The organism is Ligilactobacillus ruminis DSM 20403 = NBRC 102161 (assembly GCF_900113455.1).
GTDB lineage: Bacteria > Bacillota > Bacilli > Lactobacillales > Lactobacillaceae > Ligilactobacillus > Ligilactobacillus ruminis.
Genome location: NZ_FOPI01000012.1, coordinates 1 through 57671 on the forward strand (window position 1 = coordinate 1; position 57671 = coordinate 57671).

The following is a 57671-nucleotide window of genomic DNA, read 5'->3' on the forward strand; positions in this document are numbered from 1 at the left end:
AGATAGTTCATGCCATACTCATTGACGAAAAGACTGTTTGGATTGTTCTGATAGCGTTCCTTAGCCATTCCCAGCATCTGATTCCAAACAAAACGGTCGTTGCCGAACATTTGCCATAACTGTTCCCGCTGGGATTGATTGGGGTACAATCGCAACTTAATCCCCTTAATGACTTTGCTCACTCCAGGTTCACCTCTTTTCGACGCTGGTCATCAATGTACTTGGCAACAGCCTGTTCATTGACTGTGCCGATGCTTTCAACATAGTAACTCGGTGACCACAAATGACGATCCTGCTTCTTCCGGTGACTGGTTTGTAATTCCGGACATTTCCTGAACAATTGCCACGCTGAAATTTCCTTCAGCCAGCGCATAATATTCGTTCCCGACAATTCAGGCGGTGCGCTCACCAATAAGTGAATGTGGTCATCTTTTCCAATCTCCATGTGAGCAATCGTAAAGCCGTATTTTGAAGCAATTTCATATAAGGTTCGCTTCAAGAATGTTTCGACGTGTCCTTTCAGCACTTTATTGCGATACTTAATTCCTCAGATGAGATGATAATTAAGATTGTAAACCGATGTGCTACCATACGTAAGTCTGTTTATATCTTTTATATCAATTATTATAACACATATGTTCGTATTCGTGTGTCATAAGGACAAAAAAACAGGCAATTCATCACGTCCTTAAAAGAACGTGTTTCCTTGCACACTTTCAAAAATGAAAAAAACCGGATCAGATTTGCGATTGATTGCAAATCATCCGGTTTTTCAATTTGAGGAGGATTTTTTAACAGCCTCTTTTTTAATTTTCTTCCACTAATTCCAATTCATTTTTATCAGGATCAAGCACGATTGCTCGATAGCGTCCGTCTTTTGTCTTTTCCAAATGCTGAGAGCACTCGTATCCGTCATTTTCGATTGCACGTGCCAATGATTCGATCATCTCAGGTCCGCCGACAGAAATTGCGAACCTGGCACATCTTCGCGGACCAGGCTCTGCATTTTTCAAAAGTTCGAGGCGAACATCGTCCGAAAACTTCAGCAAGCATGACTGTTTGTCAGTGCTTATCCAATCTTCTTTTGCTCTGAAATACTTTTGGTAAAACATTTCCGATCTTTGAACGTCCTGCACGAAAAGACTTACGTATTCAATTCTCATTTTGATCACCCACCCTCATTTTACAGCAACTGCCCTTCTTTTTCTAAAACCACGTTCTGAATGTTTCACGTGAAACATTAATTGTCATTGAAACACGTTGTTTCTCGTTTTATAATCTTGCTATAAATCATATTTTACGGAGTTTTTCACCATGTTAAAGAATAAAACACAGCTCAAATTCGTTCGCAAAAGTTTCTTTGCAATTCTCTACGGACTCATGTCGGCCATCGGCATCAACGTTTTCCTGTCACACGCTCATTCCTATTCGATCGGCGTTCCCGGAATCGCGCAGCTTCTTCAGGCGATTTTTACAAATTTCGGCATCAGCGTCAGCATCAGTTTCCTGATGATCATCATGAACATCCCGCTGTTCCTGTTTGCCTTGAAATCATTCGGCTTTAACTACATCGTTTTTTCGCTCATGGCTGTTGCCTCAAACATTTTCTTTCTGAAGATTATTCCGCAGGTTACCGTCGTCACCAACGATTTGACAAACACGCTTGTCGGTGCCGCAATCATCGGTGCCGGCATCGGCTTTTGTTTCAACAACGGTTTTTCGACCGGCGGAACGGACGTCATCGTCACCTACTTCCAAAACAAGTATAAAATGAAAATCGGATTTATCAACAACTTGCTGAACGGCGTCATTCTGATCTTGACCGCCATCTTCTTCAATCTCGGGCGAAGCGTCTACAGTCTGCTCGGGATGCTCGTCACCAGCTGGATGATGGACTTCACTTTCAAAAAGCAAAAAGATACGAGCATCATGATCTTTACCAAGGCTTCAGACAAAGTCGCAGATGCCCTGCGCTATTTCGTTCATGGCGCAACCCTTTTGAACGGTACCGGCATTTACACCGGCGAACGGACCGACATCATCATCATCGTTGCTCAGCAAGACCAGATTCCCTACTTGCGTCAAACGATCAAAAAAGCAGATCCGAACGCATTCATCAGCATCCAGGATGCAAATGCCGAATTGGGCAATTATACGCAGGTCTTTGATGACTGATTTTGTCCGCAATTTTCTTTGTCTTGATGACTTTTGGTCAAATGCAGCGTCCGCTAAATCATCGCACCAAGAATTTGCCGACGGTCTCTTTTGAGTTATTTCCATCATGGAAGGCGTCATGCATACGAAAAAAACCGGATCAGATTTGCAATTAATTGCAAATCTAATCCGGTTTTTCAATTTGAGCCAGAGTTTTTTCCCAGCCTCTTTTTTATTTCAAAAAACATCTTCTTTGCATGCTAATCGTTTTCGTTAAGCCACTTGCACAAAAGCTCAACGTATTTTTCGTTTTCTTGCACGAACGACATGTGGCGACAGCCTGCAAAAAGCTCCCAGCGCGCATTTTCGATGCGATCGTACATCGTTTTGGCGACCAACGGCGTGCAAAGGTCGTCAGTCCCGCTCGTAATCAGAGTCGGAACGGAAATCTCGTTCAAACGATCAGTGACCTCATACGAATGAAGGTTTCCCTGCGGATTATACTCATTTGGCCCCCAGGCTTCAAGATACGCGCGCTTGCCGCCGATTTTCTTGCGGCGAAGCGGTTCCGGAGCATCGCTGGTGATTTTCGCACAGCTGTGAAGCTCCATGAAGCGCTCATTTGCAGCCAAATATTCAGGACTTGTGAAATCGCCCGTCGATTCTGCTTGCTTGATTGCTTCCTGATCTCTTTCATCCATGAACCTTATCATTCGGTGAAGTTCTTTTGCCCACAGTGAAGCCGAAGACAGCGTGCTTGAAAGAATCAGGCTCTTGGCGCCCCTTGCATCACCGTCAAGCATGTAGAGCAATGCCAGCATTCCGCCCCATGACTGACCCAAAACGTGAAATTCTGAAACGTGCAGCTGCTCGCGCAAATTTTGCAGCTCCTTCATCCAAATCGAAGCGTTGTAAACCTCAGGAGTATCGTCCGGAAGACTGGATCTTCCGCAGCCAAGCTGATCATACATGATGACCTGGCGGTTCGTTTTGTCTGCAACGCAGTCAAGCACCTCGAAATAATTGTGCGTCGATCCCGGACCTCCGTGCAGCAAAATCAGCGGCGGCTTTTGATCAAAATTTTTGCCTGCGATTCGATAATACGTCCGGTATTGTCCGAACGGCAGATACCCTTCCTTGATTTCAGTCATTTAAATTCCCCCTATTTATGGTACGGACTGCCAGAATTAATCATGAAAGCCCGATAAATCTGTTCCGTCAAAACGAGGCGCATCAGCTGATGCGGCATCGTGAACCGACCAAAGGAAATTTGCGAATCCGCACGTTTCAGGACGTCTTCAGACAATCCGAGCGAGCCACCGATGACAAATGCCAGATCGCTTCTGCCATACGTCGTCAAATTTTCGATTTCTGAAGCAAATTCTTCAGATGTACGCTCTTTGCCAAGAATTGCTAAAGCATAAACGTAATCACGATCTTTGATCTTGCCCAGGATTCTTTCTCCTTCGGTTTTCTTGACGTTTTCCATCTGCGCTTCGCTTAACTTTTCAGGGGCCTTCTCATCCGGAACCTCGACAATTTCAAACTTGCAAAACTTGCCAAGACGTTTTGAATATTCCGCAATTCCCTGTTTCCAGTACTTTTCTTTTAATTTTCCCACGCAGATTATTTTGATATTCATTTAAATCCTCCTTGAACATGTGGATAATCCACAGCTTTCCCACAAACTTATCCACATGTTGATAAGCAAAAACACAACATATGGCTGATTTCAACCTTTTTGATACTATATTTATGTTGGAAACGTTCGACTTATCCACTTTGCATAAAACCATGCGAACGCACTTTCCATATTGCCAAAATCATTGTAAAATCAACGTTTCTCAGTGTTCCACAAATTGCATATCGCAAACTTATCCACAGCTTTCACTCGCAATTGTGGATAAGTTTTTTCGTGAACATTCGCTTTTTCCTGTGCATAACAATTATAGCAAATTTTTACGTGCCTTTCTTGTGAAATGCAGAGCCGGATATCCGCAATCAAACAGCCGAGACTTGCTGCCAAGCCTCGGCTGTTTGCGGTTAGATCTGTTTTCGCTTTAATTGCCCGAATTGGATGCCGTCGACGTATTCTTGTCGTTAGACTCAAGCGTCAGTTTGACGTTTGCCTTTTTGAGCTCACCTTTGTGGTAGTACTGTATTTCAACAGTGTCACCGACCTTGTGACCGTAAAGCGCCGTCCTCAATGACGACAGGCCGGAAACTTTCTTGCCGCCAAGCGAAACGATGACGTCATATTTTGAAATATCAGTCTTCTTGAGCGGTGATGACGAGTTGACCTTAATCACGACGACGCCGCTCGTTACCTTGCTTGGAAGGTTGAGCGTCTGAGAACGATCAGCTTCGGAAACGTAATCAAGGTCAACCAAAGAAATTCCGAGTGCCGGCCGAACCACCTTGCCGTTTTGGACAAGCTGGTTGATGATGCTGACGACTTCATTGCTTGGAATGGCAAATCCCATGCCTTCAACGGACGTTGACGAAGACGACGTGCTCGATCCCGTGCTGGAAAGCTTCATGGAGTTGATGCCGATAACCTGACCGGCAAGGTTGATCAAAGGACCGCCTGAGTTGCCCGGGTTGATGGCCGCATCCGTTTGAATAACCGTAGCCTGACCGGTCGACGTGCCGTTTGAGTCCGTAACGTCAATCGTGCGCTTCTTGGCGGAAATAATTCCCTGAGTCAAGGAAGTTGCGTATTCAGAACCAAGCGGAGATCCGATGGCAAGCGCCGTTTCGCCGACGCTGATGTTGTCAGAGTTGCCAAACGTTGCAACCTGATTGACGTTTGAAGCGTCAATCTTCAAAACTGCCAAGTCTGAGACGGAGTCATGTCCGACGACTGAAGCCTTGACCTTCTTGCCGCTACTCAAAAGAACCTCGACTTTATTTGCACCTGAAATGACATGATTGTTCGTCACGATAAATGCAGTGTTCCCATCCTTCTTGTAGATGACGCCAGAGCCTTCGCTGGTCGAAGTTTCAGACGAGCTGCTGTCGCCAAACAGGTCTTCAAGCGTATCGTAATCGGAAGACGAATTTGAATATGCTTCAACTGAAACAACGGCTCCCTTGATTTTCTTGAATGCTTTTGAAGCTTGTGTTCCGACGTTGACTTTGACGTTGCTTGTCTGCGTCGTTCCTTTGGAATTTTCAATCTTGTCTTGTGCCTGCGAATTATGATTTTGATAATAGACATATCCACCGACCGAAATTCCGCCGCCTAAAAGCCCTGCAACGAGCGCTGTGACGAACACCTTGCCCAAGCCGTTTCCTTTTTTTGGATCTCGTGATTCAGGCGAGTTGTTTTCTGGCTCAACTTCATTGAATTCGCCGTCGAATTGATTGTTGTGATTGTCATCGAACATAATGATGGACCCCTTTCGTTTTTATCTCTTAGCTTTAATATAGCCGTTTTCTCATAAAAAATCCTGTATTTTTCAAAAGCTTTACCTTAATTCAAGCAATTTTAAAAATTTTTTTACAATGCTATCAGCGGCGTAGCCTTCTCAGGGTCGGTATCATGGAGATAAAAATCATGATCGACGGCAAAATCATGGTCACGCATCATATGATCGACCGTCAGATGTGCCAGCTCTTTGACGTTGTTCTCACGGCTGAGGTGACCAAGATAAATCTGTTTGGTCTTGTTTCCGATGACGCTCATCAAAGCATTGGCTCCGTCTTCGTTCGACAGGTGTCCGGTATCGCCTAAAATTCTTTGCTTCAACGGCCACGGGTATGCCCCCATCCGAAGCATCTCCGTATCGTGATTGCATTCGAACAGATACGCCTCTGCATCTTGAATGATTCCGGCAACCATCGGTGAAACGTAGCCCGTATCGGTTACAATCGCAAACGAACTGTCATGATGGTGCAGCTCGTAAAATTGCGGCTCGCTCGCATCATGCGAAACGCCGAAACTCTCGATGTCAAGATCGTCCAAGCTGAGCACGCTTCCGCATTTGAAGACGTATTTTTGATCCAGCGGGATTTTGCCGACCTTTTTGCTCATCGCAGCCCATGTGCCCTCATTTGCGTACACGTTCATCCCGTAACGCCTGGCCAAGACACCGACTCCTTGACAGTGATCGGAGTGCTCGTGCGTGACGAACAGGCTGTCGACGTCTTTTAACGTCCGTCCGATCGAGTTCATCAACGTTTCGATTTTTTTACCGGAAAGGCCGGCATCGATCAAAACCTTGTGCTTTTCTGTTTCGACGTAAGTCACATTCCCGCTGCTTCCGCTTGCCAAGACGCTGATTTTCATTTGATCTTTTTGCTGTGTCATTTTAATCTTCCCTACTTAACACTGATTGTTTCATCCATGACTGCACCGGTAAACGCATTGATCCGCCGGTATTGAACCGTCCCTGAAGATTTGGAGCTGATGCAAAAATTCCACGTCGGAATGTAAACTACGCTGTTGTTGACGTCAAGCAGCCTGGTATAACCCAATTTGCACCACTCGACGGTCGAATTTTGCGACAGCTTGTTGTATTGATAAAGCCACATCAAGGCACGTTTTTGACTGATTGTATCTTTCTTTTCGCGCAAAATATCGGCCGCATGGATATACGTTTGCGTATAGCCCGTAACATAGCCATCTTTGACCGTAAACCTGATTTGTCCTTCGCTTGAATAGACGGGTTTGCCGTAAAGTTCCTGCGTATAGACGATCGTATTTTTGGTCGAAAGATTGCCGTTAAAAGAATAATGCTTGCCCATCGGTATTTCAGCCGAATCCTTGACGACAGAATCAAGCGAATTTTGCGGATTCGTCAGATTGAGCTTGATGCCCGTGATAAACGAAGCGGTCAGTTTATGATTTGAATAAGACCAAGTCACATAGTGCAACTGAGTCGCCTTTTCACGCAGAAAACCGTCCTTTGGCGCTGCCAGATAGTATCCGCTTTGACTCTTGTCAGACAATTTTCCGTGACTGATCTGATCGTTTTTCAAACTCTTCATCAAAGATGCTGTCGAGTCCTGAGTACTGGTATTCGTTGTCGACTCAACGATTGAATCTTGATGAAAGTAAGTCGTCAGCAAGAAAAAGTCAAGCACGATAAATGCCACCAGGAAGATCCATTCAATTCGTTTAAAATTCATCGTGAACCCTCCTCATTGTGAACCAGATCCCTGTAATCGATCCAAACGTTGTTGTATTTGACAAAATAAGTCGGTGTCAAATCAATGACGAGCGCGCTTGATTCATTCTTGGATTCGCGGTATCCGATCTGAACGTTATTGATTTTTTGCATGTCGATTCCGCTTTGCTTCAAGCTCTCCATGACGTCATCCGTATTCGGCAGCTGAACTGCGTTTGAATCGGCCGGAACCGGCACTTGCAAGGTATAAAGCGAGAAAACCAGATGTTGATTTCCGCTGTCCGTGATCTGAACCTGATAAGAGCCATACTCATCTGCTGAAATAATCGGAAAACCGTTGATATAGCTGCGATATGTGGCATTTTTGCTTTGAAAGTCAAATTCCGAGTAGCGCACGTCATCAAGCGCAACGTCCAAAAGTTTCAGCCGGTCAAACGACAAGGTCAGACTGTCATAAAGGCTGCGATGTCTTGCTTCGGCAATTTCTTTTGCATAGTTCGTGTAAGAAACGTAGCCGTTATGATTTTTGATGACCATTCGCTGCCCGGCATCATCAGTGTAGATTGTTTGTTTTTTCTGCTCCCGAGTCGTTACGGCCGAATTTTCGTTTGATCCGATCAATCTGGTGACGAACAGCCCTGTATTTTCACGATTGATCAAATAGCTGCTCTTCGGAACTTCGATCGGTTGTAAGAAATACTTCGTGATATGCCCGTTGAACAACCGATATTCGACACGAACCATCTTGATGTCGCGCCGCGTTATCAGCGACGACATTTTTCCGATTGCCTGAACGTGGGCAGTATAGACGTTCAGACTGTGGTCGTCCATGAAATAAATGACGCCGTGGCGATTCAAAGGCACCAAAATTCTTGAAAATGCATAATTCGCATCTGATTTCGTCATCGACTTCATATGGTTCTTGAACAAGCCGAGCGTCACGGGTGCCGAGTAGTTCAGCGAATACGAATCGTTCATGTTCAGAAATTTGAGGTACTCTTCTTGACTCCTGAACGTTTTTTTGGTAATTTTTTTGATTCTGACGTTTTTGCCCCGGCGTCTTGCAAGGTCGATCACATCGATTTTCGTACTCGACAGCTGATATCTCGTATCATTTTCGTAGTAAGTCAGACTCACGGGCAGATAAACGTCGGCGATGCTTTGTTTTCCAGCCACGTTTTTATCGACGCTGCCCGCTGCCGGAACACTTTTTGCTCCAAAGACCTGGAAGTTCGAAGGAGTCACCCAAATCAGCACAGTGAAAATGATGCTGATCAAAACCGCAATAATCAGCGCAACCGGAAGGAGCCATGACCAGTTTCTTTTCTTATTCTTCATCCCACAAGTCATCTCCTTCGTATTCTTCATATGGCAAGGAAATATAAAATGTCGATCCCTTGCCTTCGATACTGTCGACCCAGATCTTGCCATGATGCATCTCGATTACTTCCTTAGAGATTGCAAGTCCAAGTCCAGTTCCGCCCTGAGCTCTTGAACGCGCCTTGTCAACGCGGAAGAAACGGTCAAAAATATGTCCAAGGTCTTTTCGCGGAATTCCCAAGCCCTGGTCCGTAATGCTCAAAATCACGTGATTGTGCGTTTCCAACAGACGACACGTGATTACGCCGCCATCAGGGGAATATTTGATCGCATTGTTCATAATGTTGTCGACCACCTGAATGAACTTGTCGGTGTCGATTTCAACCCACAGATCGCGTTTCGTGAAATCACGCTTGATCGTGTAATTCTTGCTCTTGGTTTCACGAGTGTCGTTGTTGTCTTTTTTAAGCATCATGTCAAATCGATTCAAAATATAGTTGAACAGCTCGTTCAGATTGACCAGCTCAAAATCAAGCTTGACGGTTCCTGAGTCCATGCGCGACAAACTCAACAAATCATTGATCATGCGAATCATGCGATCGGTCTCGTCCTGCGTAACCTTGAGAAATGCAGGGGCGACTTCCGGATCCTTCCAAGCACCGTCATTGAGAGCTTCGATGTAGCTTCTCATGCTCGTGAGCGGCGTGCGCAATTCATGCGAAACGTTTGAAACGAACTGACGCCTTTCACGATCGATTTTCTGCTGTTCGGTCACGTCATGAAGCACGCAGACCAATCCCGAAATAAAGCCCGTTTCGCGTTGAATCGTTGAAAAGTAGGCATTTAAAATCTGATCATGTCCTGCATCAGACATGTCGACGATGATTCCGTCCTGATTTTCGATCAATTCTCGCATCGTTTGCATCTCACGAATTTTGAGAACGTCCAAAATCGAGGTTCCGATTACGTCTTTTGACTCAACGTCCAGATATTCGCAGGCCATATCATTGATAATGCTGATGTTTCCGCGCCGATCCGTTGCAATGACCCCGTCCGACATGTGCGACAAGACCGAATCAAGTCTGCGCCTTTCTGAATCAGAAGACTCTTGTGCTTCTTCAACTCTGACAGACAGATTGTTGACCGCCTGTGCCAATTGTCCCAACTCGTCAGTCCCGTAAACATGAACCTTGCCTGAGTAATCGCCGTCGGCAATCTGCATCGTCTGCTTTTTCATTTCATCGATCGGACGCGTAATCGCGCTTGAGACGGTAATCGCAAGCGCCATCCCGATTGCCGTTGCAATCAAGGAAGCCGTCGCAAAAATCAGCGTGACGCTGTTGACCGAATCATAGACGCTTTCGAGATTTGCTCTGAGATACACTGCCCCGACGACCGTATTGGTATTTCCGCTTGCGCTAAACAAGGGCGTAATCGACACGTATGAACGCCGATTGCTGCTTTTGTCATACGTCATCGTCGTAAACGTTCTTCCTGAATAAAGAACGCGCTTGATGTTTGTGTTAGTTGTTTTCTGTCCGACGACCGAGCGTCCGTTAACGTCGTTTTCGCCGCGAATCGTTCCTTTGGAATCAATCACTTGAATCGTCGAAATATTTTCGTTGTTGATGTCTTCCAAAATCGTATTGATGCTCTTGTTGGCTTTTGTCGTATTCGTCGACGTCAGCTGCTTGATCAGCGAATTATCGACATAAGTGGATAATTCCACTCGTTGTTTGAATGATTTGATATTTTCACTTTTCAATCTCTGTACAAAAACAGCCCCGACGATTTGAAATGTTATCAATAGCAACAATGCAAACACGAGGGCTATCTTGAAGTGAATGGATTGGAAAAAGTGAAGCTTTTTATTCGTTTGTTTTTCCATCTTTTTCCTTTGTTATCGTCATGCCGATTTCAAGCTCGAATTTACTCACCGAATTCGGTTTCGGCAGTGCATTTTTCAAAAATAAATCATTCGGCTTCCGGACTGCGCAGATAATAACCGACTCCGCGGCGCGTCACCAACAATGTCGGGCGACTCGGGTTGTCCTCGATCTTTTCGCGCAAACGTCTGACGGTCACGTCAACCGTGCGCACGTCGCCGAAATAATCATATCCCCAAACAGTCTGAAGCAAGTGCTCACGCGTCATGACCTGGCCGATATGCTTGGCCAGATAGTACAAAAGCTCGAACTCGCGGTGCGTCAGCTCGATTTTTTCGCCGTTCTTTGAAGCGACATAGGCTTCCGGATGAATCGTCAAACTGCCGATTTCGATGTCAGACGACTTCTCTTCTTCCGGCGTTGCGTTTGCAACCGCTGCCTGACGTCTCAGATTGGCCTTGACGCGCGCAACCAGCTCACGGTTCGAAAACGGCTTCGTCACGTAATCGTCGGCACCCATTTCAAGGCCTAAAACCTTGTCGATTTCGGCATCTTTGGCCGTGACCATGATAATCGGCATGTCATGCGTCTTGCGCACCTCGCGTGCCACTTCCAAACCGTCAATTTTCGGCAGCATCAGATCCAAAATAATCAGATCGGGAGAAACCTCTTCAACTTGTTTCAGCGCTTCTTCACCGTCATAAGCCGTATGCACGTCATAGCCTTCCTTGGTCAGGTTGAACTTGATGATGTCTGAAATCGGCTTTTCATCATCTACTACTAAAATTTTCTTCATGTTGATTCCTCTTTAAAATTCAGTATTTCCAATCAAAAGACGTTCTGATGACAAATTTCCGTCTCTTATCGTTAATAATCCATACAACACCATTATAACATTTAAATTCAGCTGTTGTGAACTGAGCAAAAGTGCTCTGTTTTTTGACGCGAGGACGAACGAAATTCGAAACGTCATCTTTATTTTTCCGTTAAATCAAGGCATTTGATGCAATGAGGCGGGAAAACGACGCTTTTTGAAATCTGCCCGTATTTTTGCACCGGTTTTCATTTGCGGCTCTGCATTTTTCAGTGAGTACAAAAAAAAGACATCGGAACTTCCGATGTCTTTCCCAAATCTCTGATGGGTGGTCAGGGGATCGAACCCTGGACCCACGGATTAAGAGTCCGTTGCTCTGCCAGCTGAGCTAACCACCCATATTGCGTTGACTTACAATCAACATAAGATATGATACCAGTTATCTGGATAAGATGCAAGCCCTTTTTCGACTTCCATCGAATGCCGGTTTCAAAACACCGACAATGGGTGGTCAGGGGATCGAACCCTGGACCCACGGATTAAGAGTCCGTTGCTCTGCCAGCTGAGCTAACCACCCATATGTTACCTAAGCAACGAATATTATTATATCGAATAATCCTGTTCGTTGCAAGTCTTTTTTAAAAAAATATTGCGATTCACACACACGAAACCGCAATATCTTCAAATAATTTAGTTGTTTTTATCTGCCTTGCTTCTGAACCGAAGCAAAAATCGTTTTTACGAAGAAATACAGAATGGGGGTACAGATTGCGGTGGAACATGAATTGATCACCGTTGCGGGCAAACTGAAGAAGGATGCAACCAGCGCTGTCTTTATTGCAGTTCCTGCCATCAGCGCCTCAACGATCGAAGTTCCGTAAGACGTGAAGATCTTGGTCACGCCCGCCGCAATTGCAAGAATTATGATATTCTTTTTACTGTCATTATATTTGAAAGCCCTGAAAAGTCCGGAAATTATCAAGGCGACAACTACGACTTCAAGCATCGTCAGCCAACTGGTGGATGCATATCCGTTCAAGATATCAAATCCGCCAAGACCGATTATCCCGGCAAGCATCCCGTTTCGAAATCCCAAAAAAAGGATTGCGACCGCAGTCAACGTATTGCCGAAATGGATAAACGGCTTACCGACCATCGCAGGGACCGGTATGCGCAAAACCCAAATGCCAATATAGATGATTGCGGCAAACAGACCTGTCAGAATGATTGCTCGCAAAGAATTTTTCTGTTCTCTCATTTCTATTTCCCCCTCAAACGATCTCCAATTTTTTCAATAATTGCGGAATCGCGGCACCATAATCAGCACCAAACCGAGGGTCGTGGGGTTTTTGGGTCTTTACGATTGCTTCAGACACGAAGTCCATCGCAATCGTCCCAGCAGACCTCAAATCTTTTTCGTACAAGAGACTTGAAAAAAGGACCGATGCAAAGAGATCGCCAGTTCCGAAATAGTTCCCAGGCTGTTTCGAACGACTGACCATCCAGGTTCCGCCGTCTTGTTCGCAGCCGACGATTGAAATCAGGCCATTGCCTGAATCAATCCCCGTCAAAACGATGTTTCTCAGATTGAATCTTCTTTGCACCTTTTCAGCCGTTTCAAAAGCATCATCTGTTGCAACTGGAGAAGTAGTCAAAGGCTCGCCCAACAAGAGTTTTGCCTCAGTATAATTAGGTGTCGCAATATCAGCCTTTGAAATCAAGCATCTCATCTTCTCAACATATTCTTGATCGAACCCACGATAAAGCTTTCCATGATCCCCCATCACGGGATCGATTAAAAGCATCGTTTCAGTCGTGCTTACATCCGCCAAATTTTCCTGCAGAACGTCCAAAGGTTTCTCTCCCAAATATCCCAGATAGATTGCAGAAAACTTCAAACTCAATGTTTTCCAATGCTGGAGAATGCTGACCATTTCTTTTGACAAATCCAGATACGTGTTCTCCCCGAAACCGCCCGTATGTGTTGACAACAAAGCGGTGGGCAAAACGGTCGGAGCCAAGTTCAGCGCGCCAAGCAAGGGTAAAGCACAGCCAAGCGAGACTTGACCTGCACAAGACAAGTCCTGACTGATCAAAACATTGGATTGCATTGCCTACGTTCCTTTCTGACTTTTGCAGCCGCATTTCACAAAAATTAAAAGGCTCAGGAGTTAAGAGCTTGTCAATATTATAACATGATAACCGATTATTTTTTAGTCGTGATTTGCTTTTTTTGGCAATAAGATGCTTGTAAACGCTGTATTTGCCAAAGAACCGTCCAGTGCCACAAAATGTTTGCTTCATGCCTTTGAAGCGGTATTTGTCATGCGGAAAAATCCAGGGCGGAAAGCAGCGAGCGGTTCCTGATTCGTCGAAAACGGGGCGTGCGGCTCCGAAAGTAGACAAAAAACGGGGGAAATGCCTCATTTTTGTCTACCGGACTCTCCAAATTCGGGGCGTGCGGCTTCGAAAGTAGACAAAAAACGGGATAAATGCCTCATTTTTGTCTACCGGACTCTCCAAATTCGGGGCATGCGGCTCCGAAAGTAGACAAAAAACGGGAGAAACGCCTCATTTTTGTCTACCGGACTCTCCAAATTCGGGGCGTGCGGCTTCGAAAGTAGACAAAAAACGGGATAAATGCCTCATTTTTGTCTACCGGACTCTCCAAATTCGGGGCATGTGGCTCCGAAAGTAGACAAAAAACGGGGTGAATGCCTCATTTTTGTCTACCACCGACTCCAAATTCGTCCCGCGCGGCCTCGAAAGTAGAACAAAATCTCCATCCGTAAAATTTGAGTGAAATCTCGGTGCACCGCCCAGAATAATAAGAAATACCCCACAATCATTAGACTACTTTGTCTAACAATTATAGGGCACTTCAATCACGGCACGAATTTTAATCATTATTCAGTTGCGTACGGGGTCATGACTGCGCTTGCGCTGATCACTCGCGTCCCTCCTTATCTACCGCCTTGTTGAGCGGCTGGTCTTCACACCTTGTTCCTACCAAGCAAACAGTCCCACCGTTGCTGCCGAAAGCAACGAAACCAAAATGCCTGACAACAGCAAATAAGGAACGTTTTTGGAAACCAAGTCGTTTTTCTCACGATCAACAATGCTCTTGAAGCAGCCAATGATCATGCCGACAGTTGAGAAGTTGGCAAACGACGTCACGAAGACCGTAAGCACGGCGCGGTAGTGTTCGGAAAAGGCTGTCGTTGCGATCTTGCCGGTAACTTTGCCCATAACGACGAATTCGTTCGTCACGAGCTTTTCACCCATGTATTGGGCAAATTGGAACGCATCCGAAGGGTTGAGACCCATAAGCCAAGCAAACGGGAACATGATGATCCCGAGCAGATGTTCCAGGGAAACCCATGGATGAATCAGGCCCAAAAGCTTGTCGACAAGCGCAGCCAAGGCAACGAACGCAATAACGTTGGCAGCGATGATCAAAACGAGACGGCCGGCAGACAGAATCGAGTCGCCAAGAAACGAGAAGAAAGGTTCCTTCTTGCCGTCGGCTTCAACCGTCCCTTCAGCAACGGAGGCCAATCCGCCGATTTTGGCAATAAAGTCTTCTTCTTGCGAAACCTGCACTGGATTTAACATTGAAGTTACGACCAATGCGTTGATCACGTTGACAGGGATTGCCGTTAAAATATATTGTCCGGGCATCATTTGCGTATAAGCACCGATAATGGAGGCCGTTACGCAGCTCATGGACATCATGGCAAGCGTCAAATCGCGTTTTGCGCTCATCTGCTTAAGCTGCAGCGATGAGACGGCCAACGCCTCCGTATTGCCGAGAAACATCATTTCAACTGCGAAAAACGATTCAAATTTAGGTTGACGCGTAATAAATGAAAGACCGCGTCCGATCCACTTGATAATCCACGGGAGAACACCAATATAAGTCAAAATGTCAAACAGCGGCACGATCATTAAAATCGGCAGCAGCACGCTGACGAAAAAGTCCATCGACTTCACGTTGACCATGCTCGGAATTGCAAACGCGATTCCCTGATACGAAACTTGAACAAGTGCATCAAAGCCTGCCGCGGCTCCTTTGACGATTGTGAGACCGATCGGAAAACTGGTCAAAAACCATGCCATGACAAGGTTTAAAGCCGTCATTGTCAAAATTGCGCGCCAGTTGATGGCTTTGCGATCTTTTGAAAACAACCATCCGATTGCGAGAAATACGATTAATCCGATGATGTTGATTGCTAAATACAAAATTTTTTCTCCTCTCTGGACTGTAAAACTTTCGATATTATATCGGAACGCGTCCCTTTTTGTAAAATGCAGAGCGTTGATAAACGTGCGTTTCTTGCCTATATTTAGAATAATTTAGTTTGTGATCGAATGCTAAACATCACGAATAACGAAAATTATTGATAAAACAGAATTTATCCTTAGTCAATCTGCGAACAATAAGGAAAAGTTAAAAAGTTTTCAATTCTAATGGTAAGCGCTTGCATTTTGATCAAAAAGTGCTATAATCAGAATTGTAGAAAGGGTTTAGAGATTCTGCAGCGCGACTGAACGAAACAGCGCTTGCAGCGAGCTTGAAACGATAAAAGCATCGTTGCCCAATAGTGAAATGACCGTATCCGATACAGCAAGGATGGATATGGCTTGAAGGTTAATTAAGCAGGATCAAAACGCCTTTCAATTATACCTTAATCGAACGAGACAGGTTGGCGGATTACCGATAATGTAAAAGAACGTCGTGAAAGAACTTATGCGGTAATGAAAGGCTGACTGAGGGCTCGTCGTAAGGAGCCGGAACTTGATTCCGGCTCCTTTTTTTGTGCTACAATGACATTACGCAGGAAAAGAGGGATATGAATGGCAAAATGCAAAGAAACGCTGGCAATTACGAACCATCGCGTCATTTCCGAAGACATCAACGAGCACGAAACCGTGTATGGTGGACGAATTTTGGAAATTTTGGACGGAACGGCATCAACTTCGGCAGCCAGACTGGCGCGAACGCAGACCGTCACCGCTGCAATCGACGACGTGAATTTTATTGCACCTTTCACCTTGCATGATTCCTTTTGCGTCGAAAGCTACGTAACGGGCGTTGGCACGCATTCGATCGAGGTCTTCGCAAAAGTCGTCGGCGAGCATCTTTTAACGGGCGAAAGATTTTTGGGAATGACGGCTTTTTTCACTTTCGTCATCCTGGACAAAAGTGTCGAACCAGAACCGATCATCCCTGAAAGCAACGAGGAAAAAATGCTTTGCAAAGGATATGAGCAGCGCAGAAAACGCAAAAAGGCCGCTTTAAATGATCGTTTAAGCTTCAATCAGCAATTGTCGATTGATCTTCCATACTAAAGAAAAAGCAGCTCTGAGGCGCCTTAAATACGTCTCAAAGCTGCTTTTTATCGAGAGTCAGTCATTATCTCGATTCTGGGCCACCTTCATCAACAAGCGGATAGCTTCTTCGTAACTGCAAGTATGTTCTTCCATAACTTGTTTAATCAATTCTTCAGTCGATGTCTTTGCTGAAATCGTCATAAAATATACCCCCTGATATCAATGAATGTGTCCATTTCCTCATGGCGAACTTATGTTTCTCTTTTTATATCACTTTTACATTTTAGCGCGGTTCTCTCAAAAAGAAAAGGCAAAATTTCAAATGATTTTTTTGCATATTTGACATAATCTTTACCCCATGCGCCTTTGACCTTCCTCAAAAAAATTTTTCACTGCAAAATATGCAAAAAACAAAACCACACCGAAACTTTTCGGTGTGGCAGATCATCAATCAGTCTTCATCCCTGGTTTCCAAGTAAGATAGCCTTCGTAATCCTTAGTATGGAGAAGCCTCTCTGCATTTTCAACACGATCCTGAGTCGGCGGCTCGACTCCTTCCAAACGATAAGGAATACCCATTTCGTGGTATTTGTGCACGCCCATCGTATGGTAAGGAAGAACCTCGACCTTCATGACGTTTCTCAAATGCGTTTTGATATAATCTCCGAGCTTTTCAAGATCTTCGTCAAAATCGGTCTGTGTAGGAATCAAAACGTGTCTGATCCAGACCGGCTTGCCGATTTCAGACAAATACTCGCAAAGATCGAGAATATTTTCGTTTGGAAAACCGGTCAGCAGCTTGTGCTTATCTGAATCGATATGCTTGATGTCGACGAGCAAAATATCAGTCACGTCCAACAGCTTGTTGAACGTATCAAACCAAGGCTTTCGTCTGGTGAACGGCTGCCCGCACGTGTCAAGACAGGTGCTGATACCAAGTTCCTTGCATTTCGTAAACAGGTCAAGAGCAAATTCGGGCTGCAGCAAAATCTCGCCCCCAGAAAGCGTGATTCCTCCTTGCTCTCCCCAAAATTCCCGATAAGGAAGCGCCTTTTTCAAGACCTCATCAGCAGTCATTGTCGTCCCGACGTTCTTTTTCCAAGTATCAGGGTTGTGACAGAACTTGCACCGCATATTGCAGCCTTGCATAAAGACTACGAAGCGGATTCCGGGCCCATCAACGGCACCGAACGTTTCAATCGAATGAACGTACCCTAATATTTCACCCTTTTCATTGGTCGGTACCGGTTTTAAATACGGATTTGTCGTCATAGTCTCATGCCACCTTCAATTATAAAATACAGTGTTACATATGATCGTGGAACGTTCTGGAAATTACGTCATCCTGCTGTTCTTTGGTCAAGTCGGCAAAGTATACGCAGTATCCGGAAACACGAATCGTCAGAGTCGGATACTTTTCAGGATGCTTTTGCGCATCAAGCAGCGTATCACGGTTAAAGACGTTGATGTTCAGATGATGACCATTATTCTTCATATATCCGTTGATCATGTTTACTAAAGTCTTATCGCATGTTTCTTCATCATGGCCCAATGTTGACGGCGTAACGGCAAACGTATTCGAGATGCCATCCGTTGCATACTTGTAAGGAATCTTGGCTACCGAAAGAAGCGATGCCAATGCGCCGTTTTGTTCTGCACCGTATGCCGGGTTGGCACCTGGTGAGAACGGCTTTCCCTTTTGACGGCCGTTTGGCGTTGTCCCTGTATTCTTGCCATAAACGACGTTTGAAGTAATCGTCAAAACGGATGTTGAAAGCTTTGCTCCGCGATAGAGATGATGCTTGTTCATCTTCGTATAGAGCTGTTTTACGAGCCATACGGCAATTTCATCGGCACGATCATCATTGTTGCCGTAGCGAGGGAAGTCGTTGTCTGCTTTGAAGTCGATTGCAACGCCGTCTTCGTCACGAATTGCTTTGACGTGACCATACTTGATTGCGGAAATGGAGTCAGCGGCAACCGACAGGCCTGAAATACCGGTTGCAAACGTCCGGTTCAGCACTGTATTTTTCAATGCCAGCTGAGCAGATTCGTAGTAGTACTTGTCGTGCATATAATGGATGGCATTCAGCGCATTGACATAGATGTCTGCAACCCATTCAAGCATATCGTCGAATTTCTTCATGAATTCATCATAGTCAATATACTCGGAAGTAATCGGAGCATATGCAGGTCCGCACTGGAGTTTCGTCAATTCGTCGACGCCGCCGTTGATCGCATAAAGCACTGTCTTGGCAAGGTTTGCGCGAGCACCAAAGAACTGTACGCCATCGGCAATCGGCTGAGCGGAAACGCAGCAGGCAATGCCGTAGTAGTCCGTTCCCCACGTCTTCATCATCAAATCGTCGTTTTCGTATTGAATCGTCGAACTCTTTGAAGATACGCTCGCAGCATATTCCTTGAACGACTCAGGAAGGTTTGCCGACCACAAAACCGTGATGTTCGGTTCAGGCGCAGCACCCATGTTGTGCAAGGTATTCAAGAAACGATACGACGTCTTCGTTACATGATGACGTCCGTCCATGCCCATGCCGGCCAACGAAAGCGTTGCCCAGATAGGGTTGCCAGAGAACAGAGAATTGTACTCAGGCGTACGGATAAACGAAACCATACGCAGTTTCATCGTAAATTGATCAATCAATTCCTGAGCTTCTTTTTCTGTCAAAATGCCACGTTCAAGGTCACGTTCAACGTAAATGTCAATGAACGAGTCAATGCGTCCGATTGACATGGCAGCCCCGTTTTGCTGCTTGATGGCTGCCAAGTATCCGAAGTAAAGCCATTGGATGGCTTCCTTGGCCGTCGTTGCCGGATATGAAATGTCATAGCCGTATTCTGCGGCCATCGTCTTCATGTCTTTCAAGGCACGAATCTGATCGGAAATTTCTTCACGTACGCGGATAACTTCGTCAGTCATTTCGCCGTCGCCGTAATTTTTGAAATCTTCCTTCTTTGCGGCAATCAAACGATTGATTCCGTAAAGCGCAATGCGCGGAAAATCAGCAACGATGCGTCCGCGTCCGTATGCATCCGGAAGTCCCGTAATAATCTTGTTGTGGCGCGCGCTCTTGATTTCGTCCGTATAAACGTCGAACACACCTTGATTGTGCGTCTTATGAAGATCAGTGAAGATTCTTTCCGTTTCAGGATCGATTTCAAAACCATAAGCTTCCAAAGCTTCCTTAGCCATGCGAATCCCGCCATATGGCATCAATGCTTTCTTGAGCGGCTTGTCAGTCTGAAGACCGACAATTTTCTCAAGATCCTTGTCAAGGTAGCCCGGTCCGTGCGACGTGATTGTCGAAACAACTTTCGTGTCAGCATCCAAAACGCCGCCAGCAGCACGTTCCTTGAGTTTCAGATCAACGAGCTTATCGTTGAGTTTCGTCGTTGCTTCGGTAGGTCCTTCCAAGAATGAAGAATCACCGTCATAAGGAGTGAAGTTTTGTTGAATAAAATCGCGCACATCGATTTCGTCTTGCCATTCTCCGCCTTTGAAGCCATCCCAGGCTGTTGTCACAGCTTCTTTAACATTATCCATCTGAAGCATCTTAATTCCTCCCTAGATTGTTAAATCATTTGACTATATTAAAACAACGTTATAACGTTCCAGCGCTCACAACCGCTATATCAAAGCGTTGTTATCGCTTTCACAGTATATGATATAAAAATTATCCGATAAATACAAGTACTTTGTCTTAAATTTCACAAAGTTTCAACAATATTTAATTATTGTCACATTTTAGTTTTATGGGAAAGAATTTGTGAGAATATATTACTATATTCGAATATAATAAGCTAGCATCTATAATTAATATAATAAAAAATTTAAAAACTGTTTGCATCCGCTTTTTTTCTCTGCATTTTATAAAATACAGAAGCCTGTGGCTGCTGTCAAGGATGCGCGTCACGTTGGGCTTACGGTAAAAATGCATTTTTTAATTTGACCGTAAGAGCCAGTCCTCGATTACGGAAAAAATGCCAGTTTTTAAGATTTGCCCGTAAACGACAATCCCTCGACTCCTTTTGGTTGCCGTATACAAAAAGCCCGGATGAGATCCGCAGCTAATTGCAAATCATTCAAGCTTGTAGTTTGATGAATATTTTTTTCCTGATAATTTTTATTAATCAGTATCGTCTAAAGCCAAAGTCATCTTTTGTCGAAACGAATCCTTTAAGAAATTTCCGAACGCGATGTATGAATCAGACGTATTTTTCAGTCATACCTCAAGGTTCGTCACAAAAAAAACGTGCCTAAATTTGTGCCCAAACGTTTTCCAAGACGTTTGTCTGGTCGCGGTCAGGTCCGACTGAGAACGTTGAAACTTTGACGCCGACAAGATCTTGGATCCGATGGATATAATTGCGGGCATTTTCAGGAAGATCTTCCAAAGTCTTGCACTTAGTGATATCTTCCTTCCACCCTGGCATCGTTTCATAAATCGGCTTGCAAGCTTCAAGTTCTTTCAAACTTGCAGGATAATGATAAATCTTTTCACCATTCAATTCATATGCGGTACAAATCTTGATTTCATCAAGCCCCGTCAAAACGTCAACGCAGTTCAAACAAAGGTTGGTCAAACCTGAAACACGCTTTGAATGACGCATAACGACCGAATCAAACCATCCGATTCTCCGTGGACGCTTCGTGACCGTGCCGTATTCATGACCGGCTTCACGAATGAAGTCGCCCGTTTCATTCTTAAGTTCCGTTGGGAAGGGACCATCACCGACACGGGAGGTATAAGCCTTGCATGCACCGACAACTTTATTGATCTTGGCAGGACCAACGCCTGATCCGATCGTAACGCCGCCTGCAACAGGATTGGAAGAAGTAACGAACGGATATGTTCCTTGATCGATATCAAGCATGTTGCCTTGAGCACCTTCAAACAAGACTCTTTTTCCTTCATCAAGCGCATCGTTCAAAACAACCGACGTGTCCGTAACGTACTTCTTGATTTCCTGACCGTATTCAAAATATTCTTCAAAGATGTCTTCAAACTTCAACGGTTCCCCATCATAATCATACATCTTTTCAAACAAACGATTCTTTTCTTCAACGTTGCGTTTCAATTTTTCAGAAAACGTTTCCTTATCCAAAAGATCAGCAACGCGAATTCCGACACGTCCCGCCTTATCCATGTAGCAAGGTCCGATGCCCTTGTTCGTCGTTCCGATTTTGTTGTCTTTCTTCGACTTTTCCTGCAATCCGTCAAGAATAATGTGGTATGGCAAGATAACATGAGCGCGGTCTGAAACGCGCAAGTTGTCAGTAGTTACGCCGTTTTCATGCAAATAGCGCAATTCTTCAACCAATGATTTAGGATTCAAAACGACCCCGTTGCCGATAACGCAAATTTTTTCAGAATAGAAAATGCCTGATGGGATCAAACGCAGCTTATATGTTTTGCCATTGAACGCAATTGTGTGACCAGCGTTGTCTCCACCTTGATAACGTGCAATAACTTCAGCATTCCGGCTCAAGAAATCAGTAATCTTACCTTTGCCTTCATCGCCCCATTGGCTACCTACAACTACAACTGATGACATATATATATCCACCTCATGTTTCCTTAGCTCTGTGTTTGCTGCAACACAAACGACACGTAATTCTGCCGTTTGTCAACCTTGATAATTGTAACAAGTAAAAAGCTATTTTTCAAGCAAAGTGCGAAGATTATAAAACAAATTAATGGCAATATCTTTCTATACCGAACATTAACAGAAACTTCCGGTCTCTGACGGCAGCATTTTTTGATTTGTACGGTTTTTCAATTCCATGGATCATAGCGACGAAACGGCAAAATCGATCTTTCGCGCGACAATTTTTCCATTTTCTTTAAAATGCACGATGCCTCATCGCCCACGGTGATTTTTTGCTTCAAAACGACTTCGTAAATTGCCCGCACACATTTGTCCATAATGGTTTGCGGCGCAATCTGTCTTTCTTCCAAACTCTTCTTTCCGTAAGCAATGATTCGTTCAATCCGTTCATTTTTCGGTACATATGCCACATCAAATTCATCGATATATTCATTGGCTAATTCAGCTATTTCCTTGCGTGATTTCATTGACATGCCTTCTTTCTGAAATCTTTTTACAACTTGAGTATACTCTTTCGGTTCGATAATTAAAAATATTTCCCGGGAAATAATCTTCCCGAATGATTACTTGCGCTTCCAAAAGTGTAACCACAATTTTTTGTGATCAAAACCAGCTGCATTAAAAAAACTCTGCCTTACAAAAGCAGGCAGAGAGACGAATCATTTTTTGATTACTTGGACGGCAAAACGTTCAACACGTAAAGCATGACGACGAAAACAAAGAACAGAGCAATCACGACTGGATTAAGCTCCTTCTTGCGGCCGGCAGCAATCATCGTAATCGGATAGATTAAGAATGCAAAAGCAAAGCCATATGAAATGTTATATGTCAAAGGCATTGCAATAACCGTCAAAAATGCCGGCAAGGCAATTTCAAACTTGTCCCATTCGATTTCCTTAAGCGACTGCGCCATCAAAGCACCGACGATAATCAATGCCGGTGCAGTGACTTGCGTCGTTACGACTGACAAAAGCGGTGAGAAGAACATGCCAAAGCCAAACAAAACAGCAACAACCAATGCAGTAAAGCCCGTACGTCCTCCAACGGCAATTCCGGCTGAGGATTCAACATAAGCGGCCGTTGGCGTCGTTCCCATGACTGAACCGGCAAGCATTGAGACGGAATCTGCCATCAAAGCCTGACCGATTCGTGGCATTTTGTCGTTTTTCATTAATCCCGCCTGTTGGGCAAGTCCGATCAGCGTTCCGGCCGTATCGAAGAATGCCACCAACAGAAAAACCAAAACGACCGCCCACATCTGCGGAGTATTGACGTCGCCCAAATATTTGATACCGACCGCAAACGTCGGTTTCATGCTCGGAATGGACGATACGATTCGAGACGGTGCACTGATCAATCCCGTCACGAGTCCCAAAATCGCAGTTGCAACGATGCCGATAAAAATTGATCCCGGAACTTTTCTTGACATCAGCAATGCTGTCACGAACAATCCAAAAATCGTCAGCCAAGTCGTTGGAACGGTCAATGAGCCAAGCTGAACAAGCGAAGATTTGCTTGCGACAACGAGACCACCGCCTTGCAGGCCAATGAAAGCAATGAACATCCCGATGCCCGCAGCCATTGCCAGTTTGAGATTATGCGGAATCGCATTGATTACAATCTCACGAATTTTAAAAAATGTCAGAATCGTAAAAATAATCGAAGCCACGACAACGCCTGCAAGCGCAGTCTGCCACTTGATTCCCATCGCCAAAACGACTGAATAGGTAAAGAATGCATTATCACCAAGTCCAGGAGCGATTGCAATCGGGTAATTGGCCAAAAATGCCATCAACAGACACCCGAGAATCGCAGACAAGGCCGTTGCCGTGAAAACGGCTCCCTTGTCCATTCCTGATTCACCCAAGACGCTGGGATTGACAAATAAAATATATGCCATGGAAACAAATGTCGTAATTCCTGCCAAAGTTTCCTTCTTGACGTTTGTCCCTAATTCTTTCATGTGAAACTGCTTTTCAACCCAATTGAGTTTCTCAGAAGAAGAATTTTCACTGCTCAATAGTAACACCTCTATTTTAATAATTACTAATCAAGTATATCCTAACATTTACAAATTGCAACCATTAAATGTTCGTGTTTTGCAGCAAGGAAATTTTTAAGCCCTTCCATCCTTAATATGTCAACGTTTTATATTTATAAAATTTTATTATTTTTCATTTAATTTTGGGCGGAATGCCAGTGATTTTAACCACTGGATGGATAGCACTCGCCTATTTAAACAGGTGGCCCGCTTTTCCCTTCTCATTCATCAAATTCCATTTCCGCAATCGACAATTCGAGCTCTTCAATCACGCGGTTGTCATCAAAAAAACGAATCCAATCCTCAGGGCGATCGTATTCATCAGGAATTGTTCTCTTCAACTGTGACTCAAGATTTTCAATAAATTCTTTGAGATGCTTTTCTGTTTTCCGCCTGAGCTGTGCTTCGTTGTACCGCTTGGCCGGCTGTCTCTGCTCATTTATCTGCTGAAGATGCGCCAATATTTTTTTACCGAACAAATCCAGTACGTTTGAGTTGTCTGAAAGATATTCGGTGAGTTCGTTCGTGTTGATAATAATCCCTTCTTTTTACTATTGATATTAACAATTATACAAACTTACATTCGTCTTGTCCATAATCAAACGAACATATTTTCCTTTTTGTGCCAATGATTCTGCAATCAAATCGATTCCAAGCAGAATGACGTCAAAAGTTTCCGAAGTTTTTTGAACTCTGCATTTTATAAAAAAACAACCGAAACCGGTAAGAATCGGCTTCGATTGTTTTTTAAACTCAATAGTTGAACAATTCCGTTGAAAGATAGCGATCGCCGCCATCAGGCGAAACAGTAACGACTTTCTTGCCCTTGCCAAGCTTTTTGGCAATTTCGATTGCACCGTAAATATTGGCTCCAGCGGAAATTCCCGGAAGGAATCCTTCCTTGTGTGCAACTTCGCGTGCCGTTTTGACGGCTTCATCGCTTGGAACCTCGATGATTCCGTCATAAATCTGCCTGTCCAAAACTTCCGGAACAAAGCCGGCGCTGATGCCTTGAATCTTGTGCTTTCCGGCAACTCCGTTCTTTAACACCGGTGATTCTGACGGTTCAAGCGCATAAACCTTAATCTCTTGGTCAAGCTCCTTCAAAGCATGTCCGATGCCGGTCAAAGTACCACCGGTTCCGACACCGGCAACGAATGCGTCAGGAAGGTCATCCTTGCCGAACGCTCCGATGATTTCCTGGCCTGTTTCTTGCTCATGAACGTCGGGATTGGCCGGATTTTCAAACTGCATCGGCATGAAATAGCCGTTATCTTCAGCCAGTTGCGTTGCTTTGGCGATAGAACCCTTCATTCCTTCAGCTCCTGGCGTCAAAATCAATTCCGCACCGTATCCTTGCATGAGCTTGCGACGCTCAATGCTCATCGTTTCGGGCATCACGATAATCAGATGATATCCTTTGGCAGCCGCAACCATCGCCAGCCCGATACCGGTGTTACCCGAAGTCGGTTCAATGATCGTACCGCCGTCTTTAAGCTTGCCTGATTTTTTGGCAGCCTCAACCATTGAAAGAGCAATGCGGTCTTTGATTGAACCTGCCGGGTTGAAAAATTCAAGCTTGACGTAAACGTCTGCCGCATCTTCCGGAACAACGTGGTTAAGCTTGACAATCGGCGTATTTCCAATGAGTTGATCAACTGAATCATAAATTTTTGTCATATTTTTTATCCCCTTTACTGAGTACAAACTTTTTTAAAACGGTTTTCTTCGGCTTGTTTCAGCCAATTTTCAAAAAAGTGACGTTGGGCTTTTCCCCAACCGAAACGCATCCCTGTCATTTTGGCGGGATCATCATAATAATTGGCTGCTTTTGCCAATACGGGCGCATCTTCAGGATGAGCCTGCAGTTCGCGATAATATTCTTTATCAAGTGCATCTCGACCATATTCAAGATGCGAAAACAAGAACGTCTGTCGTTCTTTTCTTGCCTCAGCCAAGAAAAGATGATTGGTCTCGGACACCGAAACAACGGAAAGTTCCGGAACTTCTCTGACCTGACTGCATGAAAGTTCCGCATAACGCGCATGAGGCGCTAAAAAGCCGTCGGAAAGGCCCTCAAGCAAAGGAGACTTTTCTAAAATCACCTGAGGATAGACTCCGAAAAGCTTTTGATTCAACAAATACTTATCGACGCCGTAAAAATAATTAGCGGCAACCATTGCGCCCCAACAGACGTAAAGCTGCTCGATTCCTTCAGTGCTCAAACAGTCAAACAGCTCCTGCAGTTCGCTGATATATGTGACATCATCGAAGTCCAGCTTTTCAAGCGGCGCACCCGTTACGATAAAGGCATCAAGCTCTTTGACCTTGTTAAGGTCGAGCGGCTGCGACATTTGGCGAACGTTTTCCGGAACTTCTCTGTTCTGATAATGCATTACGGGATAGAACCAAGTGATGTTCACCCGACAGTCCTCCCTTGTCAGAACGCGTTCGAAACGTCGCTTCGTATCTTCTTTATCGTGCATCAGATTAAGCACGCCGATTTCTAAAACGTCGTCTTTTTTACGCATGGCTTCCATCCTCTCTTCGAAATTAGCAGACAGTTTGCTTACTTTTTGTCTGTTAACGGAAGTATACACGATTGTCGCTCAAAAAGCCAACAAAAACTACTTTAAAATATCAAAAAAATTGACTGATCTTTTTGATGAGGGGGGCACTGCATTTTTGGGGAGGCATGAATAATTTGTTTTTGACGAAGTTCCTTATCAGCATGAAAAATACAGGGCAAAGGCAGCAATCGATGTCTTGATCTGGTTGAATTCCTGTGTTGCATCTAAAGTTTACAGGCAAAATTTAAAAAGCGGGGATTTTCCCGTAACCAATGTCAGGTTCAGTGATTGATCAGATGATGCGCAGCACTGCATTTGGCAAAATCACTGCCGTTTACGGACACATCGCTGAAAATGGACGCTTTGTCCGTAAATGGACTGTCCCAAAAATGGCAATTACGGACAAAATGCTGGAAAATGACGGTTTGCCCGTAAAATTTGAATGAGATCTTGGCGTGCCGCCCGAAATAAGAAAAAATACGCGCCATCATGGCACGTATTTTAATCAATATTCAGTTGTACGGGGTCATAAGTGCTCGCTTCCACACCTTGTCCTAATCATGTTCCAGCTCGCATTCCCCCTATCGCAATCAAGGCCTCCCTAGACGAGACAAGCTCGCCTTCGGTCGTCCAATGCTTGCGTACGGGCTCATAAGCGCTCGCTTCCACACCTTGTCAAAAATTCAACTTCGTTTCCCTCGGTTTCGTCTCAGCCAAAATCTTGCCGTGACGGATGTTATAAAGAACCTCAGAGTGATCCATCAAAACGTGATAGAAGTCGCTTTCGTTCAGCAAAATGCAATCAGCCGGCTTGCCGACCTCTATTCCGTATTCATCAGAAATATGGAGCGTCTTGGCCGCATTATCCGTCACGAATTTGTACGAATCCTGAATTTGGCCGTATCCCATCAGGTGCGAAGCATAAACGCCCATGTTGACCGAGTCGAGCATATTGCCGCTTCCAAGCGGATTCCACGGATCCTGAATATCGTCTTCGCCAAACGAGACGTTGATGCCGGCTTCAGACAGCTCTTTGATTCGAGTCAAGCCGCGTCGCTTGGGATAGGTATCGAAACGGCCGCCAAGGTGCATATTGACGAGCGGGTTGGAGACAAAATTGATCTGAGACATCTTCAACAGCCTGAACAGCTTATACGTATAGGCATCGTTATAAGAGCCCATCGCAGTCGTGTGACTTGCGGTAACGCGATTGCCAAGCCCCGTTTCATAAGCAAGAGTGGCCAAAACTTCCAGATTTCTTGACGCCGGATCATCGATTTCGTCACAATGGACGTCAACCAAACGCTCATATTTTTCAGCCAAACCGATCAAAAATTTGAGTGAATCGCGACCATAGTATTGGTTGAATTCAAAATGAGGGATGCCACCGATGACGTCAGCTCCTTCTTTAACGGCCTGTTCCATCAATTCTTTGCCGTTAGGAAACGACAGAATGCCTTCTTTCGGAAATGCAACGAGCTGCAAATCGACGACGTCTTTCATTTCGCTCTTTAGTTCAAGCAATGCCTGGAGCGCGATCAAATGCGGATCAGTCACGTCAACGTGGCTCCTGACGTGCTGAATGCCAAGCGCAATCTGCTTGCGAAGCGTTTTTCTTGCGCGCTCCTTGACGTCTTTGATCGAAAGCGACTTTTTTCTTTCAGACCAGATCCTGATTCCGTCAAACAAGGTTCCGGTTTCGTTGAATTCCGGCTGCCCTGCCGTCAGCGTCGCATCCAAGTGCACGTGGGAATCGATAAAAGGAGCAAGAAGCAGTTTTTCCTTGCCGTCGATTACCTCTTCGTCTCCGCGAACCTCGATGCCGGCTGAGATTTTACTGAATTTGCCATCAGTAATCTGAACGTCCTTAAGTTCTTTGTCATTATTTACGTGAACATTTTTGATAAGCATAATCAACACTTGCCTTTCTTATCTTTGAAAACCATCAATCCGTAATAAAGCATCCCGCTCAAAATCATCGTCAAAAACGTCGCTCCAATCGTCTCCATTAAAAAATCAACCTGACGCAAGGCAAAAAAGAGCGCTACGCCGACGCTCCATGAAATAAACGCTGCATAATTTACGCCGTTTCGGTACCAATATTTTCCGTTCGTTTCAGACAATGCGGAAACATCGTATCTGCGATGTCTTCTGAAATAAAAATCAATGATAATCACGCTGATGATCGGCCCTAAAACCATACCGACGTAGTCTAAAAATGCAGTGAAGGCATCCAAAAAGCTGCCGATGACCATCGGAATGAACGTGACGAACGTTGCAAAAATCGCAGCAATCCAAAGCGAGTGCTTGAGCTTTAATCCGGAAAAAATGTTTGAAATTGCGGAACCGGCTGCCATCAGGTTCACTGCATTTGCCGTCATGCTCGTAATAATGATGACCAGCAGCGCAACGACGCCAAGCCCCAACCGACTTGCAATCGTGCTCGGGTCCGAGTTGTTGGCATCATAAACGCCTGACGTGATCGCAATGCTGATTGTTGAAACAAGACCGATGAACGCAAACCAAACGACGCCAAACAACGCGCCGGCGAACGGAATCAACGTTGCAGCACGCTTTTTTGACGTAAAGCGCGTAAAATCGGCCCCCGCGGTCACCCAAGCGAGGTTGAACGCTGCGACCGCATCAACCGCGGCACCCGTTGCAAGCAAATCCTTGTGCGGAACTTGCCACGAAACGATGTGAGAAAACGGAACCGTTTTGAAAACGACGACCGATTCCCAGATCATGAAAACAAAGACCAAAACGATGCCGATCCGTTCAATCAGCTGAACCGAGCGCTGTCCGCTTGCAATACTGATGATGTGCAGAATGCTCATCACCAAAATTCCGCAAACGAGACCCTTGGCACCGCCCGGCTTGCCGTAAACAGGCCACGACAGCAGATCATGCAGCAGATAGCTGACCGAAGTTGCCGCAATAAACGTATTGACCGCCGTCCAGCCGATAAATTGCGTCACGTTGACGATTGAAGGCAAAAAACTGCCACGAATGCCAAACGATGCCCGACTCAATTCCATCGTCGAAACGCCCGTCTTGTAACCAATGTAGCCGATCAGACTCAAAAACAGATAAGACACGGCAGACGACAATACCAAAACTTTCATTGCGACCGCAAACCCGCAGGCCGCAATGACTCCGCCGATAAACCACGTTCCGTTGTTGGCATTTGCTCCCACCCAGGTTGCAAACATATCCCAATCGGAAGTTCTTCGCGCCTCTTTTGGCACGCTCATTATTTGATGTTTTCCCATTAATAATGCATTCCTTTAACTTATCATTTTAAGTAACAATATCATTATTTTACGACAAAAACAACCGACAAGATTCGTCTCTGATGACATGTTCATGTAACTATCGAGTCTCGGTGCGTGAGCATTTTCATAGACTTTAGAAACTTTGTTTGCTATGATTTTCTTGTTATTTTTGACAAATACATAATATGGGGGTTTTATCATGGGTTTACCTGACAGAAAAGACGTTCCGGTACAGCAAACTTGGGACGTCGGTATTCTTTACGAAAATGACGATGCCTGGAAAAAAGACATCGAAGCAGAAAAAAAGGCGCTCGCGGACTTTTCCAAGTACGATCAAAAGCTGAACGATCCTGAAACGATTATTGCAGCATTGGAAGATCTGGGCAAGATGGAAGTTCGCATGGATCTGCTTGGTCATTACGGCTTTTTGCAACAGTCGACCGATATGACGGATCCGCACTACAACCAGCTTTTAAGAATTCTTGACCAGCTTGACGCCGACTGCAATGCCGAGCTTGCAAAATACAGAGCTCAGATCATGGACAACGATAACGAAACGCTTGATGCCGTTTCAGACAAGCGTCCTGATCTTGGTGCCGCCATCAGAGAATTCAAGCGCATCAAAAAGCACCGCTTGAGCGGCGAAGTCGAAAGCGCGCTAAGTTCGATCGAACCGACTCTTTCTTCGTTTGAAGGAATCTATACGACATGCCGGGCAGCCGACATGTCGTTCCCGGATTTTGAAGTCGACGGCAAAACATACCCTCTGTCATTCGTGCTTTATGAAAACAGCTATCAGTACAACCCGGATCACAAGCTGCGTCATGCGGCATTCAAAGCATTCTCAAAAGTTTTGAATCAATACAAAAATACCGTGGCTGCCAACTACTACGCACAGGTTTCCAAGGAAAAAAACATGGCAACCCTGCGCGGATACGACTCGGTCTTCGATTACTTGTTGGACGATCAGGAAGTTCCGCGCGAATTTTTCGATCGTCAAATCGATGTCATCATCGAAAAACTTGGCCCCGTCATGCAAAAATACGTCAAATTAATCCAAAGGGAACGCGGCTTGGACAAGCTGACGTTCTCAGATCTTCAGATCGATCTCGACCCTGAATTTGCACCGAAAGTCCCATTGGACAAAGCACCGGAATATATCTCCGATGCGATAAAAGTCATGGGGCCAGAATACCATGACATGATCATGAAATGTTTTGACGAACGCTGGGTCGACTTCCCTGCCAATAAAGGCAAGGAAACCGGCGGCTTTGAAACAACGCCATATGGCAAGCATGCATATATTCTGATGTCATGGACTGATGAAATGGCCGACGTTTACACGCTCGTTCACGAACTCGGACATGCCGGACAGGAAATGCTGACGAACAAAACAAACCATCCGCTGGGCTGCAAAGTTTCAACCTACATCATTGAAGCACCATCGACCTTCAACGAACTCCTATTGACTCATGCGCTTGAAGAAAAGAGTTCAGACAAGCGGATGCAGCGTTTCGCCCTGACAAAGATGCTGACGAACACCTACTATCACAACTTCGTCACGCACCTTTTGGAAGCAGCCTTCCAACGCGAAGTCTATAAGCTGATCGATAACGGCGAAGGCTTTGACGGAGATCGACTTTGCGAAATCAAAAAAGCCGTCCTGAAGAAATTCTGGGGCGATGCGGTTGAAATTGACGATGACGCAGCCTTGACGTGGATGCGCCAGTCTCATTATTATATGGGACTTTATCCATACACCTATTCGGCAAGTCTGACGATTTCGACTCAGGCTTATCTGAAAATCAAAGAACAAGGTCAGCCCGCAATCGATGCATGGCTCAAATTCCTGAAATTTGACAATTGCCCGGCACCAATTGAAGCGGCCAAAATTGCCGGCGTTGACATCACGACAGACGAACCGTTGAAAAATACGATCAAATTCCTGGACAAAACTGTCGACAAGATTGCCGAATTGACCAAAGAACTTTAATCTGCTCAAAAGTCTGAAAAAACCGGACGAAATTTGCAATTGATTTGCGAATCTCATCTGGTTTTTTTGCGTATGCGAAAACCAAATTCTGCTATTGCACAAATAAGCAAGGTTTCCATGCATTAAAACTGGCAAGATAATTCGTAAGCAGCACTGATTCGTTCAATCTTTCATTTAATCCAAGCTGAAAACGGATTTTTTCCCGCCCTCAATATGTTACAATGTTTTTGTAAACTGATATTGTCAAAATGGTTAACCAAAGGAGTTTATCATGGAATTTGATGCCACTGAAATCGCCAATCTGATCAAAACAAAACAGCTGTCACCAAAAGAAGCCGTCATGAATGCTTTTTCCGAGATCAAAACAAAAAACGGCCAACTGAACGCGGTCGTCAGCCTGCGCGAAGAAAAAGCCCTGGAAGAAGCCAAACGCTGCGTCGATCTTGCCAGACCTTTTGCGGGAGTGCCAATTTTGATTAAAAGTCTCGGTCAATATCTTGAAGGAGAACCGGCAACAGACGGCTCGAAACTCTTCAAAGATGCCAAGGCAACTCAAACCGATAATTTCGTCAAGGCACTGCAGCAAGCCGGGTTCATCATCATCGGACAGTCAAATGCGCCGGAATTCGGGTTTACCAACGTCACAGATTCAAAATTGTACGGTCCGGCACGCAATCCTTGGAACCCTGAATTTTACTCGGGCGGGTCTTCAGGCGGGGCCGCTTCAGCAGTGGCTTCAAAAATGGTTCCGCTTGCTGCAGCAAGCGACGGCGGCGGCTCAATCAGAATTCCGGCATCGTTTACCGGCTTGATCGGACTGAAACCAACGCGCGGCAGAACTCCGGTCGGTCCTTCTTCATGGCGCGGATGGCAAGGAGCATCCGTCTCGTTTGCCATAACGCGTTCGATTAGAGACACCGCCAGCCTGCTTGCCGCCGTTCAAACGGTTCAACCACCGGCTCCGTTTCAGACCCCGCTGCTTTCTTTCAATCTTGAAGATCCGTTGCCAAAAAACCGCAAAGTTGCCTTTTCATTGAATTCGCCCGTTCAGACGAAGGTTTCAGAAGCCGCAAAGCAGGCAGTTCTTTCAGCCGTGAATTTTCTGGAAGAGCAAGGTTTTGAAATTGAAGAAACCGAACCGAAACTGGACGGAACTCAGCTGATCAAGGACTATTATCTCGTCAATGACGTCGAATCAGCCGTAATGTTTTCAAACATTGAAAACGCGCTTGAACGCAAGCTTAAAATTGATGACATGGAGCTCATCAGCTGGTGCATCTGTCAAGCCGGCATGGACGTCAAGGCGACGGATTACAGCCGCATGCTCGCAAATTGGGACCAGGCTGCGTTTGTCATGGACTCTTTTCTTGAAAAATACAGTTTCTTCCTGACCCCGACAACGGCTCAGACGGCACCTGAAGTTTCCCATCAGTTCATCAATGAATCAATGCTGGCAAAAATGCGCCGCATCTCTGAACTTTCTTCAAGAGAGCGGACCGACTTGGTTTATGAATTCTTCATGCCTAGTCTTGCAGCAACCCCGTTTACTCAGCAGGCAAATCTCATGGGCAACCCGGCCATCAGCCTGCCGGTTCATGTTGCTTCAAACGGGCTGCCGCTTGGTGTCCAATTCGTTGCTAAAAAGGGCAGAGAAGACCTGTTGTTGAAAATGGGCAAGCTGTTTGAGCAAAACGGCAAATTCAGAATAATCTGAAAAAAGGATGTTTCACGTGAAACATCCTTTTTTATCTCAACGCGATCAAAGCTCCGAGCGTAACCAACAGCCCAAAAAATGAACAAAGACTACTTTTTTAAGCAAAAGTACTGCTCAACCGATTCAGCTAAGATCTCATTCAAATTTACGAACACATTTTCATCGATGTGTCCGTAAACGGCAGAGCTTTTGCCAAATGCAGCGCCTGATAAAGCAGCGCGCCAAGTTATTTTGCTTATTTTCATCACGGAAGTCGATTGGCATGAATACTAAAAAAACGGATCAGATTTGCAATTGATCGATCCGGTTTTTCAATTTGAGGCAGAGTTTTCTCCCAGCCTCTTCACAATTATTTATGCGCGCTTCTTTTTGACTTCTCCCAGTCCGAAGAACGAAAGCAAAACTGTCAAGAATCCCAATTCTGCAACGGGCACGTTTTCTTCAGAGCCTAAGGCAGGATACGCTTTTTTATTGTCGCTTTGCAAAATTTGCTGCTGTGCTGAAACCAGTTCTTCAAGCTGCTTCGTGCTCAGCTTGCGATTGGCTTGTGCTGCTGTTTACTTTGCTTCTTTGTCCTTTGAATCTGCCTGCCCTTTTTCGGAAACAAGCGTTTTATACTCCGAAAGCGTTTCCTCATAAGCTTTTTGTGCACTTTCAAGCTCGGCTTTTGCTGAAGAAATCTGGTTCGCTGATGCTTCGTTTCGTTTTTGATGATTATACTTTTCCTGAGCATCTTTTACATCCGTAGCCGCTTGGTTCTTTTCTGATTCGGCTTTATTCAAATCAGCTTTATCGGCATCATTTTTAGCCTGCGTCTCATTAAAATCATGCTGTGCAGAGTTCAATGCTGCATTTGCTTTTTGGGTTTCTGATGCAGCTTGTTTTGACGGTCGTTTCGTTCTTTGCGGTCGTTTCGATCGTGTCAGCATTTGCAATCGAATTGACTGTTCCCGTTCCGATAACTGCCGCTGCCAGCGCTGCAACGAATGCAATTGTTTTTTCATGGCTAATCACCTCTTTTATCGAGTCGTCTATTTTTGACAGCGCTAGACAAGCTAAAAAATATCTTCTTGAAAAATTCAATCCAAATGCATATTCAAAAGATATTTTGCGCTAAAAAAGGGTGTTTTTCCTCATCACCGTAAAACACCCTTCTGAAAAATACAATTTCCGCAGTCATTGCTGAAAACAAGTCAGCATTCTGGACTGCGCTCATTATCTCCTTACCAGTAAAAATTTCAATTCATCTGCTTCTAAGACGGCTTTTTTTCAGCTTTTTTGCATTTTATGTTCAGATAAAACGCAAGAACCAACAGCATCAAAGCAACCATCATAATAATCTGAATCCCCGAATGCATGATTGCGCGCATCTGCGGCAGCAATTCCTGCGGCAAGTTTTTGGACGATTTCGCATCGCTCAATTTGTTCATCATCTCCAGCGTGATTTTTCCGCCGGATCGTTCGACTCCACGATTCAAGGCAACGTTCATCAGCACGCCGTAAATCGATGCCATCAGTGTTTGACCCAAAATTCTGATCAAAAAGCTGAATGACGTGGCAACCGCCATATCCTGCTTGGATGAGTCGTACTGAACCTTGATCTGCAAAACGTTGAAGATCAGACCGACCGAAAACCCGCCAAAAGCCGCAACGATGCACAGAAACACAAACGAAGCACTGGATTTTGCAACAAGCAGGCCGAATTCCGCAACGGCCAAGGATAAAATTCCGAGATTGACCGCACCTGCAAAAGACCACCGCTCGCGAATCGAAGCCGAAAGCTGGGAACCGGCAAAATCAAAGACCGAGGCCGGAATCTGCGTCAGCCCGCCCATCAAAGCACTCATTCCAAGCAGTCCCTGTGCCCACAGCGGAATGTACGTGTTGAACGCAATCGAAGCCCCCCAGATGACCGCAAACAACGCAAAATCCAAAACCAAAAGTCGATCTTTGAAAATATGCAGCGGCATAACGGGATCGCTTGCTTTCTTTTCTGCTTGCACCAAACAAAAGCACAGAATGATTCCTGAAACAATCAGTCCGATGACAAGCGTTTCCGATTCGTTTCCGATAACCTGAATGCCCATCAAAATGCAGGTCAGACCGCTGACCAACAGAAAAGACCCCAGCCAGTCGACTTTCTTGTCGACAGATTCAATCTTTTCCTTATACGAAAAATGAATAATCACGATAATCAGCAGCCCGATTGGAACGTTGATATAAAATATCCAGTGCCAGCTGAACGAATCGACGATCAATCCGCCGACAAGCGGGCCCGTAATCGAAGCCGCACCGTAGACTGCCGAAACGAACCCGAGGATAATCGAGCGCGTATGCAGATTTTCATAAACGTTCCCGAAAATAATGTACGGAATCGCCCCGAGACCGCCAGCACCAATTCCCATGAGCATCCGAGCACAGACAAAAAACAAAATATCAGGCGAAAGTCCCTCGAGTGCTGAACCAGCTATAAACAAAACCACCGCCAGTTCAAAAGCCTTTTTGTTGCCCATGCGCTCGCCGAATTTGCTCCAAAGCAGCGTAAACACGGACATGCCGAGCAAGAAAACGGAAACGATCAGACCCATGCAGGAAATCCCGTGCAAATCGGCGATAATGGCCGGCAGTGCCGTATTTATAATCGTCGCATCAAGTCCTGACATCACATTGGCCAAAAGAAGGCCAATCGTCATTACGTGAATCTGTTTGCGCGTCAATCAAACTGCCTCCCTTTGGTTAACGCCGATGATTTGCGCGCCAGATTATCCAAAGTTTGAATAAGACGACGCAAACGACATAATAAAGCACTCCGAGCAAAAGCAGCGTAATTGAAAAGCCCTTTCCCGATGCGACCGACATGATTGCAAGCGTAATCAAAAGCGCAACCAGCGCAACAACATGAACGATAATCTCAAATTTGGTAAACTTCATTTATGAATAGTCCTTTCGAAAAAAATCAAACAAGAAATATTATAAACTATTTTTGTTATAATTGAAGAAAGATATCAAAAAAGGGGGAAATCCTGTGAAAAATATTTTGATAACCGGTTTTGAGCCGTTCGGAGGCGAAAAAATCAACCCTTCGTATGAAGCTTTAAAACTTTTGCCTGAAACAATCTCCACTGCCAAGATAAATATTCTCTGCCTGCCTGTCGTTTTTGGAAAAAACGGTGTGCTGCTTGAACAAAGCATCGATGAACTTGATCCGGACATCATCATCTGCGTCGGTCAGGCCGGCGGAAGAAGCGGCCTGACGTTTGAAAAAATTGCCATCAACTGCCAAAATGCTTCCGTCCCTGACAATGACGGAAATCAGCCGCATGACGAACCCGTCATCGAACAAGGACCAGCTGCCTATTTTGCGACGCTTCCGCTTTCTCAAATGATTGCCGCTTGTAAAAAAGCCGGCTTCAAAGCCGAATTTTCATACCATGCCGGAACCTACGTCTGCAACGATACGATGTACCGACTGCTCCATCTTTTAGCCTCCGGTGCTTCAAAAGCGCGTGGTGGTTTTATTCATGTTCCTTTCGTGCCGGAACAGGTTCATGACAAAAAAACAAGTTCGCAGTCGCTTGAAGAAACGGCCAAGTGCCTGGAATGCGCAATCAAAGCAGCAATTGACGCAACGAATTAAACTTGAACTTTCAGATTGGGACTCTTTCTTATGATTGCTTTTTTGTCAAATGCAGTGCTGCGCAGCACCGGCTCAATCATCAATTCCAGTCCTCGGTTACGGGCAAGCATCCGACTGTCCGTTTTGATACCTGGAAAGGAAACCGACTCCTTTTGATTATTCCTGCATACGAAAAAGCCCGGATGATTCGCAAACGAATTTCGAATCATCCGGGCTTTTAGTTTGAAGCATATTTTTCAAGCCTTTTTTGCAATCAAATCGGACCGGGATTTTCTCTGGTCTCGATTGACGTAAATTTATTGAACGCCTTGAGAAAAACCAAATGAACCGTTCCGCGCGCACCGGCACGGTTTTTTTCGATGATGAGCTCAACTTCGCCGGCGTCGTTTTCATTTTGTTGACCTGATTTTACATCACCTGAGTCTTCTTCGCCTTCTTCGCGCTCATAGTAATCATCACGATAAAGAAACGCCACGATGTCGGCATCCTGTTCGATTGACCCGGATTCACGAATATCGGACAGAACAGGACGCTTGTCCTGACGCTGTTCAACGCCACGAGAAAGCTGCGACAATGCAATGACCGGAACGGAAAGCTCTTTTGAAAGTTTCTTGAGCTGTCTGGAAATTTCTGAAACTTCCTGTTGGCGACTTTCTTTATTGGAGCCTTCAATCAACTGAAGATAATCGATGACGATCAGGCCAAGCCCACCGGTTTCCTTATCAAGTCGACGACATTTGGCACGAATTTCAGCCATTTTGATTCCCGGCGTGTCATCGATATAAAGCTTTGTTCTGGCCAGCGCATCAGTTGCAGCGTAAAGTTTATGCCAGTCGTCATCATTAAGATTTCCATCGCGGAGATTATCCGCCTTAATGGGTCCTCTTGCGCAAAGCATACGATTGACAAGAGATTCTGCGCTCATTTCAAGCGAGAAGATTGCAACCGGCACGTCCGAGTCGATAGCAACGTTTTCGGCAACGTTCAAAACAAATGCCGTTTTTCCGACGGCAGGACGCGCTGCCAAAATAATCAAGTTGTCAGGCTGAAGCCCCGAAATCATTTTATCGAGTTTGTCGTAACCAGTTGAAAGCCCGGTAATATCGCTTTTATTATTCGATAAATCATACAAATGATTGTAAACTTCGTCGACGACTTCTCGAATCGGCTTGAAGCCTGCTTTATTGCGTCTCTCAGAAACGTCCATAATCTGACGTTCCGCTTCATCAAGGATATTTTCAACGTCGTCATCCTGTTTTTGTGCCAGGGCAATGATGTCCGTCGAGGTTCTGATCAGCTGCCTCAAGCGCGATTTTGCAGACACGATTTTGGCATAATAAGCCGCATTTCTGGCAGAAGGAACCGAGTTGGCCAATTCCGCCAAGTAAGCAACGCCGCCGGCATCATCCAACTGATTTTTAGTCTCCAGAGAAGATTTCATAGTCAAGACATCAATCGGCTGATCGGCATCGTTCAGTTCAATCATCGACTGAAACAAAATCTGATGCTGACGACTGTAAAAATCGTCAGGCTCAACTTGTTCCATGACATCGGCCAAGGCTTCAGGATTCAGGAAAATCGCACCCAGAATCGCTTTTTCGGCACTAATATCCTGGGGCGGCATGTTGCCGGCTAAAAGATCGTTATCCAAACTGTTCATCCTTTCCGAAAACTTGAATCGCGGCTATTTTTCCGAAATATGAACGCGAATTTTAGCCGTTACGTCATTGTGAAGCTTAACCGGAACGTTGACATACCCCATTGAGCGAATCGGAGCGGCAAGTTCCATCTTGCGCTTGTCGATTTTCAAACCGAATTGCTGTTGAATCGCTTGCGAAATTTGTTTTGACGTGATTGATCCGAACAAACGGCCGTCGCTTCCGGCTTTGGCTTTCAGCTCAACGACATAATCGCCCGATTCGAGTTTTTCTTTTAATTCTTTTGCTTCCGCCAAAAGTTCGGCTTCCTTCTTTGCCTCAGCACGTTTTTGACCTTTGAGTTCGCTCATCGCCTGAGCATTGGCACGCTTGGCCTTGCCTTCCTTGATCAGGAAATTGGCATACCCATCGGCCATTTCCTTAACTTCACCACGTTTTCCCTTTCCTCTGACATCTTGTGTAAAAATAACTTTCATTCCAGTTCCTCCGTTCTATTCTTGATTTTCACGCGCGTTTTTAATAATCGTCAGCAGTTCTTCGTGAACGTCCGCAATCGTTTTACCGCTGATCTGAGTTGCGGCATTTGACAAATGTCCGCCGCCGCCCATCTGTTCCATGACGACCTGGACGTTGAATTCGCCGTTGCTTCGTGCCGAAATACCGATTAGATTCTCTTTTCTGAACGTGATCACGTATGAAGCTTCGACCCCTGAAACGCCAAGCAAAGAATCCGCAACCTGAGCCGCAATGACCGGATCGTATATTCTGCCGTCTTCACCGCAGCAAATCGCATTGCCTTGTTCGTCAAATTCAGTGCGTTCAATCAAATGACTTCGCTGCATATAGCTTGCAACGCTTTCTTTCATAAAGTGACGCGCCATCCCGAGGTCAGCTCCGACCGAGCGCAGATAGCTTGCGGCATCAAACGTTCTCGTGCCGGTTCGAATCGAAAACGACTTGGTATCAATGATGATGCCGGTCAGCATGGCAGTAGCTTCGATCTTGTTGATTGGCTCGCTGTCTCGTCCTTGATATTCAAACATTTCCGTAATAAGTTCGCAGGTCGAACTTGCATATGGTTCGATATAAACCAAAATCGGATTATCGGGAAATTCCTCTCCGCGACGGTGGTGATCCATCACCATGACACGATTTTGCATCTTCTCATATAATTCGGGCGAAATCGAAATCGATGGTTTTGAATGGTCGCACATGATGAGCAAGCTGTTCTTTTGAACTTTTTCCAACGCATCTTTCGGTGAAATGATCGAACCCTTGATTGCAGGATACTGGTCCAGAGCTTTAAGCAGCCGCAGCACGTCGGAATGCAGATTGTCCTTGTCCAAGACGATCCAGCATTTTTTGCCGTTCATGGTCGCAATCCGTCTCAACCCAAGACAAGCACCCATGGCGTCCATATCAGGGTAAGCATGGCCCATCACAAAAATATCATCAGACTGCATCATCAGTTCGTTTAGCGCCTGGGAAATCATCCGTGCACGGACACGCGTCCGCTTTTCCATCGGATTGGTCTTGCCGCCGTAAAAACGTGCCTGACCGGCAATTTCTCTGACAACCGCCTGATCTCCGCCGCGTCCCAAAGCCAAATCGAGATTGTTTTGCGAAAGTCGCGAAAGTTCCGCTAAATCATCTCCGCCGTAAGCAATTCCGACGCTAAGCGTCAGCGGTGAGTTTCGCTTCGACGTGCGTTCGCGAATCACGTCCAAAATCTTGAACTTTTCTTCTTCAAGCTTCTTGAGCGCTCCGGTATAGGCCAAAATAAAGAAATGATCGTCATCGACTCGTTTCAAAAAGATTTCGAATTCTCGTGCCCAATCGGACAAAGTATTCGTAATGAAGTTGTCAAGATTTGACAAATCCTTGTCATTCATGACTTTGGTCACTTCGTCATAGTTGTCCAAGAACAGCTGTCCCAAAACGATTCGCGAATTTTCATACTGTTCTTTGATGGCCGCATAGTATGAAACGTCCATCAAAAAAACGGCATTGATGTCTTTTTGAACAATGAACGAATACGACTTTCCGTGAAGCTTGACCTCTGTTGCCTTCTTTTCGTCGCGATGGTTTTTGAGCTGATCTGCCAGCTCCTCATCAACTTCGCTCAGACTCTTTCCCAAAATGTCTTTGCGCGAAAAATACCGCTGCATATAAGGATTGTACCATTCGATGCGTTCATGATCATCATAAAACAAAATCCCGATCGGCATTTTGATCAACGCCTCCTGCTCACCGCGCTTGATGCGATAAGACAGATCAGAGATATATTCGGACGTATCGGAAGCAATCTGTTTCAAGCCGTCATAAGCAACAACAAGAGTTATGATGCTTAAAACAAGAATAATCAATCCGAGCACTGCATTTAGCATGAAGGAAAATGCAATGCACAAAACAACAGCCCCAAAAAGAATCAGGGTCAGCTTTCTCAACCGCCCATTCTTCAAGAACTCAGGAATCTGATTAGATTTGTTTTCAGGTTCTTTTTGCATAAAATCAGCCCCAAAATTTTCTCTCTTACAATTAACTGCTCTACCGTACAATTTTACCACATGCGGTTATCATTAAGCACAAAAAAAGGAGAGGCTTTGAAAAAACGATGCCTCAAATTAAAAAACCGGATGATTTGCCATCAATTGCAAATCTGATCCGGTTTTTTCGTATGCATGACAATCGCCGTCCAGCCAAGTCCTGATTTGTGCGTAAAATATTTTTTCCCAGTCTCAGACTCTCAAAACAATTATTCGTTCGTACTTTTAAACCAGCCGTGCTTGCTGAAGAATGCATACATATCGTTTAAGAAGAAGATGGAATAACTGAAAATCAAAGCAAAATTTCCGTCGCCTTGAAGCATCGTCTGAGTCCAAAGAGCAATCGTAAAAACGGATGAAATCGTCCAAACGTAATACTGCTCACGCTTGCGATTGAGTTCAAGCAAAGAACCCGTAATCGCCATTGCCAGATTCAAACTGTCCAAAAAAACGCGCGGATCGCTTGTCATGCTGAAAATAAAGTAGATTACGGCCCATGCAGCCCCAAAGAAAATCAAGTATTTGAGCCATTCGACCCAGCTTTCAAACTTTTCTGCCTGGATGTCGTTGTTCCATTTAGGATCAAGGATGCAAAACAGATCAAGAAACAACAGGTAGCCGATTTGTTCCCAAGCAGTTGCGAAATTTCCGGCCATGAATCCGGTGGTTGCGATGCAGATCGCAGAAATTGCGCCTGCCCAGCCCTGAATCCCCGAACGGTTGGAAATCCCGATGACGCAGGCAACGGACAGATTGCCGCCAATGAATGCGATAATTGACTGCAGCGGTGCTTGAGAAATCGACTGAACGAGCGAAATCACCTGCAAAACGAAGTTGAACGTCAATAAAGCGTAACTAAACGTCCCCCATCCTTTGCACTGATTAAGCAGCCATGAAAAATAACCTTTGCGAAAAACATTATGCGAATACTCCGACAAATGCATCAAAACGTCTTTGTAGCGATCAAACATCTCTAAATTCCTCCCTGTATAAAACATAATTTATTATAGGGCCTTCACAACCTTATTTCAAGGAAAAATTCAAGATGAGGTATCAACAATAATTTGTACCTACTATATATTGTGTTTATATATCAATCAGACATTTGTTCCTCCGTTTTCGACAACACTGAAAATTCGCACAATTTTACTTTTTCTTGAAATATTACAAATACGTTACATGTTATAATTTACTTGGTTGTGGAATTGAAAAATTTCAGAAAAGAGGATAAAAAATGAAATTTAACTTCAAGAAAGCCGCTGCCCTTTTTTTGGCAGCTTTGACTTTGAGCGGAGTTTCAGCAGGCGCAAGCACTGTATTTGCTGACGGAACAGATGATTCCTCAAGCTCCGGCTCAACGCATACCCTGAACTCGTCCTACGTCGTTTACGGTGCTGGTACAAGCTCAGAAGTTCGTTCCAGACTCGATGACGTTTTCCAGTCTGATTCTTCATTCAAGAAGCTGACCGCCACGGCAGCCGATTATTCCAAATACATCAGTCAGCAGGACAGCACGACGGATGCCGCAATGATCAGTTCGGTCGCAATCGCTCCCGGCGATCCCGGTTCAGGCGTCAAGGTCAACATCAAAAACTATGACGGTGAAAACAATATCACCAAGGTCACTTCACAACAATACGCAATGGTCGCACAAATGGCCGGCGTCACGGACGTCAGCATCGTTGTCACCGCAAACCGCCCCGTTTCAGGCGAATCGGCCTTGACGGGCGTTTACAAAGCCCTCGCAACCGACGGCGTTTCACTCAATACGAAAAACACTTCCACGGCCAACCAAATGCTTGAAGCAACGCAACCAGCAATTGACGCCAACAAAGACGATAAAACCTACCCGGGCAAACTAATGGCGGCAATCGGCGACGTTTCAAAGCAGTTGGCGGAAATGAAACAAGACAACAAAAATCTTGCAACCAAGCAAGATATTCAGGATATGCTGAACAAAGCGCTTGAAAAGCGCGGCATCGAAGACAAGACTTCTTCAACCAACGTTACGCAGATTACGAATGCTTTGTTCAACTTCCAAAATTCGCCGATTTCTTCCAGCAAAAACTACGTCAAAAACGTTGACAACACAATCAACAACGTTAAGAACTCGGCCGGAAACCTGATGAACAAAGCAAAGAATTGGGCAAACAGCCAGTCAGGAAAAAAGACGATTTCAGAAGCCAAGAGTCTTTGGCAAAAATTCGTCGACTGGATCAAAGGTCTGTTCAGCTGATCGGTTTCCGATTAAATAATTACGTTAGGATTTGTAAAATCTTGAATTAAATGAATGCCGGACAAGTCGGTCGAATTGCGACTGATTTTGTCCGGCATTTTTCTTATGAGTGACTTTTTTGACAAATGCAGCGCTGTCTCAATCTGTGCTCCATTCTCTGATTACGGGCAAAACCGCGATTTTTGAGATTTGCCCAGAAAAAGCCGGTCCTCGATTACGAGCAAAATGCGCTTTTTTGAGATTTACCTGTAAATTCCAGTCCTCAACAACAAAAAACCCGCAGAGACAAACGCCTGCTACGGGAAAAAGGTCATGTTATTGGGGAAATTACCGCCTTGGAGGTGGCGGTTATTACTTACATAAAAAGGGGGAGAAGGTTGATATCTCATCAGCCTATGTCTGTATGATACATCTGATAATTTAAGGAATGTTAGTGATTTTTTTTAGTTTTTATTAAGATGAACATTATTGGTACAATTAATTTTTTCTTTAGAAAATTCTTGAAAGAAGCCGACAAAAACATCAAAGTATCATGCAGATTGAAAAATCAGCGAGAGTTTTTCAGTTCAAAAAAAGTTCAGCCAAACTTTTGACGTCGAAATCTTTAAGCACACAGCTGTGGATTGTTTTTAAAAAGAGTTTATCCACAAAGTTATCCACAGCCTTGTTGATAACTTTCCTTTTTCTTTTTCCACATGTTCATGCTTTCTGCCACAAATAAAAACTCCGTGGTTGGGGCGCCACGGAGAAAAAAGGTATGTTATAGGGAGTATATATATTCACCATTGGGGGATGGTGATATGCTTTCTGCTTATAAGGGGGAGTTGATTGATTGATTTTCATCACTCAATCTATATTTCATATAGTACCAATAACTTGTAAAAAATTCATGTACTTTCAGTAAGTATTTTTTTACGTTTTCTTTCAGCTTTTCTAAAAGCATGTCACTTTTTAGAATAATACATGAATTAAAAACGGCCGAAACAAATAATAGTTTCGGTCGCTTTTATATTATTTTATTTAAACGCTCAAATAAAGATTAGTCTTCAGCTACGAATGGAAGCAAGCCCATGATACGGGCACGCTTGATCGCAACTGTAAGCTTGCGTTGGTTCTTAGCGCTTGTCCCCGTTACACGACGTGGCAAAATCTTGCCTCGTTCTGAGATGAAACGCTTGAGCAAGTCTGTATCCTTGTAATCGATGTATTCGATATGGTTGGCTGCGATGAAGTCGACCTTGCGACGACGACGTCCGCCTCTGCGTTGTTGTGGCATGTGATTTCCCTCCTCTTCAATTAGAATGGCAAGTCGTCTTCTGAAATATCCGTCTTGGAGCCGTTGCCGGCAAACGGATCCTGCATGGCATCGTTATTCCCGTTGCCATAGGCGTTATCTTGCTGATAACTGCCCTGATTGTTGGCAGGAGCTCCGTAAGGATTTCCGCCGAACGAAGACTGACTCTGTTGACGAGGAGCAGATGATGCCGAACCACCGTGCTGTGCGCGGTAACGATCAGATTCTGCCTTGGATTCGAGCAACGAGAAGTTTTCCGTAACGACTTCAGTCACATACACGCGATTCCCTTGCTGATTTTCGTAAGAACGCGTTTGGATGCGCCCTTCAATTCCGACAAGCGAACCCTTATGCGTGAAGTTGGCAAAATTCTCTGCGGATTTGCCCCATACTACACAATTGATAAAATCTGCTTCACGATTACCCTGTTGGTTAGTGAAGTTTCGATCGACGGCAACAGTGAAACTGGCCACTGAAGTACCTGAATTCGTGTAGCGCAAATCAGGGTCTCTGGTCAAACGACCAACCAAAACAACTCTATTGATCATTTCTGCTCCTCCTTTATTTCAATATTTAATCTCTATATTAGTCTTCTTTGCGTTTAACGATCATATGACGCAAGATACCGTCGTTGATCTTTGCAAGACGGTCAAATTCGTTGATAGCGTCCGCATTTTCAGCTTTGATGTTTACGATATGGTAGACACCTTCTGTGAAACCACCGATTTCGTAAGCAAAACGACGCTTAGACCAGTCTTTTGAATCTACGACTTCTGCACCATCATTCTTCAAAATGTTGTCGAAACGTTCTACCAAGTCGTTCTTGGCTGCTTCGTCCAACGCTGGGCTGATGATGTAGGTAATTTCGTAATTTGTCATGACTGTTTGCACCTCCTTATGGACTTTTGGTTCTTATTTTAGAACAAGGAGAATCTTAAGCATTTTTGAGCTTAGATACTCACGAATTAAAATTATAACATTAATTTATTAATTTTGCAACTTGTTTTCTGATTTGTGCTACTACTGATAATATACGCGATTTCTCGCTGTTTTTTTCTTTTTTACGACTTAAACTTCATCTTCAATTCAAGCCCGCTTCGTGTCCTGTTCATTCATCATTCCTGATTGCTTGAAGAATCTTGCGAGTCTTTCTGATCATTTGATGATTCAGTCTGCTCCGTTGAATTTTCGTCATTTGACAAATTTTCTTCATCATCTGCTTCCGGCTGTTCAGGCTCAACTTTTGCAATCGTCGACACCTTTGCGTCATCATCAAGATTGATCAAATGGACGCCCATCGTTGAACGACCCGTTGTTGAAACGCTCTTGACATTGAAACGAATCATCACGCCCTTATCAGTAATGACCATGATGTCTTCCGTTCCGTCAACGATTGTCAATCCGGCCAAAGAACCGTTCTTTTCCGTAATGTTTGAGGTCTTGATGCCTTTTCCGCCGCGCCCTTTGATTGGATAATCAGAAGCAGGCGTCTGCTTGCCGTAGCCTTTTTCGGAAATCACGAAGACGTTGCTGTCAGGCTTCAAAACGTCTGAACCAATGGCATAGTCGTCATCGCGAAGTCTGATTCCGCGAACCCCTGAAGCTGCGCGGCCCATCTGACGCACTGCATTTTCTGAAAAGCTTACCGCATATCCGCCGTGAGTCCCGATAATGATGTTTTGATTGCCGTCAGTAATCGAAACGTTCAGCAATTCATCGCCCTCACGCAACGTGATGGCTTTCAGGCCGTTCTTTCGAATGTTTCCGAATTCTGTCACGGAAGTACGCTTGACTACACCTTGAACAGTTGTAAAGAACAGGAAGTGCGAATCGTTGCGTTTTTCAGGATCAACGTTGATGACCGTCTGAATCTTTTCTCCTTCCGACAGATCCAATAGGTTGATGACCGGAATTCCCTTGGCAGCCCGCCCGTACTCCGGAACTTCATATCCCTTCATGCGATAGACTTTGCCGATATTCGTAAAGAACAGAACATCATCGTGCGTCGAAGTCGTAATCAGATGTTCGATGAAATCGTCATCGTGAACGCCCATCCCCTGAACGCCGCGACCACCGCGACGCTGAGCTTTGAAATCGCTTGTCGGCAACCGTTTGATGTAGCCATTGTGCGTCAATGCAATCACGACGTTTTCTTCTTCGATCAGGTCTTCGTCTTCAATGCTCAAAACTTCGCCGACCATCAGCTCGGTTCTGCGATCATCACCAAATTTTTCTTGAATTTCAAGCAATTCTTGATAAATAATGCTGTGGACGCGCTCTTCATGCGCCAAAATATCTTTAAAATCAGCAATTGCTTCCAAGGTTTTCTTGTATTCGGCATCGACTTTTTCACGTTCCAATCCTGTCAGGCGAACAAGTCTCATGTCCAAAATGGCTTGAGCCTGCTTGTCAGAGAGTTCATACTCGTTCATCAAGCGATCCTTGGCTACTTCGCCGCTTTGAGAATTTCTGATGATGCTGATGATCGCATCGATATGGTCAAGCGCAATTTTCAAGCCTTCCAGAATATGTGCTCTTGCTTGCGCTTTTTTCAGGTCAAATGCAGTTCTGCGACGAATGACGTTCTCTTGATGCTTCAAGTAATATTGCAAAATCTGCTTTAATCCGAGCACTCGCGGAGTTCCGTCGACGATTGCCAGCATATTGAACGTGAACGACGATTGCATCAAAGTCAATTTGTACAAGTTGTTCAAAACGACTGAAGGACTGACGTCTCTTCTGATGTCGATCGTGATGCGCATCCCTTCGCGATCTGATTCATCGTTGATATCAGTGATTCCGTCAATTTTCTTTTCGCGAGCCAAATCGGCAATGCGCGTTATCAGGTTGGCCTTGTTGACCATGTACGGAATCTCATGAACGATGATTCTTGACTTTCCGTTTGACTGCTCTTCGATATCAACCTTGGCACGCAGCGTCACTGTTCCGTGACCCGTTTCATAGGCTTTTCTGATCCCGGATTTTCCCATCACGATTGCTCCTGTCGGGAAGTCCGGTCCAGGGATTGCTTCCATCAGCTCAGCTGTCGTCGCATCTGGATTTTCCATTAAAAGATGCAGTCCGGAAATAACTTCGCGCAAATTATGCGGCGGGATATTGGTCGTCATTCCGACTGCAATCCCCGTTGCGCCGTTGACAAGCAAATTAGGGAAACGAGACGGCAAAACAACGGGTTCGCGTTCCGTTTCATCATAGTTCGGCTGAAAATCAACAGTATCTTTGTTGATGTCACGCAACATTTCCAAGGCTATTTTTGACATTCTGGCTTCGGTATAACGCATTGCGGCTGCCCCGTCGCCATCGACCGAGCCGAAATTTCCGTGACCATCAACCAACAAGTAGCGATAGCTGAAATCCTGCGCCATGCGAACCATTGATTCATAAATTGCAGAATCGCCGTGCGGGTGATATTTACCCATAACATCGCCGACGATACGAGCCGATTTCTTATAAGGCTTGTCAGGCGTGACGCCAAGTTCGTTCATTCCGTACAAAATTCGGCGATGAACGGGCTTTAAGCCGTCACGAACGTCAGGCAAGGCACGAGCGACGATAACGCTCATCGCATAATCCAAAAATGACGTTCGCATGACTTTTGACAAGTCGACATTGCTGATACGATCAGGTAATTCTACCAAGTTCTTTTCACTCCACTTCTAAATTTTTACATTGCGTTTTGCAAATTAAACATCCAAATTATTGACAAACGTGGCATTGTCTTCAATGAACTGACGTCTTGGTCCGACCTGATCTCCCATCAGCATTTCAAAGACGCTGTTTGCTTCTTCCGCATCAGACAGATTGACGCGCAGCAAACGACGTTTTTCAGGATCCATCGTCGTTTCCCAAAGCTGTTCGGCATCCATTTCGCCAAGACCTTTGTAGCGCTGAACGACCGGTTTCGGACTCGGCTGCAGGCTTCCGAGAACCTCTTTTAATTCTTCGTCCGAATCAATATAGCGAATCATCTTGCCTTGACGCACTTGATAAAGCGGCGGCTGAGCGATGTAGACGTAGCCCTTTTCGATCATCGGTTTCATGAAACGATAGAACAAGGTCAAAAGCAGCGTTCTGATGTGAGCGCCATCGACATCGGCATCGGTCATGATGATCAATTTGTGGTAATTGGCTTTTTCAACATCAAAGTCTTGGCCAAATCCAGTGCCGAGAGCAGTAAACAGCGACCGAATTTCTTCGTTGGCCAAAATTCGATCCAAGCTGGCCTTTTCAACGTTCAGAATTTTGCCTCGAATCGGCAAAATGGCTTGCGTCAAACGAGAACGCCCTTGTTTTGCGGAACCTCCGGCAGAATCCCCTTCGACGATGAACAATTCTGAAATTTCCGGATCTTTGCTCGTGTTGTCGGCAAGCTTGCCCGGAAGGTTTGAAATTTCAAGTCCGTTCTTTTTGCGCGTGACTTCGCGCGCTCTTTTGGCAGCCACGCGAGCCTTGGCAGCAAGCATGCCTTTTTCAACGATGCGTTTTGCGACTGAAGGATTTTCCAGCATGAATTTGCTGAACGTTTCAGAAAACATCTTGTCGGTTACGGCACGCGCGTCAGAGTTCCCGAGCTTGGTTTTGGTTTGACCTTCAAACTGCGGATCCGGGTGCTTGATCGAAACAACGGCCGTCAAGCCTTCACGAACGTCTTCACCAGAAAGGTTGTCGTCGTTTTCTTTCAAAATTCCCGCCTTGCGCGCATAATCGTTGATAACGCGCGTCAAGGCCGTCTTAAAGCCTGATTCGTGCGTTCCGCCTTCATAAGTGTGAATGTTGTTCGTAAACGTCAGCAGATTACTGTGGAAGTCATCGGTATATTGAAGGGCAACTTCAACCGTGATGTTTCTTTGCTCTCCTTCCACGTAGATTGGATCGTCGAACAAGACCTTCTTGCCTTTGTTGAGATATTCGACGTAGTGTTTGATCCCGCCCGCATAATGAAATTCTTCTCTGGTCGGAGTTTCCGGACGTTTGTCTTCAATCGTGATTTTTAATCCCTTGTTCAGAAATGCCAATTCGCGGATTCTTGTCGTCAAAACCTTGATGTCATAAACCGTCGTTTCCTTAAAGATGTCCGGGTCAGGGCAAAAGTGAACTCTCGTGCCATGTTCATGCTCCTGGCATTGTCCGATGACTTTCATCGGATTTTTGACTTTGCCGAGTTCAAAGTCGATTCCGTAAACGTTCGTATCACCTTCTCGTTTGACTTGAACGTCAAGTTCGGTCGAAAGGGCGTTGACAACGGAGGCACCAACGCCGTGAAGGCCACCGGAAACCTTGTATCCGCCACCGCCGAACTTGCCACCGGCATGGAGCACCGTATAAACGGTTTCAAGCGCCGGACGTCCAGTCTTTTTCTGAATGTCGACCGGAATTCCGCGGCCGTTGTCCTGAACGGTAATGCTGTTGTCTTTTTCAACGGTCACGTTGATTTCGTCGCAAAATCCGGCGAGAGCTTCATCGATGCCGTTGTCGATAATTTCCCAGACCAAATGGTGCAGGCCTTGCGAACTTGTCGAACCGATGTACATCCCTGGGCGTTTTCTGACCGCTTCAAGTCCTTCAAGAACCTGAATCTGGCTGGCATCATATTCTTTAGCTTTTTCTTCTTTGATTTTTTCAAGCTTTTCTTTATCAGTCACTTCTGCTTCCCGCTATGCACTTGCATAGACTGTCCTTTCTATGATTCGTTTTCTTTTTTAGGGTAAAAGATGATCGTTTCCGGTTTGACCTCGATTTTTCCCGCATTGATGCGAAAAAGACGCGGCTGCTTGATCAGTTGCCGTGCGATGTCATTCAATCCCGGAGTCGTCAAAAAAGTCTGCACTTTGTCTTGAATTGCTTTTAAAAGGTGAGTCTGTCGTTCTCCGTCAAGCTCAGACAAAACGTCATCCAAAAGCAGGACGGGATATTCGCCCGTTTTGGCACGCATCAGATCGATTTCGGCCAGTTTGACAGCCAAAGCCGTCGTTCGTTGCTGTCCTTGAGAACCGTACGTTTGAACGTTTTTGCCGTTGACTTTGAAGCTGACATCGTCTCGGTGAGGTCCGATCAACGTCGTTCCTTGAAAAATTTCCTTGTCGACGATCGTTTCAAACGTTTCCTTTAGTCTGATTTCAATTGCATCTTGATTCATTTCAAGATCATCGATGCTTGCCGTGCATTTATATTTAAACGTCAGGTTTTCTTTTTGCTGCGTTATGTCTGCATGCAAAATTTTTGCATAGTTTTCAAGCTCTTCCAAGAATTCAAGGCGCTTTAAAATGATTTTCGCCCCGCTTTTTGCAAGCTGCTCCGTCAATACTTCCAGATAAACGCGATCCGTTGACTGTTTGGTCTGAAGCTGCTTCAAATAGACGTTTCGATCGCGCAAAATCGTGCGATAGCGCGTCAGTTCATAGAGGTAAACGGCGTCAATCTGACCAAATTCCATATCAATGAACCGTCTTCTGACGGCCGGGGATCCTTTGACCAATGACAAGTCCTCCGGTGAAAACAGAATCACGTTTAATTTGCCGATATATTGAGACAAACGCGGCGTTTCCAAAGAATTGACCCTGGCCGTCTTGCCTTTTTTGCTCAAAGACAACGACAAGCGTAAATTTCCGGTCTTTTTTTCAACTATTCCCTCAAGAAAAGCACTTTTTTCTGAAAACTCGATTAATTCTCGATCATTCGTCGTTCTGTGACTTTTCGTCATTGCCAAAACATAGATTGATTCAAGCAGATTCGTCTTTCCTTGAGCGTTTTCTCCGATCAAAACGTTGATGTTCGGTGAAAATTCAAGCTTTGTTTCGTGATAATTGCGAAAATTCTTCAGTTTGAGGTTTGAAAGTCGCATATCATTCTCCGGTTTTCATGACAAATTTACCTTGATCTGCCACAACAACTTCATCTCCGGGGTAAAGCTTCTTTCCGCGCCTGTTTTCATGTTCTCCGTTGACAAGAATTTCATCGGCATGCTCTTCAAGAAAGTATTTGGCCTGACCGCCCGATGAAACGATATTTTCGATTTTCAACAACTGACCAAGCGTAATGCATGGCGTTTTCAATCTGACTTCTTTTTTCACGGTTCTGCTCCCTTTCATTGAAATGGTCTCATTTTAGATTATACCTTTTTTTGGGTCTAAAAACAATTTTATGCGCGTTTTAAGCCGTTCTTTTTTATTTTAGTACTTTGTGACTCCTAAGCGACAAAATCGTTAAACGTGAAGTTAAACGGGTTAGAGAAAAAAGAGCACTTTCTTTTAGCCTTAAGACGCGTTAATTTGTGCAAAAAAGAAAAGCGGCCTTCTCAAGCCGCTTTTCAGTCGTTTTCAAAAAATCAGGCAGTTCTGACAGGAGTAATCAATTGAATGAACGAACCGTCGTCTTCTGAAGGAACTATCGTAAACGGACGCAACGGCAGCGTGAAATTAAGCTTGACTTCGCTTTGTCCGAACGCATGCAGCGCATCTTTCATATAATCCGGGTTAAATGAAATTTCAAGTTCGTCGCCTTCAATCTGATTGAAATCAAGAACTTCTTCAACGTTGCCGATTTCAGGAGAATTGCCAAAAATCGTGGCCGTGTTGGCCGCAGGATCGACAACCAGGCGAACAACGTTGTTGTGCCCTTCGTGAGACAGAAGCGAAGCACGTTCGATTGAGCGGAGCAGCGAGTGAGCATCGATTTCAACCGTCGTTGAAGCAGAATTAGGAATCAGTTGCGTCGTATTCGGATATTGACCTTCCAATAAGCGTGAGTAAAACGACGTGTGGTCAAGAATAAAGAGCACTTGATTTTCTGAAATCTGAAGTTCAACGTCTTCCTGAGTTTCTCCCAACATTTTGCTCAGCTTGCTTAACGAATCGCCAGGAACGAGAATGTCATAATTTCCCGTTGCGTTGTTTTCAAGCGTTGCTTTTCGTTGACTGAGTCTGTGTGAGTCCGTCGCAACGGCTGTCAGTTCAGATTCATTGATCGTCAAATGAATTCCTGTCAGCATCGGTCTGTTTTCTTGTTTGGAAGTTGCGATTACGGTTTGATCGATAATTTGCTTCAACAGATCGCCAGGAATTTTGAGCTGATCCTTGGAGTCGATTTCCGGCAGATGCGGATAGGCCTCCGACTCAACACCGTTGATAGTAAATTCAGAGGAGCCGGACACGATCGTTGTTTGGAAGCGATCATTAACTGTCAGCGTAAAAGTGTCTTCCGGCAAGCGCTTGACGATTTCGCCAAAAAATCTTGCCGGCAAAACAACGCTGCCCGGTTCTTCAATGGTCAGTTGCGCATCCTCGTCCGCAATTGACAAAATCGTTTCGATTGAAATATCTGAATTGCTGCCGGTAATAGTCAAGGCATCAGCTGACAGGTTAAGTTTAACACCCGTTAAAATTTCTAAAGTTGTTTTGCCTGAAATAGCTGTCTGAGCCGTATTCAGATATTGGAGAAATGCAGCTCTGTGTACTGAAAATTTCATACAAAAATCGTCCTTTCTGTCTGCACGATAAGAATATATAAAATAAAATAAGGTAGTAGTAATAGTAGGGATTGTGGATATTGTGGAAAACTCCGCAAAAAGGCTGTAACTTCGCTTTTCTGGTTGTTAATAACAATGTGGAAAAAATTTCGTTTTATCCCAAAGATATCCACAGCTATCGTTTTAGCTCTTTTAACAGCGCATTGACATCTTTTTTGATCGCGTTGTCTTTTTTGACGGCTTTGGTAATTTTGTCATAGGCGTGAATAACCGTCGTATGATCTTTACCGCCGAAATCCTGTCCGATTTTTGGCAAAGAAGCATCCGTCAGTTCCCGCGACAGGTACATTGCAATCTGGCGCGGGATGACAATCGTCTTGACGCGTTTTTTGCCTCGAAGTTCGGAAACCGTAACGTGGTAGTATTTTGCAACCTTGTTTTGGATTTCCGGAATGGTCAGCTCGTGGGAAGAAGAGCCCTGATCCAAGTCGCGCAAAGCCTCTGCTGCCAAACTCGTCGTGATTCGCTGGTGCTTTAGTTTGGCATAAGCAGAAACGCGCATCAAAGCGCCTTCCAGTTCGCGAATGTTTGAATCGATTTTTCCGGCGATGTAGCTTAATGCATCATCGGAAACGTCGAGAAAGTCGCTTTCCGCTTTTTTTCGCAGGATGGCGGTTCTTGTTTCAAAGTCAGGCGGCGTGATGTCGACTGAAAGTCCCCAACGAAAACGGGAAACGAGCCTTTTTTGAAGCTTGGGGATTTCATTTGGAAGCCTGTCAGAGGTCAAAACGATTTGTTTTTTGTCATCATATAAAGCGTTGAACGTGTGGAAAAATTCTTCTTGCGTACCGTCTTTTTCGGCAAAGAATTGAATGTCATCAACCAAAAGCAAGTCAAGGTTGCGATATTTTTTCCTGAAAGCATCGGAATTTTTGCTTTTGATCGAATTGATGAAATCATTTGCGAAGGCTTCGCTTGAAACGTATTTGATGCGGGCGTTCGGATTGTCTTGCAAGAGACGGTTTCCGATAGCGTGCATCAGGTGGGTCTTGCCGAGCCCGACGCCTCCGTAAATGAACAGCGGATTATAGTAATTTGCCGGTTCCTCTGCGACAGCAAGTGCTGCGGCATAGGCCATGCGAGTGCCGTTTCCGTCAACGAAAGTGTCAAACGTGTATTTTTCGTTCAATTGGGATTCTGAAGCGTTTGATGACGTTGTTTTGACTGAAAAATCCAGTGCGTCTGAATAATTTGATTGCGCGGCTTGTTCTTCAGCTTTGATCTCTTCTTCAGCAATCGTGAAAGGATTCGGTTCTTCCGGAAGTTTCAGCAGAACGGTAATTTTTTCGCCCAGTGTTTTTTCAAGGAAAGCATCTGCCTGATCTGTCAGATTCTTGTTCCAATAATCGCGATGCGCAACTGACGGTACTTCAAGCAGCAAAGTATTATCCGTGAATTGAAGGGGTTTTGCCGTCGTAATCCAGGAGCGATAAGACATTTCAGTCGTTTTTGCTTGAAAATAGGTACAAACAAGGTGCCAGATGGATTCGAGATCGTTCACAAAAGATACCTCCTTTTTAAGAAATTTATCATGGATTTATTTTAACATGACTAAAAAAAGTTTTCCACAGGCAGGGTGTGAAATAAGGCTTCTTTTGACAACTTATGCACAACTTGTGGAAAAGGAAATGAATTTCATAAACACATTGTTAACTTAGTTATCCACAGGCTGTGCATAAAAAGAGATTTTTTATTTTTTTGCTTGAGTTGTCCACAAGAAGACTGACCCGGAAACGATCTGATGCCAAACGGAATTGGCAAGTTATCAACAAGAGAAAAGAACAAAATCAACAGGTTGATATCCACAGCCTGTTGATTGTTGATAAACTTGTTATTAAAAGTGTGGAAAGAGCAAAAAAAGCCACATTCAAAAAGAAGGAAACGGTGGACAATTTCCGCAATATTGTGGATAAGTCAAAAAGTTTCACAGGTTCTGATTTATTCACAGGTGACAGTGCTTGATGATTTTTCTGAAAAAAATGACTTTAATTATGATGTAAAGTGTGTTAATATTACAAAGTAAGTCTGAATTTGTCAGCAAATGAAATTAATCAAACGGGAGGTGTTACATCAATGAAGAGAACATTTCAACCAAAGAAACGCCATCGCCAACGCGTACACGGTTTCCGCAAGCGAATGAGCACAGCTAACGGCCGCAATGTGTTAGCACGTAGACGCCGTAAAGGCAGAAAGGTATTGTCTGCATAGGCCACTGGACCGTCAGTGGTCTTTTTTTTAAATTTATCGGCCAAACATGAATTTGGAGATGTCTTATGAGAAAATCATACCGCGTCAAAAAGGAAGCGGAATTTCAGAAAGTCTTCACTCAAGGCAAGTCATGTGCCAACAAGCAGTTTGTGGTTTATATGATTGAAAAGCCGAAGCAGCCGCATTTTCGCGTCGGAATTTCCGTTGGTAAAAAAATCGGCAATGCTGTTGCGAGAAACTGGGTCAAGCGTCGAATTCGTCAAAGCTTGACAGAGTTGAAACCGCAGCTGAAGCAAGATTGTGATTTTATCGTAATCGCTCGTCCAGGCGTGGCGTTTATGTCGACTGCTGAAGTCAAGCAGCATCTGATTCATGTCCTGCATTTGGCTAAAGTCTTGAATGATGACCAAGTCGACAGTGACCTTCGTTAAGCAGGAAATTGGAGCGAGTGGTCACACCTCAAGCTTGTTGATTAGACTGAACAATAGCTACGTTATTAAAAGTGAGGTAGACCAGTTTGAGAAGAGTTAAACGCACAGGAGCTCTCTTGGGGGTTTTGTCTTTGATGCTTGTTCTCAGCGGGTGTGGTACGAGTCCGGTCGATGCTTCAAGCACCGGTTTTTGGGATCACTACATTATCTGGAACTTCATCAGAGCCATCCAAGGTCTCAGCAGAATTTTTGGTTATAACTATGGCTGGGGAATCGTGGTATTTACGATTATCGTCAGAATCATCATCTTGCCGTTGATGATTTATCAAATGAAGTCGATGCGCAAGACGACTGAGATTCAGCCTCAGCTGATGGCACTTCAAAAGAAGTATCCGGATAGAAGCGATCCTGAACAAATGCGCATGATGAGCGAAGAACAAAAGCGCCTCTATGCGGAAGCAGGAGTAAATCCCGTTGCCGGATGTTTGCCGCTCTTGGTTCAAATGCCGGTTCTGATTGCTTTGTATCAAGCAATTTTCCGTTCCGAAACATTGAAGACGGGCAAATTTTTGTGGATGCAGCTGGGGGATAAAGATCCTTATTATATCTTGCCGATTCTTGCTGCAATCTTCACGTTCCTTACTTCATGGCTGAGCATTAAAGCACAGCCCGAAAAAAATGCCATGACAACAGGGATGATGGTGTTCATGCCGTTGATGATTCTTGTCACGGCCATCAGCGTTCCTGCCGCCTTGTCGTTGTACTGGGTGGTCACGAATGCATTTTCCGTTGGTCAAACGTTGTTGATCAACAATCCGTTCAAGATTAAACGCGAACGCGAAGAAAAGGCACGCCTTGAAAAGAAGAAAGCACGAAAGCTGCAGAGAGCTCGCGAAAAGGCTTTGAAGAACAAAAAGCATTAAGCATAATATGATGAAGAGAGGCTGGGAAAAAACTTTGCCTCAAATTGAAGAACCGGATGATTTGCAACCAATTGCAAATCATCCGGTTTTTTTCGTCTTCCATGATGGAAATAACCAAAAAGAGCTTGCGCGCTGATTTAGCGGACGTTGCATTTGGCAAAATCACTGCCGTTTACGGGGCTGCTTTGTTCGTAAGTCTGGATGAAATTTTGGCTTAATTGGGTGAGCAGCACTGTATTTAAAAAGGATAGTTCCATGTGCAAAAAAGAATTAAAATATGAATTCAAGCACAAATCGATTGCCTTCGTTCGGAATTTCATTAGATTCAAGAA

At 44.8% G+C, this 57671-nt stretch carries 51 protein-coding genes, 2 tRNA genes and 1 pseudogene; 11 read left to right on the top strand and 43 right to left on the bottom strand.

The window, feature by feature from the left end; all coding sequences use genetic code 11:
• The 3 genes and pseudogenes from BMZ95_RS04535 to BMZ95_RS04545 form a co-directional block, all read right to left on the bottom strand.
• A partial coding sequence (locus BMZ95_RS04535; protein ID WP_159428733.1) for a helix-turn-helix domain-containing protein occupies positions 1–182 on the bottom strand: 182 nt, incomplete at its 3' end.
• A pseudogene (gene tnpA / locus BMZ95_RS04540) lies at positions 179–616 on the bottom strand (IS200/IS605 family transposase). The gene BMZ95_RS04535 and the pseudogene tnpA, both read right to left, overlap by 4 nt.
• Before the next feature lie 190 nt (positions 617–806).
• Entirely contained in the window at positions 807–1163 is a 357-nt protein-coding gene (locus tag BMZ95_RS04545) for a VOC family protein (protein WP_014072669.1), read from the bottom strand.
• A 151-nt stretch (positions 1164–1314) separates the two neighbouring features.
• Here BMZ95_RS04545 and BMZ95_RS04550 point away from each other — a divergent pair, with 151 nt between their 5' ends.
• Positions 1315–2175 (top strand): YitT family protein, encoded by an 861-nt coding sequence (locus BMZ95_RS04550; protein WP_046922236.1) that lies wholly within the window; start codon positions 1315–1317, stop codon positions 2173–2175.
• Between the two features lie 239 nt (positions 2176–2414).
• On the opposite strand, the gene pepI is transcribed toward BMZ95_RS04550, so the two are convergent.
• The 13 genes from pepI to BMZ95_RS04615 all read right to left on the bottom strand — a co-directional run bounded on the left by pepI (position 2415) and on the right by BMZ95_RS04615 (position 15548).
• Complete coding sequence (gene pepI / locus BMZ95_RS04555; RefSeq protein ID WP_014072667.1) at positions 2415–3305, bottom strand: proline iminopeptidase; 891 nt, start codon at positions 3303–3305, stop codon at positions 2415–2417.
• An 11-nt stretch (positions 3306–3316) separates the two neighbouring features.
• Positions 3317–3796 carry a 23S rRNA (pseudouridine(1915)-N(3))-methyltransferase RlmH gene (rlmH, locus tag BMZ95_RS04560; RefSeq protein ID WP_003697684.1) on the bottom strand — a complete coding sequence of 160 codons (480 nt, stop codon included), beginning with the start codon at positions 3794–3796 and terminating at the stop codon, positions 3317–3319.
• A gap of 418 nt (positions 3797–4214) precedes the next feature.
• Positions 4215–5543: a S1C family serine protease gene (locus BMZ95_RS04565; RefSeq protein WP_014072666.1), complete on the bottom strand. Its 1329-nt coding sequence runs from the start codon at positions 5541–5543 to the stop codon at positions 4215–4217.
• 113 nt (positions 5544–5656) lie between these two features.
• Positions 5657–6466 (bottom strand): MBL fold metallo-hydrolase, encoded by an 810-nt coding sequence (locus tag BMZ95_RS04570; RefSeq protein ID WP_046922237.1) that lies wholly within the window; start codon positions 6464–6466, stop codon positions 5657–5659.
• Positions 6467–6477: 11 nt separating this feature from the next.
• Positions 6478–7287 (bottom strand): two-component system regulatory protein YycI, encoded by an 810-nt coding sequence (locus tag BMZ95_RS04575; protein ID WP_014072664.1) that lies wholly within the window; start codon positions 7285–7287, stop codon positions 6478–6480.
• A complete protein-coding gene (locus tag BMZ95_RS04580) occupies positions 7284–8624 on the bottom strand; it encodes a YycH family regulatory protein (protein WP_046922238.1) in 1341 nt (446 codons plus the stop codon). The genes BMZ95_RS04575 and BMZ95_RS04580 overlap by 4 nt, the downstream gene beginning before the upstream one ends.
• On the bottom strand, positions 8614–10494 hold the full coding sequence (walK, locus tag BMZ95_RS04585; RefSeq protein WP_014072662.1) for a cell wall metabolism sensor histidine kinase WalK: 1881 nt from the start codon (positions 10492–10494) through the stop codon (positions 8614–8616). The genes BMZ95_RS04580 and walK overlap by 11 nt, the downstream gene beginning before the upstream one ends.
• Before the next feature lie 86 nt (positions 10495–10580).
• Complete coding sequence (gene yycF, locus BMZ95_RS04590; protein ID WP_046922239.1) at positions 10581–11288, bottom strand: response regulator YycF; 708 nt, start codon at positions 11286–11288, stop codon at positions 10581–10583.
• 343 nt (positions 11289–11631) lie between these two features.
• Positions 11632–11704 (bottom strand) — tRNA-Lys (locus tag BMZ95_RS04595).
• Positions 11705–11810: 106 nt separating this feature from the next.
• Positions 11811–11883: transfer RNA gene (locus tag BMZ95_RS04600), tRNA-Lys, on the bottom strand.
• Between the two features lie 123 nt (positions 11884–12006).
• Complete coding sequence (locus tag BMZ95_RS04605) at positions 12007–12564, bottom strand: ECF transporter S component (protein ID WP_003695842.1); 558 nt, start codon at positions 12562–12564, stop codon at positions 12007–12009.
• A 13-nt stretch (positions 12565–12577) separates the two neighbouring features.
• A complete protein-coding gene (locus BMZ95_RS04610; protein WP_046922352.1) occupies positions 12578–13417 on the bottom strand; it encodes a pyridoxamine kinase in 840 nt (279 codons plus the stop codon).
• A gap of 895 nt (positions 13418–14312) precedes the next feature.
• Entirely contained in the window at positions 14313–15548 is a 1236-nt protein-coding gene (locus BMZ95_RS04615) for a NupC/NupG family nucleoside CNT transporter (protein WP_014072657.1), read from the bottom strand.
• Between the two features lie 615 nt (positions 15549–16163).
• Between BMZ95_RS04615 and BMZ95_RS04620 the strand changes: the two genes are divergently transcribed.
• Complete coding sequence (locus tag BMZ95_RS04620; RefSeq protein ID WP_014072656.1) at positions 16164–16658, top strand: acyl-CoA thioesterase; 495 nt, start codon at positions 16164–16166, stop codon at positions 16656–16658.
• A 57-nt stretch (positions 16659–16715) separates the two neighbouring features.
• Here BMZ95_RS04620 and BMZ95_RS11590 read toward each other — a convergent pair whose 3' ends face one another.
• The 11 genes from BMZ95_RS11590 to BMZ95_RS04680 all read right to left on the bottom strand — a co-directional run bounded on the left by BMZ95_RS11590 (position 16716) and on the right by BMZ95_RS04680 (position 30151).
• Positions 16716–16841 (bottom strand): hypothetical protein, encoded by a 126-nt coding sequence (locus BMZ95_RS11590; protein ID WP_003695850.1) that lies wholly within the window; start codon positions 16839–16841, stop codon positions 16716–16718.
• Between the two features lie 246 nt (positions 16842–17087).
• Positions 17088–17912: a pyruvate formate-lyase-activating protein gene (gene pflA, locus BMZ95_RS04625; protein ID WP_014072655.1), complete on the bottom strand. Its 825-nt coding sequence runs from the start codon at positions 17910–17912 to the stop codon at positions 17088–17090.
• Positions 17913–17946: 34 nt separating this feature from the next.
• Positions 17947–20211, bottom strand: a complete 2265-nt coding sequence (gene pflB / locus BMZ95_RS04630) for a formate C-acetyltransferase (RefSeq protein WP_046921923.1) — start codon at positions 20209–20211, stop codon at positions 17947–17949.
• 704 nt (positions 20212–20915) lie between these two features.
• Positions 20916–22214, bottom strand: a complete 1299-nt coding sequence (locus BMZ95_RS04635) for an adenylosuccinate synthase (protein ID WP_014072653.1) — start codon at positions 22212–22214, stop codon at positions 20916–20918.
• Positions 22215–22435: 221 nt separating this feature from the next.
• Positions 22436–22735 (bottom strand): hypothetical protein, encoded by a 300-nt coding sequence (locus tag BMZ95_RS04640; protein WP_014072652.1) that lies wholly within the window; start codon positions 22733–22735, stop codon positions 22436–22438.
• A 203-nt stretch (positions 22736–22938) separates the two neighbouring features.
• Positions 22939–24231 (bottom strand): NCS2 family permease, encoded by a 1293-nt coding sequence (locus tag BMZ95_RS04645; protein ID WP_014072651.1) that lies wholly within the window; start codon positions 24229–24231, stop codon positions 22939–22941.
• Positions 24232–24530: 299 nt separating this feature from the next.
• Positions 24531–24788, bottom strand: coding sequence for a hypothetical protein (locus tag BMZ95_RS04650; protein WP_014072650.1), 258 nt, complete (start codon positions 24786–24788; stop codon positions 24531–24533).
• Positions 24789–25062: 274 nt separating this feature from the next.
• Positions 25063–25989, bottom strand: a complete 927-nt coding sequence (cysK, locus tag BMZ95_RS04660; RefSeq protein ID WP_046921924.1) for a cysteine synthase A — start codon at positions 25987–25989, stop codon at positions 25063–25065.
• A 14-nt stretch (positions 25990–26003) separates the two neighbouring features.
• Positions 26004–26840 carry a homoserine O-acetyltransferase/O-succinyltransferase family protein gene (locus BMZ95_RS04665; RefSeq protein WP_046921925.1) on the bottom strand — a complete coding sequence of 279 codons (837 nt, stop codon included), beginning with the start codon at positions 26838–26840 and terminating at the stop codon, positions 26004–26006.
• A 714-nt stretch (positions 26841–27554) separates the two neighbouring features.
• Positions 27555–28790, bottom strand: coding sequence for a cytosine deaminase (codA, locus tag BMZ95_RS04675; RefSeq protein ID WP_056990401.1), 1236 nt, complete (start codon positions 28788–28790; stop codon positions 27555–27557).
• A 2-nt stretch (positions 28791–28792) separates the two neighbouring features.
• Positions 28793–30151 carry a cytosine permease gene (locus BMZ95_RS04680; protein ID WP_014072645.1) on the bottom strand — a complete coding sequence of 453 codons (1359 nt, stop codon included), beginning with the start codon at positions 30149–30151 and terminating at the stop codon, positions 28793–28795.
• A gap of 202 nt (positions 30152–30353) precedes the next feature.
• Between BMZ95_RS04680 and pepF the strand changes: the two genes are divergently transcribed.
• Positions 30354–32147 (top strand): oligoendopeptidase F, encoded by a 1794-nt coding sequence (pepF, locus tag BMZ95_RS04690; protein ID WP_014072644.1) that lies wholly within the window; start codon positions 30354–30356, stop codon positions 32145–32147.
• A 271-nt stretch (positions 32148–32418) separates the two neighbouring features.
• On the top strand, positions 32419–33861 hold the full coding sequence (locus BMZ95_RS04695) for an amidase (protein ID WP_014072643.1): 1443 nt from the start codon (positions 32419–32421) through the stop codon (positions 33859–33861).
• 557 nt (positions 33862–34418) lie between these two features.
• On the opposite strand, the gene BMZ95_RS11420 is transcribed toward BMZ95_RS04695, so the two are convergent.
• On the bottom strand, positions 34419–34706 hold the full coding sequence (locus BMZ95_RS11420) for a hypothetical protein (RefSeq protein ID WP_041819711.1): 288 nt from the start codon (positions 34704–34706) through the stop codon (positions 34419–34421).
• On the opposite strand from BMZ95_RS11420, the gene BMZ95_RS11425 reads away from it, so the two are divergent.
• Positions 34706–34978, top strand: a complete 273-nt coding sequence (locus BMZ95_RS11425) for a hypothetical protein (protein WP_041819708.1) — start codon at positions 34706–34708, stop codon at positions 34976–34978. The two genes, BMZ95_RS11420 and BMZ95_RS11425, sit on opposite strands and share 1 nt — an antisense overlap.
• Positions 34979–35114: 136 nt before the next feature.
• Here BMZ95_RS11425 and BMZ95_RS04705 read toward each other — a convergent pair whose 3' ends face one another.
• Together BMZ95_RS04705 and BMZ95_RS04710 are read right to left on the bottom strand one after the other, a co-directional pair.
• Complete coding sequence (locus BMZ95_RS04705; RefSeq protein ID WP_041819706.1) at positions 35115–36578, bottom strand: MFS transporter; 1464 nt, start codon at positions 36576–36578, stop codon at positions 35115–35117.
• A gap of 19 nt (positions 36579–36597) precedes the next feature.
• Positions 36598–36792, bottom strand: coding sequence for a hypothetical protein (locus BMZ95_RS04710; RefSeq protein ID WP_003695875.1), 195 nt, complete (start codon positions 36790–36792; stop codon positions 36598–36600).
• A gap of 94 nt (positions 36793–36886) precedes the next feature.
• Between BMZ95_RS04710 and pcp the strand changes: the two genes are divergently transcribed.
• The gene (pcp, locus tag BMZ95_RS04715; protein ID WP_014072638.1) at positions 36887–37498 is read left to right on the top strand and encodes a pyroglutamyl-peptidase I; all 612 of its coding nucleotides are present in this window, start codon (positions 36887–36889) and stop codon (positions 37496–37498) included.
• Positions 37499–37751: 253 nt separating this feature from the next.
• On the opposite strand, the gene dnaB is transcribed toward pcp, so the two are convergent.
• From dnaB to pnuC, 4 genes are all read right to left on the bottom strand, one after another.
• Positions 37752–39149, bottom strand: a complete 1398-nt coding sequence (dnaB, locus tag BMZ95_RS04725) for a replicative DNA helicase (protein ID WP_014072637.1) — start codon at positions 39147–39149, stop codon at positions 37752–37754.
• 33 nt (positions 39150–39182) lie between these two features.
• Positions 39183–39632, bottom strand: a complete 450-nt coding sequence (gene rplI, locus BMZ95_RS04730) for a 50S ribosomal protein L9 (protein WP_003695880.1) — start codon at positions 39630–39632, stop codon at positions 39183–39185.
• Between the two features lie 15 nt (positions 39633–39647).
• A complete protein-coding gene (locus BMZ95_RS04735; RefSeq protein WP_046921927.1) occupies positions 39648–41663 on the bottom strand; it encodes a DHH family phosphoesterase in 2016 nt (671 codons plus the stop codon).
• Between the two features lie 248 nt (positions 41664–41911).
• Positions 41912–42673 carry a nicotinamide riboside transporter PnuC gene (gene pnuC / locus BMZ95_RS04740; RefSeq protein ID WP_014072635.1) on the bottom strand — a complete coding sequence of 254 codons (762 nt, stop codon included), beginning with the start codon at positions 42671–42673 and terminating at the stop codon, positions 41912–41914.
• A 263-nt stretch (positions 42674–42936) separates the two neighbouring features.
• Here pnuC and BMZ95_RS04745 point away from each other — a divergent pair, with 263 nt between their 5' ends.
• Complete coding sequence (locus tag BMZ95_RS04745) at positions 42937–43938, top strand: DUF1002 domain-containing protein (RefSeq protein ID WP_014072634.1); 1002 nt, start codon at positions 42937–42939, stop codon at positions 43936–43938.
• A 1039-nt stretch (positions 43939–44977) separates the two neighbouring features.
• Here the strand turns inward: BMZ95_RS04745 and rpsR are convergent.
• The 9 genes from rpsR to dnaA form a co-directional block, all read right to left on the bottom strand.
• Positions 44978–45214 (bottom strand): 30S ribosomal protein S18, encoded by a 237-nt coding sequence (gene rpsR, locus BMZ95_RS04750; protein ID WP_003695889.1) that lies wholly within the window; start codon positions 45212–45214, stop codon positions 44978–44980.
• 20 nt (positions 45215–45234) lie between these two features.
• Positions 45235–45780 carry a single-stranded DNA-binding protein gene (gene ssb / locus BMZ95_RS04755; protein ID WP_046921928.1) on the bottom strand — a complete coding sequence of 182 codons (546 nt, stop codon included), beginning with the start codon at positions 45778–45780 and terminating at the stop codon, positions 45235–45237.
• A gap of 37 nt (positions 45781–45817) precedes the next feature.
• Positions 45818–46111 carry a 30S ribosomal protein S6 gene (rpsF, locus tag BMZ95_RS04760; protein WP_014072632.1) on the bottom strand — a complete coding sequence of 98 codons (294 nt, stop codon included), beginning with the start codon at positions 46109–46111 and terminating at the stop codon, positions 45818–45820.
• Positions 46112–46347: 236 nt separating this feature from the next.
• Positions 46348–48891: a DNA gyrase subunit A gene (gene gyrA, locus BMZ95_RS04765; RefSeq protein WP_014072631.1), complete on the bottom strand. Its 2544-nt coding sequence runs from the start codon at positions 48889–48891 to the stop codon at positions 46348–46350.
• A 45-nt stretch (positions 48892–48936) separates the two neighbouring features.
• Positions 48937–50895, bottom strand: a complete 1959-nt coding sequence (gene gyrB / locus BMZ95_RS04770; protein ID WP_046921929.1) for a DNA topoisomerase (ATP-hydrolyzing) subunit B — start codon at positions 50893–50895, stop codon at positions 48937–48939.
• Between the two features lie 38 nt (positions 50896–50933).
• A complete protein-coding gene (gene recF / locus BMZ95_RS04775; RefSeq protein WP_003697610.1) occupies positions 50934–52094 on the bottom strand; it encodes a DNA replication/repair protein RecF in 1161 nt (386 codons plus the stop codon).
• A gap of 1 nt (position 52095) precedes the next feature.
• Positions 52096–52323 carry a S4 domain-containing protein YaaA gene (gene yaaA, locus BMZ95_RS04780; RefSeq protein ID WP_014072629.1) on the bottom strand — a complete coding sequence of 76 codons (228 nt, stop codon included), beginning with the start codon at positions 52321–52323 and terminating at the stop codon, positions 52096–52098.
• A gap of 254 nt (positions 52324–52577) precedes the next feature.
• Positions 52578–53717 carry a DNA polymerase III subunit beta gene (gene dnaN, locus BMZ95_RS04785; protein ID WP_014072627.1) on the bottom strand — a complete coding sequence of 380 codons (1140 nt, stop codon included), beginning with the start codon at positions 53715–53717 and terminating at the stop codon, positions 52578–52580.
• 175 nt (positions 53718–53892) lie between these two features.
• Positions 53893–55278: a chromosomal replication initiator protein DnaA gene (dnaA, locus tag BMZ95_RS04790; protein WP_046921930.1), complete on the bottom strand. Its 1386-nt coding sequence runs from the start codon at positions 55276–55278 to the stop codon at positions 53893–53895.
• Positions 55279–55475: 197 nt separating this feature from the next.
• Here dnaA and BMZ95_RS04795 point away from each other — a divergent pair, with 197 nt between their 5' ends.
• The 4 genes from BMZ95_RS04795 (at position 55476) to yidC (ending at position 57339) form a co-directional block, all read left to right on the top strand.
• Entirely contained in the window at positions 55476–55739 is a 264-nt protein-coding gene (locus BMZ95_RS04795; RefSeq protein WP_046921931.1) for a hypothetical protein, read from the top strand.
• Positions 55740–55850: 111 nt separating this feature from the next.
• Positions 55851–55985, top strand: coding sequence for a 50S ribosomal protein L34 (gene rpmH / locus BMZ95_RS04800; RefSeq protein ID WP_003697606.1), 135 nt, complete (start codon positions 55851–55853; stop codon positions 55983–55985).
• Between the two features lie 65 nt (positions 55986–56050).
• On the top strand, positions 56051–56416 hold the full coding sequence (gene rnpA / locus BMZ95_RS04805; protein WP_003695901.1) for a ribonuclease P protein component: 366 nt from the start codon (positions 56051–56053) through the stop codon (positions 56414–56416).
• An 86-nt stretch (positions 56417–56502) separates the two neighbouring features.
• Complete coding sequence (yidC, locus tag BMZ95_RS04810; protein ID WP_046921932.1) at positions 56503–57339, top strand: YidC/Oxa1 family membrane protein insertase; 837 nt, start codon at positions 56503–56505, stop codon at positions 57337–57339.
• Positions 57340–57671: the final 332 nt, after the last annotated feature.

What these genes read in the sequence shown, in the direction of transcription:
- BMZ95_RS04580 (WP_046922238.1), bottom strand. Translation starts at nt 8,624, where the DNA reads ATGAAGAATAAGAAAAGAAACTGGTCATGGCTCCTTCCGGTTGCGCTG.
- BMZ95_RS04680 (WP_014072645.1), bottom strand. Translation starts at nt 30,151, where the DNA reads ATGGGAAAACATCAAATAATGAGCGTGCCAAAAGAGGCGCGAAGAACT.
- yycF (WP_046922239.1), bottom strand. Translation starts at nt 11,288, where the DNA reads ATGAAGAAAATTTTAGTAGTAGATGATGAAAAGCCGATTTCAGACATC.
- rpmH (WP_003697606.1), top strand. Translation starts at nt 55,851, where the DNA reads ATGAAGAGAACATTTCAACCAAAGAAACGCCATCGCCAACGCGTACAC.
- BMZ95_RS04695 (WP_014072643.1), top strand. Translation starts at nt 32,419, where the DNA reads ATGGAATTTGATGCCACTGAAATCGCCAATCTGATCAAAACAAAACAG.
- dnaN (WP_014072627.1), bottom strand. Translation starts at nt 53,717, where the DNA reads ATGAAATTTTCAGTACACAGAGCTGCATTTCTCCAATATCTGAATACG.
- BMZ95_RS04735 (WP_046921927.1), bottom strand. Translation starts at nt 41,663, where the DNA reads ATGCAAAAAGAACCTGAAAACAAATCTAATCAGATTCCTGAGTTCTTG.
- rpsF (WP_014072632.1), bottom strand. Translation starts at nt 46,111, where the DNA reads ATGACAAATTACGAAATTACCTACATCATCAGCCCAGCGTTGGACGAA.
- ssb (WP_046921928.1), bottom strand. Translation starts at nt 45,780, where the DNA reads ATGATCAATAGAGTTGTTTTGGTTGGTCGTTTGACCAGAGACCCTGAT.
- BMZ95_RS04610 (WP_046922352.1), bottom strand. Translation starts at nt 13,417, where the DNA reads ATGCAATCCAATGTTTTGATCAGTCAGGACTTGTCTTGTGCAGGTCAA.
- rlmH (WP_003697684.1), bottom strand. Translation starts at nt 3,796, where the DNA reads ATGAATATCAAAATAATCTGCGTGGGAAAATTAAAAGAAAAGTACTGG.
- cysK (WP_046921924.1), bottom strand. Translation starts at nt 25,989, where the DNA reads ATGACAAAAATTTATGATTCAGTTGATCAACTCATTGGAAATACGCCG.
- BMZ95_RS04575 (WP_014072664.1), bottom strand. Translation starts at nt 7,287, where the DNA reads ATGAATTTTAAACGAATTGAATGGATCTTCCTGGTGGCATTTATCGTG.
- recF (WP_003697610.1), bottom strand. Translation starts at nt 52,094, where the DNA reads ATGCGACTTTCAAACCTCAAACTGAAGAATTTTCGCAATTATCACGAA.
- BMZ95_RS04570 (WP_046922237.1), bottom strand. Translation starts at nt 6,466, where the DNA reads ATGACACAGCAAAAAGATCAAATGAAAATCAGCGTCTTGGCAAGCGGA.
- BMZ95_RS04545 (WP_014072669.1), bottom strand. Translation starts at nt 1,163, where the DNA reads ATGAGAATTGAATACGTAAGTCTTTTCGTGCAGGACGTTCAAAGATCG.
- BMZ95_RS04745 (WP_014072634.1), top strand. Translation starts at nt 42,937, where the DNA reads ATGAAATTTAACTTCAAGAAAGCCGCTGCCCTTTTTTTGGCAGCTTTG.
- BMZ95_RS04640 (WP_014072652.1), bottom strand. Translation starts at nt 22,735, where the DNA reads ATGAAATCACGCAAGGAAATAGCTGAATTAGCCAATGAATATATCGAT.
- BMZ95_RS04645 (WP_014072651.1), bottom strand. Translation starts at nt 24,231, where the DNA reads ATGAAAGAATTAGGGACAAACGTCAAGAAGGAAACTTTGGCAGGAATT.
- rpsR (WP_003695889.1), bottom strand. Translation starts at nt 45,214, where the DNA reads ATGCCACAACAACGCAGAGGCGGACGTCGTCGTCGCAAGGTCGACTTC.
- BMZ95_RS04665 (WP_046921925.1), bottom strand. Translation starts at nt 26,840, where the DNA reads ATGCGTAAAAAAGACGACGTTTTAGAAATCGGCGTGCTTAATCTGATG.
- BMZ95_RS11425 (WP_041819708.1), top strand. Translation starts at nt 34,706, where the DNA reads ATGCTGCATTTGCTTTTTGGGTTTCTGATGCAGCTTGTTTTGACGGTC.
- BMZ95_RS04565 (WP_014072666.1), bottom strand. Translation starts at nt 5,543, where the DNA reads ATGTTCGATGACAATCACAACAATCAATTCGACGGCGAATTCAATGAA.
- pflA (WP_014072655.1), bottom strand. Translation starts at nt 17,912, where the DNA reads ATGACGACAAATCCGTATTTAAAACCGGTACCGACCAATGAAAAGGGT.
- pnuC (WP_014072635.1), bottom strand. Translation starts at nt 42,673, where the DNA reads ATGTTTGATCGCTACAAAGACGTTTTGATGCATTTGTCGGAGTATTCG.
- walK (WP_014072662.1), bottom strand. Translation starts at nt 10,494, where the DNA reads ATGGAAAAACAAACGAATAAAAAGCTTCACTTTTTCCAATCCATTCAC.
- pepF (WP_014072644.1), top strand. Translation starts at nt 30,354, where the DNA reads ATGGGTTTACCTGACAGAAAAGACGTTCCGGTACAGCAAACTTGGGAC.
- pflB (WP_046921923.1), bottom strand. Translation starts at nt 20,211, where the DNA reads ATGCTTCAGATGGATAATGTTAAAGAAGCTGTGACAACAGCCTGGGAT.
- BMZ95_RS04620 (WP_014072656.1), top strand. Translation starts at nt 16,164, where the DNA reads ATGGCAAAATGCAAAGAAACGCTGGCAATTACGAACCATCGCGTCATT.
- BMZ95_RS04550 (WP_046922236.1), top strand. Translation starts at nt 1,315, where the DNA reads ATGTTAAAGAATAAAACACAGCTCAAATTCGTTCGCAAAAGTTTCTTT.
- BMZ95_RS04635 (WP_014072653.1), bottom strand. Translation starts at nt 22,214, where the DNA reads ATGTCATCAGTTGTAGTTGTAGGTAGCCAATGGGGCGATGAAGGCAAA.
- rnpA (WP_003695901.1), top strand. Translation starts at nt 56,051, where the DNA reads ATGAGAAAATCATACCGCGTCAAAAAGGAAGCGGAATTTCAGAAAGTC.
- codA (WP_056990401.1), bottom strand. Translation starts at nt 28,790, where the DNA reads ATGCTTATCAAAAATGTTCACGTAAATAATGACAAAGAACTTAAGGAC.
- rplI (WP_003695880.1), bottom strand. Translation starts at nt 39,632, where the DNA reads ATGAAAGTTATTTTTACACAAGATGTCAGAGGAAAGGGAAAACGTGGT.
- BMZ95_RS04605 (WP_003695842.1), bottom strand. Translation starts at nt 12,564, where the DNA reads ATGAGAGAACAGAAAAATTCTTTGCGAGCAATCATTCTGACAGGTCTG.
- BMZ95_RS04710 (WP_003695875.1), bottom strand. Translation starts at nt 36,792, where the DNA reads ATGAAGTTTACCAAATTTGAGATTATCGTTCATGTTGTTGCGCTGGTT.
- pepI (WP_014072667.1), bottom strand. Translation starts at nt 3,305, where the DNA reads ATGACTGAAATCAAGGAAGGGTATCTGCCGTTCGGACAATACCGGACG.
- BMZ95_RS11590 (WP_003695850.1), bottom strand. Translation starts at nt 16,841, where the DNA reads ATGACGATTTCAGCAAAGACATCGACTGAAGAATTGATTAAACAAGTT.